This is a genomic window from Primorskyibacter marinus (assembly GCF_003313245.1).
Lineage (GTDB): Bacteria > Pseudomonadota > Alphaproteobacteria > Rhodobacterales > Rhodobacteraceae > Primorskyibacter > Primorskyibacter marinus.
This window is the reverse complement of the sequence record NZ_QJSD01000007.1, coordinates 113,966-157,357: the sequence shown is the minus strand read 5'-3', so window position 1 is coordinate 157,357 and position 43,392 is coordinate 113,966. Positions and strand designations below refer to the sequence as shown.

Here is a 43,392-nt window from a genome sequence, read left to right as displayed (position 1 = left end):
CTGCTGGGCGGCACGGACAGCCCGCTAGACGCGGTGCTTGGTGAGGACGGCCTTGTCGGCGGCCTGCTGGGTGGCGAAGACAGCCCGCTGGACGCGGTGCTTGGCGAGGACGGCCTTGTCGGCGGCCTGCTGGGCGGCACGGACAGCCCGCTGGACGCGGTGCTTGGTGAGGACGGCCTTGTTGGCGGCCTGCTGGGCGGCGAAGACAGCCCGCTGGACGCGGTGCTTGGCGAGGACGGCCTGGTTGGCGGTCTGCTGGGCGGCGAAGACAGCCCGCTGGACGCGGTGCTTGGCGAGGACGGCCTGGTTGGCGGCCTGCTGGGCGGCACGGACAGCCCGCTAGACGCGGTGCTTGGTGAGGACGGCCTTGTCGGCGGCCTGCTGGGTGGCGAAGACAGCCCGCTGGACGCGGTGCTTGGCGAGGACGGCCTTGTCGGCGGCCTGCTGGGCGGCACGGACAGCCCGCTGGACGCGGTGCTTGGTGAGGACGGCCTTGTTGGCGGTCTGCTGGGCGGCGACACTCTGGGCGCACTTTCCGAGGGAACTGACCTGATTAGCGGGTTGACCGATCAACTTGGCGGTCTGGACCTCGGAGAGCTCTGAAGCGCGTCGCGAAGCCGAACCACTGAAATGGCCCTGCGGTAGACCGCCACTCACGGGGCAGGGCCATTTCACAACAAGTAGCGTGATGAACGCCGTTTCGAGGTTGTAAGAACCCTAAGTCATTATCTCGAAACGGTATTCGTGACATCAGAACCTGGGGCGACGGCCCATATATCCTTTAGCTGCGGCACTAAAGACTGCGGACATATCGATGCACAGCTTATTCCAAGCGACGTAATTTCGTTTCGAAACTGACATGAGGGTGAAAATGGAAGATTTTGATCTCGCCAAAGTCGAAAATATCGACGCTTCAGACGGTGCCGATGGGTATGAAAGCGACTGCGGTTCACCAATGGTGGGCATCCTGATGATCGGTATCATTTATTCGGTTCTATCGGCCATTGTCGCCATACTTTTGGGCGCAGGATTTTGGACCATTTTAGCATCTTACTCAGGCGGTGGTGCGGCGGCGATGATTGTCTCCGCAGTTATCGTCGCGTTTAACCGGCGGCGTGCATCCCACGCTTGCGCTCGGTACAGCCGAAGTTACACTTCGTAAGAAGTGTAGCGGCCGGACCTCCCGCTCGGTCAGGTCGGCCTTCAGCAACTGGAAAGCCTCACGAGAGGGATCCGGTCACCGCCGGGCTTGCGCGGCACGAGATCTTGCTGATGTTTGAAGGCCAGGGTGAATTCCAAAAAAGATGCCCCATTCCAGAATGGCCCTGGCTTGCATTAAAGGACGGCCAGGGAATGCCGCTCGACGACGATGGCACCGGTGTTAAGGCGTTCATGCTGGTGCCTTGCGTCGGTGCCTGCATTCATGCCCCCCCCGCCGGCAGCGAACCAGCTCGTAATCGCTACCACAGGGCGGCCTCATGACTCTGACGGCTTGTTTGCATCGGCGCGCTTCAAGCTGGGCCAGGCACTGAACACTGCTTTCATGGTTCGAATGCTCTCTCGTTGACTGCAGGAAAACAAGTAACGGCTTCCGAAAGTTTTTTGGAACAACCAAAGCTTGAACCCGTTTGAGTACAATACCCCCTGACCGACAGGGATCCGGTGGCCAAAGCGGGTGGCACATCCGCTGCGGCCGCAGACAGACGGGAAGGGCACCCATGTCATACATCCGTTTCAGCCTTATGATCCTCACCTCGACGGTGGTGATGTTCATCCTTATGTATCTGAATACCTATGCGTGGGAGCACGTTTTCTTCTCGGAGACGCGGACCTATATGGCGATCATGATGGGCGCGACGATGGCGGTTATCATGTTGGCGTATATGCTGGGGATGTATTCCAGCAAGCGGCTCAACATCGCGATCTTCGTCGGTGCCGCCGTCGTTTTCGCCCTGTCGCTTTGGCTGGTGCGCAGCCAGGTGACCGTTAGCGGTCCGAGCTACATGCGCGCGATGATCCCGCACCACTCGATCGCGGTGATGACCTCGGAGCGGGCGCAGATCCGCGACCCGCGCGTGGCGAAGCTCGCCGACGAGATCATCCTGGCGCAGCGACGCGAGATCGCGGAGATGCGCTACCTGATTGCCGATGTCTCTGCGGGAAACACCGTCGAGCCGATCTACCAAGACCCGCCGGCCGAAGTCGGCTCCGTCGAGGACGCCATTGGCCGCACCCTGATTTCCACCCTCGATCCGTCGCCAATGCCCGAGGCCGAGGCCGAGCAGATCCTCGCGCCCGGCCCCCGCTGTGTCTTCAACCGCAGCCCCGAGACCGACCCGATCCTCTGGACGGCGGCGGATAGCGGTCAGGCCGCCATGAAGCTGAACGGCGTGCTCGTGCCGCTTGAGGCGGGCAATGAGACTGAGAACGGTTTCGGGTTCACGGCGGAGGGCGTTACCATGACCGTCCGTCCGCTCGGGGACGAGGCCGACTGGCGCGCCGATGCCGAGCTTGTCTTCGAACTCGATCAGGGGCTTTCCGTCGGCTACCGCGGCTTCTACGGGTGCGATGCGAGCTGAAGATCAATGACGACGTTGAAAGGAGGTCGTGAAATGGCATTGGACCAAAGCGCGAAGACCGCGCAGCTTTACCGGATGGTAATGCCCGGCCATCTCTGCCCCTACGGGCTGAAGTCGAAGGATCTGCTCGAGCGTCAGGGGTTCACGGTCGAAGATCACCATCTGAAAACCCGCGACGAGACCGATGCGTTCCAGCGGGAGCACGGGGTCGACACAACACCCCAGACTTTCATCGACGGCAGACGGATCGGAGGCTACGACGACCTTCGCGCGCATTTCGGGAAGGCGGTCCCGCAGGAGGACGAGACGAGCTACAAGCCGGTCATCGCGATCTTCTCGGTCGCGTTCTTGATGGCCCTTGCCGTCAGCTGGGCCGCATTTGGCACCGTCTTCACGGTTCGTGCGCTCGAATGGTTCATCGCCATCAGCATGACTCTTCTCGCCGTCCAGAAACTGCAAGATGTCGAGAGCTTCTCGACGATGTTCCTGAACTACGACCTGCTGGCCCGCTGCCAGGTCCGCTACGGGTATGTCTACCCGTTCGGCGAAGCGCTGGCAGGGATCCTGATGATCGCCGGCGCGCTGATCTGGGTCGCGGTGCCTGTTGCGCTTTTCATCGGGACGGTCGGCGCGGTCTCGGTCTTCAAGGCCGTCTATATCGACAAGCGGGAGCTTAAATGCGCCTGCGTCGGCGGATCGAGTAACGTGCCGCTCGGCTTCGTCTCCCTGACCGAGAATTTGATGATGATCGTTATGGCGATCTGGATGCCGATCCGGATGTATTGGCTGGGATAGAAGCGCGCTTGTCATTTCGGGATTGCCGAAGACCGGGACGGGCCGGGATTGGCTTACCGGATGCAGGCGCGGGAGATGCCGTCAGAACTTTGCCCACGCGCTCTGTGCCCGATATGGTGGCGTGCCTGTGATCGACGGGGCCATTGGGGTAGCAGGCCGCGCCTTGATTGCGCCATGCCGACGTGAGGCATAGTCCGCGGGAAAGTGAGGGCATGTGATTTCCTTATGTATCTCGACCGCGCGCGCACTGGGCGATGGTAAAGATCTCGCCCTGGTCGTCGGCCTTTAACGCATCGAGGTATTCGCGATACGCCCCCGCCACGGCGATGCGTTCCTCTTTGCTCTCGGCCATAGCGCAGCGCCTTTGAGCATTCCGCGTCACCCGGCGCTGTCAGGCAGGCGGTTATCGTCAGGAGCCACATTTCGGGCACCCACCTGTCGGCCCTTCGTGGTGCACCGGCCGGGGTGATGATTACGCTATTGTCGTTGCGTATGCCCCATCTGTTGATGTTCTGACAAACCCGCAGCACTGGCCCGACGCCGTAGATATAGACGACCAACGGGAGCCTGAAACTGTTTTTTCTGATAGGTTCCGACGCCCGGATTATTGGCCAAAGCAGAACGCAAACGGAACGTGAATGTGTGGCGGTGTGTGTGGCAGGAGCAATGTCAGGATTTGTAACATTGCTTAACTGCTTGATTTTATTGGAGGCGAGTACCAACTCCAAATATTTGTAACAAATCAAAGCAATTGTCCTTACATACCTTTGTTTTTTAGGCATTTTAAATATACCTCTTGTAGCAATCGGCAACCCTCACTACCATTTGAGATCGCAAAATTAGGCGGGTAAGTAAGGGGGTAAAATTTGCCACGTATCGCAAAGGAGCTAACGCCGGGCCAGTTGAAGCACCTCAAGCCCAAACACGAAAGACGCCCGACAACCCACCCTGTTGGCGGAGTGCAAGGCTTGCTGTTTCAGATAACGCCAAAGGGCGGCAAATCATGGCTCCTGAGAACATGGGTCGGCGGAAAGCGCCGAGAGTTTGGCTTGGGTTCATATCCGGAAATCTCGCTAGGAGAAGCGCGGACCCGTGCCCGCGAAGCCAAGGATATGATCAGACGCGGCGAAGACCCGAGCGTCGCACGCAAGGCGGCTAAAAGGGCGATGTACCAACAAAGCCTACTGTGGAAGACGTTCGCGCAAGCGGTCGATGAATACACGCCGATTAAACAAGCTGAACTCGCAGAAAACAGATACCGAAACCAGTGGTCGGAGAGCATCCACAAGCATGCCTTGCCTATGCTTGGCAGCAAGTTGGTCAACGAAATTTCAATCGATGACATTTTAGCCGTGCTAAAGCCGATATGGTTCAGCAAGACTGCTACCGCTGATAAACTCCGGCGAAAGCTGAAAGCTGTTTTTGATTACTGCATCGGGCAGGGGTATCTAGAAGGCGATAATCCAGCGGAGTGGGGCGGGCGCTTAAAGATGGCGCTGCCCGCACCGTCAAAGATTTCAGGTGCGGAGAACTATCCTGCGGTCCAACTTCAAGACCTTGGCCGATTTTGGCGGGCCTTGGAGCGTAGGGAGGGTAACAGCGCCGCCGCGTTGAGATTTCAGATATTGACCGCAACTCGATCTGGCGCAATTCGTTTCATGACGTGGGGCGAGCTTTCGGACGATTTAACCATATGGGCGGTGCAGCCGGGGCGCACATCTTCCAAAATTCCGAAATCTGGAAATCCAAGAAAGGTTCTGCTGTCGCCCATGGCGATTGAGATACTTAAATCCATGCCAAAGAAAAAGGACTGCCCCTATGTGTTCTGGTCACCTACAGGCAAAGCCTTCTCTGATGCTTCACTTGGCAGTGTGATGAAGAAGATTCACGACGAAGATGTTAGGCAGGGGAATACCGGATTCCTCGACGGACGTACCGGGAAACGCGCTGTGCCGCATGGCTTTCGGAGCACGTTCAAGGATTGGTCTCTAGAGATCGGCAACTTCGATACAAACCTTAGTGAAATGTCCCTTTGGCACAATGTCGGATCGCGCGTGGAGCAGGCTTATGCACGAACAGAACTTATCGGGCAAAGGAGACGAATCATGGATGAGTGGGCAGAGTATGTTTCTAAAGAAGGAGTGGAAGCTGTACCCGCCTAAAACTGGCGATTATTTGGCGATAAGAAATTGAGAAAAAATAAATTATACGTAAGCAAGATTGAAAAGGTGCCTGATTATCCAACCGTTACGGAATGTTCTAGAGTTGTCGCATCGCAAATTTGTTTGAAAGGAAAGCGATGACACAACTTGTAACGGTAAAGGACGTATGCGCGCGTCTCGGCGGAGTATCCCGCATGACAATCTGGCGCTACCAGAACGACGATGAACTGGGCTTTCCCAAGCCCGTTTACATTAAGACCCGACGTTATTGGAAAGAGGATGATCTTTCCTCTTGGATCGACGCTAGGGCCTGAGGATTCACATATGATTGGAAAAGAAAGGGCCGCCCATGGGCTGGGCGGCAAAGGAAAGCTATTGCCTTATGATAATATCAAACCTTGCACCTCTTACAAAATCAAAGGGGGCAAAACATGACTGATCCACAACAGTTAACGCGGACCCTTGGGGGCCGATGGTATGGGAGTTACGGCACCGCGCCGTGCCCCGTTTGTCAGCCAGAACACCGTCGTGATCAGAACGCGCTGACCATTGCGCAGGGCCAATCTGCCCTCGTACTGCATTGCAAGAAATCAGTTTGCGACTTCTCGGATATTCTGAACGCGGCTGACGTTCCACCGGATCATGCCTTGCGCCCGCCCTTGACGACTCAGAGGTCGAGATCGGCTGATAACGCCGAGAGAGCGCGCCAGCTATGGGAAAGGGCACTGCCCATCTGCGGAACGCGCGCCGAAGCCTATCTCGAAGCAAGGGCAATCTCTTGTGCCTTGCCGGATTGCTTGGGATACCTCCCCGAATGCTGGCATCCGAGCGGGGCCAAGCTTCCGGCAATGATTGCACTGATCGAGGGCGGACAGGGCTTTGCCGTGCATCGAACGTACCTGGCCCGGAACGGTTTGGGCAAGGCCAAGCTCGATCCCCCCAAAGCAATGCTTGGACGGGCCTCCGGCGGCGCTGTGCGCCTCTCTGGTGGCGCTGGGTCTCTGGTAGTGGCCGAGGGCATTGAAACAGCCCTCTCGCTCTTGTGCGGCGTTACCGCGCGCCCTGCAACTGTCTGGGCGGCGCTTTCAACTAGTGGAATGCGAGGATTGATTTTGCCCGACATGCCGGGGGAACTGATCATTGCATCCGATGGGGATGCACCGGGACAAGCCGCCGCTTTCGATCTGGCAACGCGGGCGCATGCGCTGGGCTGGAAAGTCTCAAATCTCGCGCCGCCAAACGGGCTTGATTGGAATGACGTTCTTACCGGGAAGGAGGTCGCGGCATGAATATGCAACCTCAGACTACCCAAACCCAGTTTGTTCCTGAAGAACCGCAACCGCTTGTCAGGGAGGCTACACGTCCAGCGCCTTATCCGGTCGAAGCTCTAGGGCCACTAAGGGCCGCCGTGGAAGACGTTGGCGGGCTTGTGCAAGCTCCCCTTGCCATACCCGCGCAGTCGGCCTTGGCATTGGCGTCACTAGCGGTGCAGGGCTTTGCCAATGTCCAAACCTTGGGCGGCTATTGCCCGGTTTCTCTGTATTCATTGACCATCGCAAAGTCAGGTGAACGAAAAACCTCTTGTGACGGCCTCTTGATGGCGGGGCTACGCGAATTCGAAAAACGCCAGACCGTTGCCCAGCGCAGTGATCTACAATCCTGGCAGAACGATCACGCGGCGTGGAAAGCGAAGCGCGATGGAATTTTGAACAAGAGCAAAGGAAAAGGCGATAGGTCCGCGATGAAAAGCGAACTGGACGCACTTGGCCCGGAACCAGAAGCGCCCCCAGCGCCTGACCGCACGGTGTCCGAACCAACTTTCGAAGGGCTGACAAAGCTGTTTCAAATCGGCCAACCGTCACTTGGTATCTTCTCGGATGAAGGCGGACAGTTTCTTGGCGGACATGCCATGAACACCGACAACCGGCAAAAGACGCTTGCCGCACTGAATGATCTTTGGGGCGGCAATCCGATCAAACGCTCACGCGGGGGCGATGGCACATTCACCCTCTATGACCGCCGCTTGGCGATCCACCTTATGGCCCAACCGGGTGTTGCCCGTAGCTTTATGGCCGACCCGAAGGGGGATGATACCGGCTTTCTACCCCGTTTCCTGATCACGGAGCCGGAAACCAAGATCGGAACGCGCCTGCATGCGCTGGGCAGCAATCAACGCGCTGGACTAGATGGCTTCAACAGGCGCTTGCGGGAACTACTCGAAATCCCGTTGCCGATGGATGAACAGACAAGGGCATTGCGACCCCGTCTATTGGAACTATCACCGGAAGCCAGTCGAGAACTTATCGCCTTCTCGGATGAAGTTGAAAGGCGGCAGGCAAAAGGCGGCGATCTGGCAGGCGTCACCGGGTATGCCAGCAAGGCGGCGGAACAGGCATGCAGGATCGCGGCGGTGTTGACGCTATGGCGCGACCTAGAGGCTCTGAACATTCCTGAAATGGAAATGTGCTGGGGCATCGCCCTGGCCCGGTTTTACCTGTCCGAAGCTCAGCGCCTGTCCGAAGAGGCCATAGTCTCTGAAAACATTCGTCAGGCCGAAGCCCTGCGCATATGGTTGGTCGATAGCTGGCCGCATCCCCAAATCGTGCCACACGAAGTGGCGCAGAATGGACCGATACGCGCGCTTCGCAACACACCTGCGGCCAAGGCTGCGCTGGGCGTGTTGGCGAAACACGGCTGGGTCGTGCCGCTCGATCCGGGCGCAATCGTCAGAGGCAGTCCTCGAAAGCTGGCCTATCGGATCGTCAAGCCAACGCCCTGATCCCGTGCTAGCCGTGCTATTCATGCTAGAAGGCGACTAGCACATGTAACACACCTAGCACGCACCAGCGCCGGGGCCACTGGCGCTGAAACTTCCCATTTCAGGGAAAATCGCTTTCCTGAAAGCAGGTTATAAACCGTAACAGTTTCCCTCAATGCAGGGAAACCTGTCACTGAAAGCAGTGAAAGGCTGGTCAAGCCCGACTGGGCTGCTTAGGCTACCCGGTAAACGGGCTACGCATCTACCGGGGCCTTGTCGAAATTTCAGAAAAGGATGCTGTATGTTTCGCAGTTTCGGGTTCGGTAGGAAGAAGACCAAGCGGGAAAATGCTGAGCCGGAAAGATCGGCGCATTCCGTCGCGGACTTGAGCTTGCAGCAAAGTGAGGTCACCGATTTGGTTGCATCTGCTTTGGGTGACGGTCATTTTTTTGGAACGCTCTACGCAATCATGCAGGGTTTTGAGGGCGCGGCCCCAGCCATTGATCTGGAGGAATATGCGACCTTACTAGAGAAAGAGCCAAGCTATTCGGAATCCGGGATCGAACGCGCAAGATCTGAGTTTTTTGAGATGCTCAACGGTGCATCTAGCAGTGAGGCGCGACAGTGGAACACAAACAGCGACAGCACCCATAGAAAGGTTGCGAAATGCGTTGCAGAAAATGGTGCGGCGCGCGTCTTTCAGTCGATTGGATTGGACGCGGCAGAGTATCTAAAGAATGAAACCGAACGACGACGGCGGGTTGATCTTAACCTAGTTTGGCATGCGTTGAGGGAAAAGCGAGACCATCTAGCTCCAATCTTCAGAAGTGCGATGTCTCGCGGTAGAAACAAATATGGTGATCTTGATTACGGTCCCCTTATCAAGGAGATTGAGGAGTTTTGTGCCTACGCGTTCCCTGAGGGAACGCTCAAATTCTTCTACATCCTTCATCCGCGAGGGTTTATTCATACAATTATAAATGACTGGCTGATGCTCAATTCAGTATCGGTTGAGCCGCCTATTGATGGTGTAGCCTTTGAACACTGGTGCGGGGATCGCCTTGCCGAGCAAGGTTGGGCAGTAACTGTTAGCCAAGCTTCCGGAGATCAGGGGGTGGACATAATTGTCAGCCAAGGGGGCAAAACTGTTGCGGTTCAATGCAAGAGGTATGAAAAACCTATCGGCAACAAAGCCGTTCAAGAAGCGTTTTCTGGAAAGCAGCATTATGGGGCAAACGCGGCATGCGTAATTGGGAGCGGTGGCTTCACGCGGTCCGCATTCGAGTTGGCAAGGTCAACCGACGTTAAGCTTCTCGATTACCAGATGATCAATGAGTTTTCGAAGATATATGGCGAGCACGGTAGCGACGATAGCGCCGATATTAGCGCAGATGAACATTTTTACTTATATTTCTCGACGCCCGCAGAAAAGGCCATGGGTCGGCTGTTCCGAACCGTGGCAATCGCACATGCTGATCAGGCACGGCTTGACGAACCCGCAAGAACAAAAACGTTGACGCTAATTGATGAAGACGGCGCTGGGGAACTTGGCTGCTCGAATGTTGAACTAGCTGGGTTTGCGGCCTTCTCTGCACTAGTATTGAATGGACGCCTCAGCGTTTCGGAAAACAATCGCCAGAAACTGGTCGAGAGCGGTTTCCCAAATAGTGCAGCCGTTTTGGATTTACCCATCGGTCATGAAATGCGCATGTATGAACTTCTTGGGGATGAGCTTTTTGGGGAGGTTCAGGCCCTGATACGTGCTTGGAGCGATGCTGCGGGTTTTGAGACCGACGCCATAGATACAATTCTTTCAGTATAGCGAAATATTCCTGTTGCGGTCGAGTTCGACCAGTGTGTATAAACAGCTAACGGACGTTAGCTAATGTTACACAAGAGGTCAGGCCATGGAATTCGTCACTTACTTGCGCGTCTCGACCGACCGTCAGGGCAAGAGCGGCTTGGGACTGGAGGCCCAACGCAAGGCGGTTTCTGATTACGTCACCGGCAAAGGCCAGATCGTCGCGGAATATGTAGAAGTCGAAAGCGGCAAGCGGAACGACCGTCCCGAACTCGCCCGCGCACTGGCCGACGCCAAGAAGCGTGGCGCGGTGTTGCTGATCGCCAAGCTGGACCGGCTGGCCCGAAACGTTGCGTTCATCGCCAATCTTCTCGAAAGCGGGGCGGAGGTCGCGGCGGCGGACATGCCCGAGGCAAACCGCTTCTTGCTTCACGTCATGGCCGCCGTGGCGGAACATGAGGCCCGCGCAATCTCTGACCGCACCAAGGCCGCACTTGAAGCCGCAAAAGCCCGTGGTGTGGCGCTGGGCGCGTCAAATCCCGTCATTAGGGAAGCCCTGCAACAAGCCGAGGCAAAGTCGATCCAGACCCGAAAGGCCAAGGCCGACTTTCACGCGGCTAACGTCTTGCCGCTCATTCACGCAATCCAAGCGCGCGGCGCGTCTCTACGCCAGATCGCGGGGGAGCTGAATGAACGCGGTGTGAAGACAGCGAGGGGCGGGCAGTGGCATGCGATGACTGTGAGAAATGTGCTGACCCGTAATGCTCTGTCCGCTGGGTAGCATTGCCAAGGCGGTGACTTTCACTTGCACTTATGCGTTGTGGCATGCCCCAATGTGCATCGGGGAGGGGCGACCGTGGTGCAAGAATTTACCATTCTGACTGACTGGTGGGCCGATCTAAGTGAAGGCTGGCAAATTGCATTTGCGGGCTTGTTCGGTACTGCTTTGCTAGCTTTGATCGGTTGGATGGCTCAATCGCTGATCCGCTGGGCTTTGCCTGCAAACAGGCCAAAAATTTCAGTTTCAGTCGATCAGTTTCCTGAACGAGCGAGCCGAAAGCCGCCGCATGATCTAAAGGCCTGGGAGCATTTTGACACTGGGGAAAAGCCGTTGAGGGTAAGGATCGAGAATATTGGGAACACCGATGCGGTTCTTCGAGGCGTAATGCTGCACAGACGGGGACGTCCCGCGTTGCCGCTGCAAGGGCACATTCTTCAATCAGATTCTGCTGGTTGGCAGCATCGCGGACATACGATTGGTGCGAATGATTTCTGCGACTTTCAGGCCTCACTGCCCAGCGATGCATTCATAGACAGCGCCCAGCTAAAAGTTACAGTCGCAGGTCGCCGCAAACCGTTCAATTGTCGCGTAAAATGGAAGTGAGGCATGGTCAAGCTTGTAACAAGCACGATCACATAAGAACTTCAAGGAAGGCGGGTAGGTAGGCGGGTAAAAATTCACACAAGAAAAAACCCACTGAAAAACAGTGAGTTAAGGGGATTTATGGAGGCGAGTACCGGAATCGAACCGGTGTACACGGATTTGCAATCCCATTACATAGGCCCCTAACAGGTTCTACCGGGTGCTGGTAAGCGCGAAAAGTGCATGTAAAACAGCGTTATACAGCGCGACATATCCGTTTACTATTTCTACCGGCTTTGATACAGAATGCTTACACGATGGTTACACGGTGGGCAGGCATGGCTGAGAAGATGAAGTTTACAAAGGAATCCGTTGCCAAGGCGGGGGGCGTCCCAGGTAAGCAGATTTTCATCTGGGATACCGAGGTTACAGGCTTCGGGCTGCGGATAAGCCCCGGCGGTCAGAAGACCTACATCCTGCAACGGCGGGTCGGTAAGACGACGCGGCGCAGGAAGATTGCGCAGGTTGACGACCTAACGCCCGTAGCGGCCCGCGATAGGGCCAAGGTGATGGTCGCTGAGATGGTGCAGGGCATTGATGCGGTGGCCGACAAGAAGGCGGCAGAGGCGCGAGACAAGACGCTGCAAGAGGCTATCACCGACTATCGGGACTCGCCCGCGAAGAAGGGCGGCAGGGCAGGCCAGCCGAAGAAGGCGCGGACGCGGCGAGATATCGACAAGGTGATGAAGTGGGCCTTCTCGGACTGGAACGACAAGAAGGTGACAGAGATCGACGGCGACATGGTGAGGGACCGCTACGCGAAGCTGGCGGCATCCTCTGCGGCGCAAGCAAATCTTGCCATGCGCTATCTGCGGGCGGCGCTGAACCACGTCAATGCGGATAGCGACATCGTGGTGCTGGATCGGAACCCCGTTGAACGGCTCAACAGGGCGGCGCTATGGCGTAAGGTGAAGCCGTCTGAAAAGGTGATCCATGCCGATGATCTGCCGACATGGGTTGATGCAGTGCAGACCAAGCTTGTCGGTCTCAAATGGGAACGCGAGTTGCGGGATATGCTTTTGTTTATCCTGCTGACCGGCTGTCGGCGCGGCGAGGTTCATGGAAGCGCAGAGGATGGCTATCCCCCGCTGGCGTGGAATGATGTTGACCTGCACAAGCGTGTCGTGACGTTCCGGGATACAAAAAACGGCACCGAACATAGGCAGCCGTTAGGTCCGAAGTTGGCGGACATGCTCAAGGCGCGGAAGGAATACGCGGGGGCGACATGGGTGTTCTCGAATGGCAAGGATGAAGTGACTGAAAAGCTGGTCGCAGCGCAGCAACGTATCAAAAAAGTCACAGGTCTGGATATACCGCCGCACGCTTTGCGCAGCACGTTCATAACGCTGTCAACCGCCCGCGTCGGGCTGTCGGAGTACGTTGTTAAGTCATTGGTAAACCACAGTAAAGCTGGTGACGTGACTGCCGGATACGCGCGCTATGATGCGGAAGATTTGCGGGAGGCAATGGGCAAAATCGAATCAGCCATATTGCCGTAGAAGTGGGTAGGTTGACTTCTTGTCAAGGGGTAACTATACTTTTTTTGCGGAATCAAATGCGCGACCCGCAAGCATATCGGAAGACCACCCCGTTAAGCGCCCGTGATTGTGGACGTTTTACCGGGTGGCCTAAAACCCTAACACCCGTTGGGAACCGTGTGCAGCGCGAACACATAGGACCAAAAGGTTAATGACGAACATTACTAACGCGGCTGGACAGCCGCAATCCATCGCCCCGGCTGCTGTCGTGGCGTTGCCGACGCTGCTAACTCAAGATGAGGTAGCGGCTTATTTGCGTATCAGCCCCAAGACGCTTGAGCGCGACCGCTGGCTTGGTCAGGGCCTGCCGTTTCTAAAAGTCGGGCGCTCCGTTCGGTATCGAGCATCCGATCTTCTTGAGTTTGTTGAAGGGGATGCAGCGTAATGAGTTTGCAAAATATTACCCCCGACAGGGCAGCGTCGGGGGCGAAAGGTATTGGTATTAGGGATATTGAAGATACTGATAGCATAGAACCTACACCGCTGCAAGGTGTGGTCATTGCTCCTAAAAAGCGTGGTGAACTAGCCGCTCAGCACTGTCCGAAATGCAGTTACGTGCAATCACCTGCTCCGAAATGCGGGGGCTGCGGTCACAACTTCTATAGCGCAATCTCGAAGCTGGAAAAGTTTGAGGCATCAGGATTTGATTCCTATGATGTTGAACTTGAGCGATGGCTTGCGAGCCACGGCTGGGCGCTACGAAAGAACCTACTTTCAAATGAAATAGAGGTTAAGTGCGTCGATGGAATCCGGGTCATGGACGATGCGACACTGGCCGAAATGCGCTTTAATTTTTGCAACTCGAACGGATCGCCGTCAACTAAAGATGCCGTTTCAGATGCCGTCAATCTGATCGCAACGCGAAATTCATATCACCCCGTTCGGAACTACCTTCGGTCGATTAAGTGGGATGGCGTTGAGCGTCTTGATACATGGCTGATTGATTATGCGGGCGCGGATGATACTGAACTCAATCGCGCGATTGGTCGAAAGTTTCTTTGTGCGGCGGTTAGCCGTGTCCGCAATCCCGGGTGTAAATTCGACGCAATGCTTCTTCTGGAAGGAAAGCAGGGTGTAGGTAAATCTACGTTATGCCGGTCCCTATGTGCCGACAAAAATTGGTTCTCGGATCAGGCGAAAGTTGGCTCTGACCCAAAAGAGACCATCGAGCAAACGGCAGGTTCGTGGATTGTCGAAATGCCCGAGTTGGACGGTTTGAGCAAGCGTGAAGCTGGACGCGTCAAGTCTTTCATCACGACGCAGAAGGACAAGGCGCGACCGGCTTATGGACGTTACTCTGTGGAGGTTCCGCGCCAGTTTGTCCTGATTGGGACGACAAACGACGCGACATTTCTGACGGACATGACCGGAAACCGCCGCTGGTGGATTGTATCAGTCAGTCAGTGCGACCCAGACGGACTAGCGGTTATCCGCGACCAGCTTTGGGCTGAGGCGGCATACAAAGAGCCGACCGAAGCCCTGTGGCTCGACGATCCGGGTGCAAGGGACGCCCAAGAAGCTATAGCGGGGCGCTATATGGATTATGGTCCTTGGTTTGATGCACTATCTGAAAAGATACCGCCAGATGGCGATTTGAAGGTGAGGGCGTCGGACCTTTGGCAGATGGTTGGAATTGATACACTAGGCATTAACAGGTTGACCCCCGCAATGAGGGCAAACCTTAGCCGCGCATTGGTCGGGCTTGGTTTCGATAAGGACTCGAAATCCCTGCGTGATAGTGGCCGGGCGGTGCGTTGTTACTTGAGAGGTGATTCATATGCCGCAAGGTGGTGGTCGCCTAACGACTACTGAAACAGGTGCAACAGGTTCTGAAACGGGTTACCTGTTGCGGCTAAACCCCTTATTGTTATGGATTTTCTTAGGGTGCAACAGGTGCAACAGGTAAAAAGGCAAAACTCTACGTCAGTGTTGTCATATTAGCGGTGCTATTGCTGTACAGGATTGTTGGCGTTTTATGCGTTGCACCTGTTGCGGCTCTGAAATCCCTTATTTTGTTGGCGATGAACCTGTTGCAGTATGCGTTGCAACCTGTTGCGCTATGCGTTGCAGCCATGAAAAATCGAAGGGAACAATATGAGAGACCGGAAATGCATTATTTGCGAGGGGCCTATCGGAGCCGAAGACAAAAGGCGTAAAGCGTGTTCGCATCAATTTAGCGAAAAACTTCGGGTGCGAACAAAAGTTAAATCAGACTTGAATCGTTCATTGGGATTCGAGCCGCCCGACGATCTAATAGAAGAAGCCACCGCATTGCCGCTATTAAATCGTGCGATACGTGGCAGATAGATGCCCCCAATTACCCCTCCCGACAAACATTAGGTAGAATACAAACATGAGTACAAAATCATTCTCCACCAGCGTATCGAAATGGACCAAGATGGCGAAGGCAATGCCGGACGAAATCTATCAAGAGTTTTGCCGTCTGGTCTATGTCGAACTAACGGAAGCCATTCCCGAACGCACGGGCAACCTCAAGCGTTCGGTTATCGTGACCAAGGACGGCATGAGGGCTATCGACCAAGCCGAACCGGGCAAGCAATACACCGATATCACCGCCGATAACCTTGCCACCATCGAAAGCGCGCAAATGGGTGATACCCTGTCTATCAGTGTGCAAGCCCCATATGGCCCCAAGATCAACTACGGGCATAGCAAGGACAACGCCAATGTGCCGGGCCGGTTCTTCATGGAAACCACGCGCCACAAATTCAGGGCGCTGCAACAGCAAGCTATCAAGACCGTGAAGGCACGATACGCATGACGTTCTATGATCGTATCAGGGCCAAGCATGACCGCTTGATGGATGACTACGGACAAGGCTCAATCGTGCTGGTGAAGACGACGACAACGCCGGGTGCAGAGCCATACGATCCACCTGTTATCACAACTCAGGAACACCCAATGACCGGCATCGCTGGCGGCGTGGGTGAGGAATACGCCAATAGTGAGGCCATCGTCATGTCTGACCTGATGGTGCAGGTTGCCGTGCCTGACGTGATGCCCAAGGTTGGCGACATCGTGAAGGTTGATGGCGAGGCATTGTCGGTGTTGCAGATCATGCCGTTGCCAAGCTGTGGTGATCCTACTGCGCTGCGGATGGTCTGCCGTGGCTAAGTCATTGATATTAGGTCCCAATGCTGGGCGATATGGGAGAACCGGCGCACGCGGAGCGGGCTCTTCCTTTCTCTCTCCCGAAAATTCCGGGGAAAATTGATGGCCCGGCCAAGTAAACAAGCCTCTGCCGCTATAGGATTTTTCAAGAAACTGCGCATTCCCGAAGGCAAAATGGCGGGAAAGCCGGTCAAACTCGCTACCTATCAGAAGAAATTCATCAAGGGCGCGCTCGCTCCGGGCATCATGATCGGGTGTCTCAGCATCGGACGCGGCAACGGCAAAACGGCACTCTCTGCCGGTCTCGCTCTTGCTGACGTTATGGGCGAACTGTCGGACCAGCCCAAGCGCGAAGTGATCCTTGCCGCCCGTAATCGGGACCAGGCTAAAATTGCCTTTAACTTCATCGTCGGTTTCGTGGAGACGCTGCCCGAGGATGAACAGGAGAATTTCACGATCCGGCGCGGTTCCAAGCTGGAAGTGGAGTATCACGGCAACGGCGGCGGGCTGGCACGCTGTATCGCGGCTGACGGCAAGTCGATCCTTGGCGGTGCCCCGACGCTGGCAATCCTCGATGAGCGCGCTGCTTGGGACCGGGAGAAGGGCGACAACCTAGAAAACGCGATCCTGTCCGGTCTGGGTAAACGTGATGGTCGGGCGCTGGTCATATCCACGTCCGCACCGGATGACGCCAACACGTTTTCGCGGTGGCTCGATGAACCGCCGCCCGGAACCTATGTGCAGGAACATCGGCCCGCGTTCGGCTTGCCTGCCGACGATCTGGAATCGCTGTTAGAGGCGAACCCCGGCGCGAAGGAAGGCATCGGCTCGACGCCGGAATGGCTGGTGGCGCAAGCCCGGCGCGCAATTGCCCGTGGCGGTTCCGCTCTGTCGTCTTTCCGCAACCTGAACCGGAATGAACGTGTCAGCACCGAAGACCGTTCCTTGCTGGTGACGGTGGATGAATGGCTATCGGCGGAAGTGTCGCCGGATGAGTTGGCCCCGCGCGAAGGGCCGTGCGTTCTGGGCGTTGACCTGGGCGGCTCCCGTAGCATGTCCGCAGCGGCGCTATACTGGCCCGAGACGGGCCGTCTTGAGGCCGTTGGAACCTTTCCTTGCGTGCCGTCTCTGGCGGATCGTGGGGCGTCTGACGGCGTGTCCGACCGATACACGCAAATGCAGGAGCGGGGCGAACTCACGGCGATGGGCGACACCACCGTGCCCGTGGGCCGATGGCTGGCCGAGGTGGTGGCGCTTGCTGACGGACAGGGGATTGCCTGCATTGTTGGTGACAGGTTCCGTCATGCTGAATTTGTGGAAGCCATGCGGGCGGCTGGTCTCGACCGGGTGCCGTTCATCTGGCGAGGTTTCGGCTGGAAAGATGGCGCGGAAGATATCGAACGGTTCCGCAGGGCGCTGTTTGAAAGCAAGGTGCGCACGGTGCCGTCGCTGCTGCTGCGATCCGCTTTTGCTGACGCTATCACGCTGGTGGACCCGGCAGGCAATCACAAGCTGGCAAAAGCCCGGTCTCTGGGCCGTATCGACGCCGCAGCGGCATCTGTGCTGGCTGTGGCAGAAGGGGCGCGCATGGTGGCCAAGCCTGCGACCAAAGCGCCAAGGATCGCATGGGCATGAGGTGGAAACGCGCCGGTTCCGCGATCTACAAAACAGCCCGTTGGAAGGCCGTTCGGAAACTGGCGAAAGACCGCGACAATTGGCGCTGTGTTGAATGCGGCAATCGGGGCCGTCTTGAGGTGGATCATATTGTTGCCATTCGAGACGGCGGCGCGGAATTTGATCTGGATAACCTGCAAACGCTTTGCGTGCGGTGCCATTCCAGAAAAACCCGGCTGGAAATGGGCTTTCCCGAAAAATCGCCCGAGCGAAAAGAATGGGATGCTTTGCTAAAGAAGAAGCTGCCCGATTTTTAGCACAAACATTAATCCGATAGAATTGTGTTTGTCATGATGACTTTCAACAATTCCAAGGATTAATCCATGCTGCAAAGCGTAAAACTTCAAAAACGACAAAGTGAAATCCGGCAATCTCTTTCCGAGTTGGCCGGTAAAGATGATCTGACCGACGACGAAACCCGGTCGATGGAAGGTCTCGATAAAGAGTATCGCCAGAACGAGGCGAAATATCGTGCCGCTCTAATCTCCGAGGATGAAGAACGCCGCGAGGCGGGCGAGGAACTGGAAACCCGAGACGCCAAGGAATGGTCGCAGATGATGGACCGTTTCGAGGTTCGGCAAGTTGCGCTGGCGCTCGATGAAGGCCGCGCGCTTGATGGTGCCACCAAAGAGATTGTGGACGAACTCCGCGCCGCTGGTGGATACCAAGGCATCCCGCTTCCCCTTGCCGCTCTCGAACAACGGGCCGGTGAGACCGTATCTGGCGACCTGTTTAGCCCGAAGGCAACCCGCAACATCATCGGGCGTATCTTTCCGAATAGCGTTGCATCCAAGCTGGGCGTGGCATCGGTCAACATCCCGCAGGGCACCGCAGAATGGCCTGTTGCGACCGCTGGCGCTGTAACCGGCTGGCAGGCTGACGAACTGTCGGACGTGGGCGCTGCAACGGCGTATCAGACCACTGAGGCCACCGTGTCGCCGGATAACACGCTGGGCGCGCAAATGGTCATTACCCGGAAGAGCCTCAAGCAAACGGGTCAAGGTCTGGAAAATGCCGTGCGCCAGGACATGAGCGCGGCGATTGCCGTTGCTCTGGATGATGCGATTATCAACGGTTCCGGCGCTTCTGGTCAACCTCTGGGCATGGTGCCCGGCGCTGTAACCTACGGCATCACGTCCACCGACATGAGCGCTGCCGCTCCTGATTGGGCTGCGTTCCGGGCTGAGATCATCGCCTTCATGGAAGCCAACGCGATCACCGACCCGTCGCAGGTCAAGCTGGCATTCCCGCCTGCGATCTGGGGCGACATGGACGATACGCTCGTTTCCGGCACTGCGGTTTCCGAACTCGACCGGATGACCAAGCATGGCGTGTCGCCGGTTCTGGCAAATCAGCTCACCGCCGGTAGCGCGATCCTGACCACTACCGTTAACGGCGTGGCACCGGCCTTTGTGGGCATGTGGGGTGCGGTCGATATGATCCGCGACCCCTACACCCGCGCGGCTTCGGGGCAACTGGTCCTGACCGGTCTTGTCACCGCTGACGTGACCGTGGCGCGTGGTCTGCAAACCCGTATCCTGACGAACTTCGGGTAAGCGAATGGAAGCCCCCATTTTCAACGGTGGGCTTGAGATGCGGGCGGCGGGTGATGGCACTCGCCGCCTTCATGGCAGGTTTCCCTACATGAACCGGGCCACGATCCATTCCGGTGGAAAAGGTCGCAGGCCCCAGAAAGAACAATTCGCGCCGCATTCGTTCACCTTCGCGCTGGATGACCCCGACCGGGATATCAACCTGCTGGTGGGCCATAGCTTCGACAAGCCGCTTGCCAGCAAACGCGCGGGCACGTTGCTTTTCAATGATACCGATGAAGCCTTGCTGTTCGAGGCAATCATTGTCCCGGAAATTCAGGAATCAACGTGGTGGAAAGACTTCACTGCCGCTTTCCTTTCCGGCCTGATGATCGGCATTTCCCCCGGCTTCCGTGTCGCGCCGCCCGAGGCCGTGGAAGAGGCCGAGACGGTGGAAGAGGAAGATCCCGAGGAAGGGAATGCGCTGATCCGCACCATCTTCGCGGCGATCCTGTTTGAAATGAGCATTGTTACCCGTCCCGCCTATCAGGGCACCGAACTGGACATGCGGCAACTCGATAGCGGGCTGATCCTGCCGAACCCGAAACCCGCAGCCTACAGGTGGCGCTGATGACTTCCCAATACATCGAAACCGAAACCGAAATCTCGATCACATACCCGCCTGCACCTTCTGGCGTAACGGGCACCGTGCCCGAAGTGATCTGGTCAAAACTGGAGAATTATTGTGCGTGCCGCTGGTCTACTTCTGAAATTGAATTTGTTGTTTGTCCGCATGGCGTTCTGGCGTGGCGTCCACCGTATTACCCTTGTGTTATTGACACCGTTAATGGCGATCCTGCCGAAGTGAATGACTTTGGCGAGGTGACGCTTTCCGAGCGGTCAATCGTCGTTTGCACAGTTGGCGGGCGGGCCGTCACGGCGGGCATTGAGGAAGCCTATAAGCGGCTTGCTGATTACTACGCTGCCGAGCCGATGAACGGCGTATCCCGCTATTCCATCGACGTGGGCGACATTAGCGAAAGCTGGTCCCGCCGCCGCGACTGGGGGGCATTGGGCAACTCCGGTGCCGCCGAACTTCTCAAGAAATATCGCAAGGAAGGGCTGGCCCATGTTTGATTGGCTCAAGCGCAAATCCGAACCCGAGGAAACCCGTTCCGCCTCTGCTGCCGGATACACGGCACAGGTCATGTCGGCGCGCGAGGCGTATATCTCCGGTCAGTCTGGGCTTGGGGAACTCACCGCCACCGTGCAGGGCGCTGTGTCGCTGTGGGAAGGCGCTCTGAGTGCGGCGGACATCGACGGCACCGATCTGTTGACCCGGCGCGACATGGCGCTTGCCGCCCGCTCCCTGGCGCTGCGTGGTGAAGCTGTTTTCTATATCTCCGATGATGGCCTGTTGCCTGCCGCCGATTGGGAAATGTCCACGCGCAACGGCAAGCCCCGTGCCTATCGTCTCAGCATCCCGGAAACCGGTGGTGCCTATGCCGTGACCGCGCTTGCTGCCGAAGTGCTGCACTTCACCATCGGGGCCGATCCGGTTGCGCCGTGGTATGGTGTTTCCCCGCTGCGCCGATCCACGCTGTCCGCTGATCTGCTGCACACGCTGGAAACGTCGCTGGCCGAGGTCTACGCCAACGCGCCGCTTGGCTCGCATATCGTGCCGTTCCCCGAGGCTCCGGGCACCGATCTGGAAACGCTGGCACGGGGTTTCCGTGGGCGTCGTGGTCGCGTCATGTTGCGGGAAAGCGTCAACGTGTCTGCCGCTGGTGGTCCCGGTCCTGCGCAGGATTGGAAGCCGTCCAGCCTGTCGCCCGACATGACCAATACGGGCGCAACAGAAAACTGGAAGGCGGCAAAGGGCGCGATCCTGAATGCCTATGGCGTCCTGCCCGCGCTGCTGGCGGACAACGCCCAGGGGCCGCTTATCCGCGAGGCTCAGAGGCATCTGGCGCAATGGACCTTGCAACCCATTGCCATGCTGATGGCCGAAGAGATCACCGCGAAGCTGGGCCAGCCGGTCAAGCTGGACGTGATGCGACCGCTACAGGCGTTTGACGCTGGCGGACGTGCCCGTGCAGCCGCGACCATTGTGCAGGCGATGGCGATGGCCAAGGAAGCCGGTGTTGATCCTGATGCGGCCATGAAGCTGGTGGACTGGCAGGATGGCTAAGGAAGAGAAGTATATCCTGCCCGTGCTGGACCCGCCCGAGACGTTCTATTGGGGCGAGCCTATCGACCGTGCCACCGCCCGCGACATGGGGCTAAAACGCTACTTCACCGGCAAGCCCTGCAAGAAAGGCCACGTTGCCGAACGGCATGTGTCCAGTGCGTGCTGTGTCGAATGCACGCTCAGGCGGCATCGGACGCCGGAATATCGCGCGGATATGAGGCCGATCTACCGCGACCGCTACGAGACGGACCCGGAATTTCAAGACCGGCGGCGGATGCACTCACGGGAGTATTGGCGTGCGAAAAATCAGTAAGCTGTCTGATCTGACGTGGTCGCAGAAGGTGCTTGAAGGCGGTTATCAATCCGTGCCGGGCTTGGGCGTCCTGCCGCCCGGTGAAGTGTGGCCCGTGGTGGAGGAACGGTTGGGCTACGGCATAGGCAAGCGGCGGGTGCGGTATATGCTGATAGACCCGCTCGCCCGGCAGGCTCCGAAGGTGTTCTACCCGCCTGCGTGGTGGACCGTTCACAGTGTGCAGGAGGCCGCACAATCCGTCGATGATCGTGGGGAACTGACCGGGGAATGGGTCTATCGGGACGCAAAGCCGCGTAAGGACGGCGGCGTGATGATCCGGTTAGGGTGGGCAACGGTTATCGAGGCCACAATTGACGGCCCCGAGATGGGTATTCCCGAGGCCGTGCGGTATGCGCTGACGTGGGTAGATATGTTGCCTAGGAGTGCTAGAGAAAGGCGTTAGCCTGTCGGTCAGGCAGCCCCCCCTTGAGGGCTTGCGCGCAGCGATTCACCATCGCAATGAATTTCTCTGCATCTTCTACGCTAGGGGACTCTGGGTTTGACTCGTGCCACATGGCTAGCGCCATTGTATATGCAGTCTGTGCAACGTCTTGCTGTAGTCTAATCTGATCGGCCATGTCACTATCCCTTCCTTCTACAGCCTGAACCGTAGCACATGGGCGAATCCACGCAAGCCGGGCGAATTGCTTACATTGTGCTTACATGAGGTCAGATGCTTACGCGATGTGTTCGCTAAGTATCTGATTTTATTGGAGGCGAGTACCGGAATCGAACCGGTGTACACGGATTTGCAATCCGCTGCGTAACCACTCCGCCAACTCGCCGAAGCCGTTGCTTCTTTAGACGGGTTGGCGGATGGCTGCAAGGGGGATCAGGGTTTCGTTTTGCAACTCGCTCGTCATCTGCATTGACAGGCGTGGCCGGTCAGGGCGTGGCCTGCACAGGCTTTGGTATCTGGGGCACAAATTACTGCTTTAGGATATCCCAACAAGCTTATCGCGCTACGCGTTTCAATCAGCGCGGCGCGGTGCTGTCGCGCGCGATCAGCGTCACGTCGAGAAGTTCCACCTCTGCTGCGGGAGCATTGTGCGCGTTGGTCATTTGTCCAAGCAGCAGTGCTGCGGCAGAGCGGCCAAGGCCGATCCGGTCCTGGCGGATCGTGGTAAGCGCCGGAACGTAGTGTTCGGCCTGATCAATGTCATCGAAGCCGACCACCGAGATGTCTTCGGGAACACGCAATCCGGCCGCGTTCAGCCCGGCGATCAAGCCAAATGCGACCTCGTCCGAGGCGCAGAACACTGCACTGGGCCGGTCCTGCATCGCGACGATTCGCTGCGCCGCCTCGCGGCCCGAACGCAAAGAGAAGTCACCGCGAATGATCCAGTCAGGGCGTTGCGGCAAGCCAAGGCGCTGCCTTTCGGCCAGCATGCCTTCGCGGCGCACATGAGTCAGCCGGTTATCGGCAGGCCCAGTTACATGCGCGATCCGCCGGTGGCCCAACTCGTACAGGTGCTGGACCGCGATCTGCGCGCCCTTGTAATTGTCGCTGCGGACCGACGGCATTGGGGCATCCTGCACCCATTCGCAGGCAAAGACGATCCTGTCGCCGACATTCTCGCGGGCAAATTCCGTCATGTCGGTCGTGGTGAGATTCCCGTCCAGCGAAATCATCCCGTCGATGCGGCCGTCCAGAAAGTAATCCGTCAAGCGGCGTTCATGTTCCGGCAGATGATTGGAATCGGTGATGAGCACCGAAACATCGCTGCCCGCGAACCCTTCGCTGATCCCTTCCAGTATCTTTGAGAAAAACGGATTCCCGAGATTGGGAACCAGCACCAGAATCGCATTTGCGCTTTGCTTTCGCAGGTTTCGCGCCGCGCGATTGACGCGGTATCCGGTGCTGCGAACGGCCTCGAAAACCGCCTCTCTTGTGGGTTTGGTCAACAGATCCGGGTTGCTGAGCGCCCGGCTGACGGTTGCCGTCGATACCCCTGCCGCGCGGGCAACATCTTGAATCCGGGGGGGCTTTTCACTCATGGATTGACGGGTCACTTCTGGACAAACACGATTTTTGACATGGACGGCTTGACACGAATCCGCCTCAGTCCGATTATAGGTGTAATCGTTTACATGGCAAGCAGAGTTGGTCTGACGTTGAATGTAATCGATTACGCGGCAAGCTGAGGTCGCTTCAGATAATGCCGGTCCGGATCCATCCGCGCCGGAAGGGAGGAACAAACATGACTGCATTCCGCACTTTCTTCGCGGCCACCACGGCGCTTTGCGCGGGTTCGGCAGCTTTGGCTGCTGACCTTGAGGTGACCCATTGGTGGACGTCGGGCGGCGAGGCGGCCGCCGTGGCCGAATTCGCCCGTGAATTCGAGGCGCAGACCGATCACACATGGGTTGATGGCGCGATCGCCGGCGGGGGCGGTACGGCCCGTCCGGTGATGGTCAGCCGGATCATCGGCGGTGATCCGATGGGCGCGTTCCAGTTCAACCATGGCCGTCAGGCGGAAGAACTGATCGAAGCGGGCCTTCTGCGCGACATGACGGATGTGGCCGAGGCCGAAGGCTGGAAAGACATCGTGAACCCGCCGTCGCTGCTGGATGCCTGCACGGTGGATGGTCGGATATATTGCGCGCCGGTCAATATCCATTCCTGGCAGTGGTTGTGGCTGTCCAATGCCGCGTTTGAAAAGGCCGGTCTGGATGTGCCGACCAATTGGGATGAATTCGTGGCCGCTGGCCCCGCGCTGCGCGAGGCAGGCATCACGCCGATGGCGCTTGGCGGGCAGCCCTGGCAAAGTTCTGGTGCGTTCAACGTGCTGATGGCAACGCTGGGCGGGCCGGGCGCTCTTCAGAAGATCTATGGTGACGGAGATGCCGAAATGGCCGCGGGCGATGCGATGAAGCGCGTCTTCCAGGCGGCGTCGGACATGCGCGAAATGGTCCAAGGGTCCAACGTGCAGGATTGGAACCAGGCGACAAACCTTGTCATCACCGATCAGGCCGGGGGTCAGATCATGGGCGACTGGGCGCAGGGTGAATTTGCCGTGGCCGGCGAGGTAGCGGGCGAAGATTACACCTGCCTGCCGGGCCTTGGTGTCAACGAGGTGATCTCGACCGGGGGCGACGCCATCTATTTTCCGGTGGTGGATGATGAAGAGATCTCGGCCGCGCAGGATGCGCTTGCCGCGACGCTGCTCAACCCGCAGACGCAAGTGGCGTTCAACCTCAAGAAAGGGTCACTGCCGGTGCGTGCGGATGTCGATCTGGAGGCCGCAAATGACTGCATGAAAAAGGGGCTGGAGATCCTCGCCTCGGGGGCGATCATGCCGGATGTGAACATGCTGAATACCGAGGATACGAACAACCAGCTCAACGATCTGTTTGTTCAGTTCTTCCAGGACACCTCGATCAGTGCCGATGATGCGCAGGCGCGCTTTGTCGATATCGTGGCAAACAAGGACTGACCGCCACTCACGTCCGAAGGCCGGGCCGCGCCATGCGGTCCGGCCACTTTCACCTGACACTGCCACCACAGGGGGAGCGATATGGCCGCCACCCGACCGAACCGGCTGTTCCGGAATCTGACCGCCAAAATCGCCGCGATCCCGATGATCCTGACCGCGCTGGTCGTGTTTGTCGGAGGAACGGTCTGGACCGTAACCTATTCCTTCACCTCGTCCAAACTGCTGCCGAAAACCAAATTCGTTGGACTGGACCAGTATGAACGGCTCTGGAACACGCCCCGGTGGATGGTCTCTATCGAAAACCTGCTGATCTACGGCATTTTCATGATGGTGCTCAGCCTCGTGCTAGGCTTCGTGCTGGCGGCGTTGCTGGATCAGAAGATCCGATACGAGAACACGTTCCGCACGATCCTGCTTTATCCCTTTGCGCTGTCCTTCATCGTGACGGGGCTGGTGTGGCAATGGCTGCTCAACCCCGATTTCGGGATCCAGAGCGTGATCCAGCGACTTGGCTGGCAGAGCTTTGATTTCGATCCGCTTTATAATGCCGATATCGTCATCTACGGCGTGCTGATTGCCGGGCTGTGGCAGGGGTCGGGGCTGGTGATGTGCCTGATGCTGGCAGGCTTGCGCGGCATCGACCAGGAGATCTGGAAGGCCAGTCGCGTGGACGGGATCCCGGCGTGGAAGACCTATATCTTCATCATCATTCCGATGATGCGCCCGGTGTTCATCACCACGCTTGTCATCATCGCCAGCGGCATCGTGCGGCTTTACGACCTGATCGTGGCGCAGACCGGGGGCGGCCCCGGCATCGCGTCCGATGTGCCCGCGAAATATGTCTATGACTACATGTTTCAGGGCCAGAATCTGGGGCAGGGCTTTGCCGCCTCGACGATGATGCTGCTCGCGGTTCTGGTGATTGTCGTGCCTTGGGCATATCTGGAATTCGGAGGGAAAAAGCGTGTCTGAACCTGCCACCCTGTCTGCCGCGGTTGTCGGATCTGACGCCGCATCGGGCGCGCTTTCCGGCCCGCGCGGCCCCAAGCCGCGCCGCCGCTTTTCGCGCCGCAACGTGTTTATCTACGGCACGCTGATCGTCGTGGCGCTTTATTACCTTCTGCCGCTTTATGTGATGATCGTGACCTCGCTGAAGGGCATGCCGGAAATCCGGCTGGGCAATATCTTTGCCCCGCCGGTCGAGGTCACGTTTCAGCCCTGGGTCAAGGCCTGGTCCGAGGCCTGCACCGGGCTTAATTGCGATGGGCTGAGCCGGGGGTTCTGGAATTCCGTGCGCATCACCGTGCCCTCGGTGCTGCTGTCGATCGCGATTGCGTCGGTGAACGGCTATGCGCTGGCCAACTGGCGGTTCAAGGGCGCGGATGCCTTCTTTACCATCCTGATCTTCGGTGCCTTCATCCCCTATCAGGTGATGCTGTACCCGATCGTCATCCTGCTGCGCGAGATGGGGATTTACGGCACGCTGGGCGGGCTTGTGATGGTGCATTCGATCTTTGGCATGCCCATTCTGACGCTGCTGTTCCGCAACTATTTCACCTCGCTGCCGGAAGAACTGTTCAAGGCCGCAAGGGTGGACGGTGCCGGGTTCTGGCAGATCTATCTTCAGATCATGCTGCCCATGTCCCTGCCGATCTTCGTGGTGGCGATGATCCTGCAAGTCACTGGAATCTGGAATGATTTCCTGTTCGGCGTGGTCTATACCAAGCCCGATCTCTACCCGATGACGGTGCAGCTGAACAATATCGTCAACTCGGTGCAGGGTGTGAAGGAATACAACGTCAACATGGCGGCGACGCTGCTGACCGGCCTCGTGCCCCTCGTCATCTATTTCGTCTCCGGAAAACTTTTCGTGCGCGGCATTGCGGCCGGCGCGGTGAAAGGCTGAGCAATGCATATGGACCCAAGCATCTCTATCAAGAACCTCAAGCTGAGCTTTGGCGCAGTCGAGGTTTTGCATGATCTGAATCTGGACATCGGCAAGGGCGAATTTCTTGTCCTGCTGGGATCGTCCGGCTGTGGAAAATCCACGCTATTGAACTGCATCGCGGGCCTGCTGGACGTCACGGATGGTCAGATCCATATCGGCGGGCAGAACGTCACATGGGAGGAACCGTCGAAACGCGGCATCGGCATGGTGTTTCAAAGCTATGCGCTTTATCCCCAGATGACGGTCGAGGGCAATCTCGCCTTCGGGCTGAAGAACGCCAAGATCCCCAAGTCGGAGATCAAGGAGCGTATCGAACGCGCCGCCAAGACCTTGCAGATGGAACCGTTGTTAAAGCGCAAACCGGCGGCGCTGTCCGGCGGGCAACGTCAGCGGGTGGCCATTGGGCGGGCGCTGGTGCGCGATGTGGACGTGTTTCTGTTTGACGAACCACTGTCCAACCTTGATGCCAAGCTGCGCGCGGACCTGCGGGTGGAGATCAAGCAATTGCACCAGACGCTGGGCAATACGATGATCTACGTCACCCATGACCAGATCGAGGCGATGACGCTGGCTGACCGCATCGCCATCATGCGCGGCGGGTCCATCCTTCAGCTTGATACGCCCAAGCAGATCTACAACCGTCCGGCCACGAAATACGTTGCCGAGTTCATCGGCTCTCCGACGATGAATTTTCTGGATGGCCGGGTCGAGGGCGGGGCCGCGCCGCGGTTTACCTCTGACGTCGCCAGCTTTGATCTTGCGGGCTACGAATTCACATCGCAGGGGCCGCAAACCGGGGATGCGTGGTTCGGGATCAGGCCAGAGCATATCATCGCCGGTCCCGAGGCAGCGCAAGCGCCGTTGCAGCTTGAGGGGCAGGTCGAACTGGTCGAGCCGCTGGGTTCCGACACGCTGGCGCGCGTGACCTCTGGCGGACAACGGCTTTGGGTGCGGATGGACGGACAGGCCGACATTCGTCCCGGACAGACCCTGCCGCTGGGCCTGACCCCGGCGCTTGCCAATATCTTCGACAAAACCACAGAAGCCCGCCTGTAGCGCGCGCTTTACGACACCAGAAAACAGGACATTCCAACATGGATCTTTCGTTTCAACTCTACTCTGCCCGCGACTTCACCCCGTGGGAGGATGTCATCAAGACAATCGCCGGGCTGGGCTACAGCCATGTCGAAGGCTTCGGCGGCGTCTACGAAGACCCGGCCGCCTTTCGTGCGCTACTGGATGCCAACGGGCTGACAATGCCCTCGGGGCATTTCTTCCCGGTGGGCAATTTCGAGACCGAGATCGACAAGACGCTTGCCACGGCAAAGGCATTGGGCATGCAGCGCGTGTTTTGCCCCGCGCCCGAGGATGATTACCGCAACGGCGTGGGTGCCGAAGCATGGGTGCAGCTTGCAAAGCGGCTGGAGGAGGCGGCCAAGCGCGTGCAGGATGCGGGCCTGCGCTTTGGCTGGCACAACCACCACTGGGAATTCATGCCGCTGGCAGATGGCACGATCCCGATGCAGCTGATCCTCGACAACGCACCGTCCATCGAGTGGGAAATGGACGTGGCCTGGGTGGTGCGCGGGGGGGGCGATCCGCTGGCATGGATTGCGGCCAACGCCGACCGTATCACCACCGCGCATGTCAAGGACATCGCACCCGCAGGGATGTGCGAGGACGAGGACGGCTGGGCCGATGTCGGCCATGGCACGATGGACTGGCCCGCGCTGATCGCCGCGCTGCGCAAGGCGGGCTGCGATCTGTTCGTCGCAGAGCACGACAAGCCCAGCGATGCGCGCCGCTTTGCCGAACGCTCCATCGCCAGCTTCAAGACCTACTGAAAGAGACCGACACCATGAGCAAGACACTCGGAATCGGCGTCATCGGTTGCGGCAATATTTCTGCCGCCTATATGCGCCTCGCCCCGCTATTCACGGGCATCGAAATGCGCGCCTGCGCTGACCTCAACGCCGACGCGGCCAAGACCCGTGCCGAAGAATACGGCCTGCGGGCCGAGACCATCGACGGGCTTCTGGCCGCCGATGACATCGATATTGTCGTCAACCTGACCGTCCCCAACGCGCATTTCGCGGTCTCCAAACAGGTGCTGGAGGCGGGCAAGCACGTCTATTCGGAAAAGCCGTTCGTTCTGTCGCTGCAAGAGGGTCTGGACCTCAAGGCGATTGCCGATGCCAGGGGGCTGCGGGTCGGGTCCGCGCCCGACACGTTCATGGGCGGCGCGCATCAGCTTGCGCGTCATCTTGTGGATGCAGGCGCCGTGGGGCGCATCGCCTCGGGCACTTGTTTCGTGCAAAGTCCGGGGATGGAAATGTGGCACCCGAACCCGGATTTCTTCTTTCAACCCGGCGGCGGCCCGATCCTTGACCTCGGCCCCTATTACATCTCCAATCTCGTGCAATTGCTTGGCCCGGTGGCGCGCGTTACGGCCCTGTCGTCCAGCGCCAGTGAATACCGGACCATCACGTCACAGCCGCGCAATGGCGAGAAGATCAAGGTGGAAACCCCGACCACGATCCACGCGGTGATGCAGTTTGTCAGCGGCGCGCAGGTCACCTATTGCGCCAGTTGGGACGTGTGGGAGCACGGCCATTCCAACATGGAACTTTACGGCACGACAGGCACCCTGCATGTCCCCGATCCCAATTTCTTTGGGGGCGAGGTGCGGATGACCGAAAAATCCGCCTTTGTGAACCCGTCCGTTGAATGGGACCACCCGTTCAGCAAAGCCAATGACGCCGGTCGCGCAAACTATCGCTGCGCCGGTCTGGCGGATATGGCGCAAGCCATTCTCGAAGGCCGCCCGCATCGCTGTTCAAACGATTTTGCCCTGCATGTGGTGGACGTCATGACCGCGATCCTGCACTCAGGGGACACGAAAACACTCGTTGAACTGAGCAGCACTTGCGACCGCCCCGAGGCCCTGACTCCGGACGCCGCTACGGCGCTGCTCGCATAGGAGAATGCTGAAATGGTCTGGACCGCGTCTGACACCCGATACGACACGATGCAATACCGCCGCTGCGGGCGCTCGGGGCTGAAGCTTCCGGCGATCTCGCTGGGGCTGTGGCACAATTTCGGCGATGATACGCCGCATGAGACCAAGCAGGCGATCACCCGCACGGCATTCGATCACGGCATCACGCATTTTGATCTGGCCAACAACTATGGGCCGGAACCCGGCGCGGCTGAATCCGCCTTTGGCGAGATCCTCAAGACCGATTTTGCCCCTTACCGGGACGAGATGATTATTTCGTCAAAGGCCGGCTACGGCATGTGGCCGGGGCCTTACGGCGAATGGGGCAGCCGGAAATACATGATTGCGTCCTGTGACCAGTCGCTGAAGCGCATGGGGCTGGATTACGTCGACATCTTCTATTCGCACCGGTTTGACCCGGACACGCCGCTGGAAGAAACGATGATGGCGCTGGATCACATCGTCCGCTCGGGCCGCGCGCTCTATGCGGGGATCTCAAGCTACAACGCGCAACGCACGCGCGAGGCGGCGGCGATCCTGAAAGAACTTGGCACACCCTGCCTGATCCACCAGCCCAGCTATTCCATGCTTAATCGCTGGATCGAGGAAGACGGGTTGCTGGATGCGCTGGACGATCTGGGCATCGGGTCCATCGTGTTCAGCCCACTGGCCCAAGGCATGCTGACCAAGAAATATCTGGGCGGTATCCCCGAAGGCAGCCGGGCGTCCCAGGGCAAGTCCCTGCGCGAGAATTTCCTGACCGACGAGGCGCTGGAAAATGTCCGCGCGCTGAACGCCATTGCCGAAACCCGCGGACAGACGCTGGCTCAGATGGCGCTGGCTTGGGTGCTGCGGGGGGGGCGTGTGACAACCGCCCTGATCGGTGCGTCAAAGCCCAGCCAGGTCGTCGATTGCGTGGGCGCGGTTGGCAATCTCGACTTCACCGACGACGAATTGGCGCGCATCGACCAGCATGCCAAGGACGCGAATATCAACCTGTGGGCGGCCTCCTCCGAAACCGAGGGGCTCTCGCGCAAATGATCCGCAATCCGATCCTGCCCGGCTTCAATCCAGACCCGTCGATCTGCCGGGCGGGAGAGGACTATTTCATCGCCACTTCCACTTTCGAGTGGTATCCCGTTGTGCAGATCCACCGCTCCACCGATCTGGTGAACTGGGATCTTGCGTGCCGACCGCTATCGCGTGCCTCGCAACTGGATATGCGCGGCAATCCCGACAGTGGTGGCGTCTGGACACCCGAAGGCGGAGTGCAGGGCAAGACCGCCGATTTCGCTCGCTTCAGCTATGCTCCGGGCGACGCGTGATGGAGTCCTATCTGGAGATATTCGATCTGGCTGCGGAAGACAGCCGCACCCTGTTCAAGACCGCTCGCCATATCGAGGCACCGAACTGGACACCCGGCGGCGCGGACCTGATCGTAAACGGCGATGGGAAACTGTTTCGCGTGCCTCTGGATGCGCCCGACCTTCTGATGATCGACACAGGTCCGCACGCGTCGCTGAACAACGATCATGGCGTCTCGCCCGACGGCAAAACACTGGTGATCTGCGACAAGACGGTGACGCCGAACTCCTGCATCTATACTGTGCCCGCGGATGGAGGCCTCCCCCGGCGCATTACCCGGAATACACCATCTTGGTGGCATGGCTGGTCGCCGGACGGGCTGCGCCTGACCTATACCGTGGTGCGTGACGGGCAGTTCGGCATTGCGACCATTCCTGTAACGGGCGGCGAGGAAACCATCCTCATCCACAGCCCGCACCACTATGACGGGCCGGACTATACGCCCGATGGCCAATGGATCTGGTTCAATTCGGATCGCGGTGGCGGCATGGATCTGTGGCGGATGCGCATTGACGGGACAGAGCCGGAGCAAATGACCGATGACAGGGCGGTCAACTGGTTCCCGCATCCCTCGCCGGACGGCCGCCATGTCCTGTACCTTGCCTATCCCGAAGGGACCGAAGGTCATCCGCCGGACCGCGAGGTCACCTTGCGGCTGATCGATCTCGACAGTGGAAAAACCCGCATTCTTACAACGCTTCGGGGCGGGCAAGGCACGCTGAACGTGCCCTGCTGGTCGCCCGACAGCCAGCGTTTCGCCTATATGCGCTACGCGCGCGCCTGACCAAATCCGGAGGATCCGATATGCCGACGACCATGAAAGGCCCCGCCCTGTTTCTTGCCCAGTTTGCAGGGGATGCGGCCCCGTTCAACAGCCTTGAGGTGATCACCAAATGGGCCGCTGGTCTGGGCTACAAAGGGGTCCAGATCCCCACTTTTGACGCGCGGCTTTTTGATCTGGACAAGGCCGCCGACAGCCAGACCTATTGCGACGAGGTCAAGGGCATCTGCGCCGATGCGGGCGTGGAGATCACCGAACTTTCGACCCATTTGCAGGGCCAGCTTGTCGCGGTAAACCCTGCCTATGACGATGTGTTTGACGCTTTCGCGCCCGCTTCGGTGCGTGGCAATCCGCGGGCCCGGCAGGAATGGGCGGTGGATCAGGTGTCCAAGACGGCACGGGTCAGCCGCAGGTTTGGACTTGATACATCGGTCAGCTTCACCGGATCGCTGGCGTTTCCGTATCTGTATCCGTGGCCGCAGCGCCCCGAAGGTCTGATAGACGAGGCCTTTGCAGAGCTTGCCCGCCGCTGGAAGCCGATCCTCGATGTCTACGACGAAAACGGCGTTGATATCGGATACGAGATCCATCCCGGCGAGGATGTGTTCGACGGCGCGACATACGAGATGTTTCTTGATGCGCTGGACGGGCATACCCGTGCGCGGATCAACTACGACCCCTCGCATTTCCTGCTGCAACAGATGGACTACCTTGCGTTCATCGACATCTACCACGAACGCATCTGCGCCTATCACGTCAAGGATGCCGAGTTTAATCCCGATGGCCGTCAGGGCGTCTATTCCGGTTATCAGCCCTGGCTGAACCGTGCCGGACGGTTCCGCAGCCTTGGGGACGGGCAGGTGGATTTCGCGGGCATCTTCTCGAAGCTCGCGCAATACGGCTATAACAGTTGGGCGGTGCTGGAATGGGAATGCTGCCTGAAAAGCCCTGAACAGGGGGCCGCCGAGGGCGCGCCCTTTATCGCACAGCACATAATCGAAACTACGGACAAGGCGTTCGACGATTTCGCAGGCGGCGAAACCGACATGGGTGCCATCCGCAAGATGCTGGGGATTCAATGATGGAACGGTTGCGATTGGGCATGGTCGGCGGCGGGCAGGGGGCCTTTATCGGAGGCGTGCACCGCATCGCCGCGCGGATCGACGGACAGTGGGAACTGGTCGCAGGTGCGCTAAGCTCTGACGCGAAACGCGCCGCGGCTTCTGCGGCGGACCTGGGCATTGCGGCAGATCGCAGCTATGGCGATTTCTCGGATATGGCCAAGGCCGAGGCAGCGCGCGCAGACGGTATTGACGCCGTGGCCATCGTCACCCCCAACCATATGCATGCCGCACCCGCCGTGGCCTTCCTGCGCGCGGGCATCCATGTGATCTGCGACAAACCACTGGCCGCGACGCCCGAACAGGCGGCAGAGATCGCCAGCGTCGTCCGCGAGACCGGCAAGCAGTTCATCCTGACGCATAACTACACCGCTTACCCGCTGATCCGACAGGCGCAAGCCATGGTCGCGGCGGGGGATTTGGGCGAGATCCGTGTCGTGCAGGTGGAATATGCGCAGGACTGGCTGACCGAGCCTGCCAGCAACAAGCAAGGCGACTGGCGTACCGACCCGGCCCGCTCTGGCGCGGGCGGCTGCGTGGGCGATATTGGCACGCATGCGTTCAACCTTGCCAGCTTTGTCACCGGGTTGAAGGCTGCGTCTCTGGCGGCGGATCTGGACGCCTTCGTGCCGGACCGGCAGGTTGATGACAATGTGCATGTCATGCTGCGGTTCGATGGGGGCGCGAAGGGGATGCTCTGGGCCAGTCAGGTGGCGGTGGGCAATGAAAACGCCCTGCGTCTGCGCGTGCATGGCACCAAGGGCGGGTTGGATTGGGCGCAGGAAAACCCCAACCAGATGACGTTCACCCGGTTTGGGCAGCCCAAGCAGATCCTGACCCGTGGCGGCGCTGGCGCGAACGAGGCCGGGCTGCGCACCACCCGCATTCCGCCGGGCCACCCCGAAGGTTACCTTGAAGGGTTTGCCACGCTGTACTCCGAGGCCGCGCATCTGATCCGCCACGCCGATTCCGGCACGCCCTTGCCCGAGGGCGTACATGCCCCCACGATCGCGGACGGGCTGGACGGCATGCGCTTTATCGCGGCCTGCATCGCATCGTCAAAGGCGGATGGGGCCTGGACGGCGCTGGACTGACCCTGCACGGCTGACTGAAACTCTCATCAAGGGCAAATCGCCCGATTGCAAATCCTCGCGGCGTGGACAAGACTGCGCCGCGAAAGAGGCCAGCGTGATCAAGCTTTTACATACTGCCGACATCCATCTCGACTCGCCGTTGAAATCGCTCGCGCTGCGCGATCCGGATCTGCGCGACCGGGTGCAGGCCGCCACGCGCGGTGCGTTCACCCGTATCGTCGATACGGCGTTGGACGAAGACGTGGCGGGATTGCTGATCGCCGGCGACCTGTATGACGGGGCCGCCCGCAGCGCCCGGACGGCGGCGTTTCTGACGGCGCAGTTTGACCGGCTGCGGGATGCTTGCATCCCTGTCTTTCTGATAAAAGGCAATCACGACGCCGAAAACCCCATCACTGGTGAAGTGACGCTGCCCGATAACGTCCATGTCTTCAGCGGGCGCGGTGGGGCCGTGCAACTGGGCGCGCATGACATCTGGATCCACGGTGTCAGCTTCAGCGGCCGTCACGCGCCTGACAGTTTGTTGCCGAAATTCGCGCCTCCGGTTGCGGGTGCGGTCAATATCGCTTTGCTGCACAGTTCGTTGGCAGGTGCGGCGGGGCATGACACATACGCACCCTGTACCGTGGCCGAACTTGGCGCGATGGGGTTCGATTACTGGGCGCTTGGCCATATCCACAAACGGCAGATCCATGCACAAGCGCCGTGGATCGTCATGCCTGGCACGCCTCAGGGCCGCGATATCGGGGAACCCGGCCCCCACAGCGCCACGCTGCTTACTGTCGAGGGCGGCCAGATCAGCGTTTCCGAATGTCACACCAGCCAGGTCGAGTTTCTGCCCGTCGAGGTTGACGTCACCGCATGCGAGGACGAGGGCGCGCTGCGGGACCACCTGCGCAAGGAAATCCAGCAATGCGCGGCGTCGCTGCAATCAGATGCCGCCATCCTGCGTCTGCGCCTGACCGGAGGCTTTGCCCGGCGCTGGCAGGTCGAACGGGACCGCGATACCTGGGCAGAGACCGTCAGCGGCATGGCGCGCGAAACCGGATGCCTCTGGGTCGAAAAGCTGGAAATTGCCCTTACCGATCCTGACGGGCCGCGCATTGACAGCAGCGCCACCGCCGAATTGTCCGCGCTGATGCAGGCCATACGGACCGAACCCGGTTATGCAGCACAGATCGAGGCACAACTGGCCGAGATCCTGTCCGATCTGCCCGCCCATATCCGGGCGGCCCTGATCCCCGATGAGGATGCCGCAACCGCGCTTGCACAACGCTTGGCCGAGACGGGCGCGCGCCATGTCACGGCGCTGATGAAAGGGGCGTCGGAATGATCCGGCTGCGCCGGCTTGATCTGGAGTTGTTCGGACAGTTTTCCGGCAAGTCCTACGATTTTGGCCCGCGCCTTGAGGGGGCACCTGACTTTCACCTGATCCACGGCCCAAACGAGGCCGGCAAGACCACCACGATGGAAGGTTTCCTGCGGCTGCTCTACGGGTTTCCGCTGCGCGAGCCTTATGCCTTTCAGCACGACCGCAAGACGCTGCGCATCTCGGGTGTGCTGGATCTGGGCGATGCCGAAATCGGCCTGACACGTCTGCCGACGCGCAACGCCAATCTGGTGGACGCGCAAGGCAAGGCGCTGCCCGAACAGGTCTTGGCGGCGCATCTGGGCGGGCTTGGGCTGGACGACTATCGCAACCTGCTATGCCTTGACGATGAAACCATCGAGCGGGGCGGCGAGGAGATCGCCAGCGCCAAGGGCGATATAGGGCGGCTGCTGTTTTCGGCGGCGGCAGGGATCAGCGATCTGACCGAGGTGCTGGACTCGGTGCGTGCCCGCGCCGAGGCGCTTTACAAAAAACGCAGCAGCAAGACCCGCATGGCCGAGCTGAAGGCAGAGTTGAAAGAGATCGACCACCGGATCCGCGACAAGGATGTCACCGCTGCCGCATACCGTTCACTGCGGCAGGCCCGCGACCACGCCGCGCAGGAAGAGGCCGAGACGGGCAAGATACGCGCGGCCCATGCAAGCGAGTATGCCGCTACTCTGGCCAAGCGCGATGCCCTGCCGATGCTGGCCGAAATCGACGGTTTGGATAGGATCATCAGCGCCCATCCGGGCTATCCAGACCGGCTCGACATCGACCCCGAAACGCTGGTCAGCTTGCTTTCCGAACAACGGCAGGCCGAAGCGGATCAGGAACGTCTGACACGCGATATCGAGGAATTGGAAGCGCAGCGCGACGGGGTCGTGCGGCATCCCGAACACCTTGCCCTTGGCGCGGCTTTGGACGATCTGGATGATCTGCGCAGTCGCCACGCCACCGCCGGGAAAGACCTGCCAAAGCGCCGCCGCACGCTTGAAGAGGTGCGGACCGACATGGCGCTTGCCGCCCGCGATCTGGGCGCTGCCGAGGGCACCGATCCGGAAACGCTGGTTCTGGCACCGGGGGCACTGGCACAGTTGGAAACGGCGCGTGATGCGAAGCGTACGGCGATGCAGGCGGCCGGGGCCGCACGAGACGAGCTTGCCCGGTTGGCAGAGCGCATCGCCGGGGCCGAGGCGGCGATCACCAGCCAAGATGAAGAGGGCGCGCCGGACATAGCTGCCGTCCTCGACCGCTTTTCAGTCGATACTTTGGCCCCGCGTCACGCAGCCGCGCAGCAGGCGGTGGCCGAGGCAGAACGCGACTGCGCCGAGGCCCGCGACGCGCTGCTGTTAAAGGGGCAGGGCTTTGCAAACCTGCCTGTCTGTCCGCTGACCAGCGACGAAGCCGCCGCGCTGGCCGCGACGCATGCGCAGTTAAGCGGCGACCTGCGTGCAACCGAAGACGCGATTGAAATTCTGGAGGCCGAGAGCGCCGACCGTTCGATAAAGATCGACGGGCTGGGCAGCGCCGCTGCGTTGCTTGGGGATGAGGCGGCCCGCGCCCTTCGGGAGCGCCGCGACGCGCTTTGGCAAAGCCACCGCGAGACAATGACCGACGCCAGCGCAGATCCTTTTGAGGCGGCGATGCGGCAAGTGGATGCGGCGGCTGCGTCGCGGCTGGACCATGCAAGCGAGCTTGGCCAGCTTCGCCACCTTGAGGAAGACGCCCGACGCGCCGAACACCGCATCCAGCAGGCAAAAGCAAAGCGCGATGCGCTTGTCGCAAATGTCGCGGAGGTCGAGGGGCAATTGACCGATGCCGCCCGCGAGGCCGGGGTCGACGCCTCCCTGACACCGCCTGCCTTTGCCGCATGGGTCGCGCGGCTGACCGAAGCACAGGCCGCCGAACAACGGTTGGATCGCATCCGGGCCGAACATGCCAATGTCTTTGGTCAGGCCGCGCACCTGTCAAGGGCGCTGTCTGCGTCTCTCGATCTGGAAAATCCGGATTTCGAAACCCTGTTGGCAACCGCCCGAAATCACGCCGCTGAGGCCCGAAAACTGCACGAGGCCGCGCAAAACGCGCGCGCCCGGTTGCGCGACCTTCAGGCCGAACGAAAGCGACGGCAGGCGCATCTGGTGGAATGCGAGAAGGCCGACGAAACAGCCCGCTCGGTCTGGGCCGAGGCGGTTGCGGAAAACTTCGGCGGCGCTGTGCAAGGCGATGCGCTGGACCGGTCCTTCGCCCCCCTGCGAAACCTGCGGGAATTGGACACGCGACGCACAAGTATCGCCCGCCAGATCGACGCGATGGAGGCCGACCAGCGTGACTTTGCACAGGCTGTGGCCGCACTTGCCGGGGCATCCGACCTGTCCGACCCCTTGGCTGTCTTTGCGGACCTGCGTGTCGCGGCGGATCAAGCGCAAGCGGCGGAAAAGCAGCATGCCGACACGCTCGCGACGCTTCGCCGCCACCACGACGCGCGGGACGTGGCGCGGCGGGCGTTGGATGCGGTCGAAACCAAAATGCAAGACATCGCCAGCTTTTTCCCGAAGGATGCCGATACGACAACACTGGATGCCCTGCGAAAGACCGTCGGGCAGGCGCAACAGGTGATCGACGCAAAGGCCCGCCGCGCGGCACTGTTGACCAAACTTTGCCTGACGCTGAACGTGGCCGACCTGACCGCAGCCCGCAGCATGGTGGACGATGTGACCGACACAAGCCTGGCGGCGCAACTGATGCAGCTTAACGGCGACGGCAAGGCGATAGAGGACCGCTACCGCGACACCATTGCCACGCGCAGCGCCGCCGACCGCGACCTGCGCGCGGTGACCGGGGATGCCGACATCGCCATGCTTGCCGAACGCAAAGCGACCATCGAGCTTGAGATGCAGGAGACCGCACTGGCCTATCTGGAACTGCATCTTGGCCATGATCTGGCAGAAGAGGCGATCCGGCGCTATCGCGACACCCATCGCAGCGGTATGATGAAAGCCACCGAAACCGCGTTTTCAGACTTGACCAACGGTGCCTATACGCGGCTGATGACGCAGCCGGACGGCGGTGCCGAGACACTGATCGCGCTTGATCCGGCGGGGCAGTCGAAACAGGCGCAGGATATGTCCAAGGGCACGCGCTTTCAGCTTTATCTGGCGCTGCGGGCGGCGGCCTATGAACAGCTTGCCCAGCAAGGCACGGTCCTGCCGTTTTTCTGCGATGACATTTTTGAGACCTTTGACGAGGACCGGACGCGTGCGGCCTGTCATGTGATGGCGCGGATCGGACGCACCGGGCAGGCGATCTACCTGACCCACCACCGCCATGTCGTCGATATCGCCCGACAGGTCTGTGGGGATGCGCTGCGCGTGCACGAGATCTGAAATCCCACGACACCCAAGGCGTGTCACCTGACGGAAACGCCGCGGCATTTCTTCGGCCTTTCGGCGAAGATTGTTAGCACTATCAAAAATCCCCTGAAACTCTTGTCTTGCAAATGGCAATGGTTGTCTTGGGCCTGCGCGTCCATACTGACCGCAAACTCACAGGATCGAGGACGCCGATGACCGCAAAATATTTCGCTCCGACCGGGGGGCACCCCTCTCAGCAACAACTGCTGACCGACCGTGCGATGTTCACCGATGCCTATGCGGTCATCCCCAAGGGCACGATGCGGGACATCACCACCAGTTTTCTGCCGTTCTGGGACAAGACCCGGCTTTGGGTGATCGCAAGACCGCTAAGCGGCTTTGCCGAGACGTTCTCGCAATACATCATGGAGGTCTCGCCGGGGGGCGGTTCAGATCGCGCCGAGACCGACCCCGAAGCCGAAGCCGTCTTGTTCGTGGTCGAAGGGTCCGCGACGCTGACAGTGGACGGCGCAACCCATACTCTGGCCGAGGGGGGCTATGCCTACCTGCCGCCTGCGAAAGACTGGACGTTGCACAACACCGGCACTGAAATGCTGCGGTTTCACTGGGTTCGCAAAGCCTACGAGCCGGTCGAAGGGCTGGATGCCCCCGACGTCGTTATCGCCAACGAGCAGGATATCGCCCCGACCGTGATGCCGGACACAGACGGCAAATGGGCGACAACGCGGTTTGTCGATCCGGCCGACCTGCGCCATGATATGCATGTCACCATCGTGACGCTCCAACCCGGTGCTGTGATCCCGTTCCTTGAGACCCATGTGATGGAACACGGTCTTTATGTCCTGGAAGGCAAAGCTGTCTATAAGCTGAATCAAGACTGGGTGGAGGTCGAGGCCGGCGATTATATGTGGCTGCGCGCCTTCTGCCCGCAAGCCTGCTACGCTGGTGGCCCCGGACCGTTCCGCTATCTGCTCTACAAGGATGTGAACCGCCACATGCCACTCCGACTTGGCCGCGGCGCATCATCTTCGAAATAAAGCGGCCCGCGTGTCCGGGACCGCTCAAAGAGCGGATCCCGTGATCGCGGCACATGTCTGGCGGCCAAATGCCGCCGGTCAACAAGGCCGCACGTCGGCATTGCGTTTCCCGCGATAACAACCTGGGCAAGGGCGGGGTATCATCCGGCTTGGGCGACGTGTCGCGGCCAGCCTCGCATAACGGTCCGTTCAAAAGCAAAACTCCCGCGGCCAGAAGGCGACGGGAGCTTCATTCGTTCAGCATCAAGGGATAAAACTTATCCCTCGCGCTCCAATTTCTTGCGCGCGAGCTTGCGGGCACGACGAATCGCTTCAGCTTTTTGACGAGCGTTCTTCTCGGAAGGTTTTTCGAAATGCTGCTTAAGCTTCATTTCACGGAAAACACCCTCTTTCTGAAGCTTTTTCTTAAGAACCCGAAGGGCTTGATCGACATTGTTGTCGCGAACACTGACCTGCATGTGGTTGACACCACCTCTCTGAATATGGACCGCAAAGATGTTAATTGAGGCGGTAAATAGCAACCATGTGGCGGTTTGTACAGTATATCTGTCATCAAGTTTCGCAAAGAATAGCGCGTTTTTGCGGCCTGAGCCCCCCGGAACGCCATGACCTTTATCAATGCGGCAGTTGCGGGATGTCGTAATCGCCGGTTTCGAGTTGTTCCCGCCTTGTTCTCTCACCCTGTCCGGTGGGACATCGCCACCCGTGGGACAGGGCCAAACGGGTGAATGGCGCAGGGGCGTGCTTGATCCCGCCGAGCGCGCTTGCGACCCGACTGCACGGAACTGCATGAACGACGCCGCCGCAGTGAACCGACCGCCGCCGCGATTGCGAAACTTCAAGTGTTGCTGCGGCCAATGAAACGCGTGTCAAACAGCAACAACATGACATGCGCCTCACCGAAGATCGCCGGAGGCTGCGCGTGTGTTTGCCACCTCCATCGAGGACGCGTTGGAACCCGCTCTGTGGTTTCGCGCGACTCCTTGGGACATACGGCAAAGTGGCTCTCTTGCCCCGTTCGGAACCATGCGTTGCATGGTCTTTGTGAAGCACAGTTTCTCCTGCTGGAAACCAGGGCGTCGGCCGCCAGAACGGCCTTAATGTTCAATATGTTAAGGGGATACCGCCAAAAATGCGGTATGGTGGAGCCTAGCGGGATCGAACCGCTGACCTCCTGCATGCCATGCAGGCGCTCTCCCAGCTGAGCTAAGGCCCCATTCGCAGCATCACAACCGACGCTGTGGGCTGCGATGTATGCGATGCGAAGGGCGGGATCAAGAGCAAAATCCAGCCCTTCGCGAATTCATTTCAAATCAGGAATCGTCGTCGTCCTTGGCCACGTCGGCGATGTCGTCCAACGAGACGTTATCATCGTCGTCGTCATCCAGCACGTCGTCACCCAGGTCGAGATCGACATCTTCGTCATCGTCCAGGGCGTCTTTGCTTTCCTTCTCCTTGGCTTTCGCCTTGGTTGTGGATGCATCTTCGGCGTCAGCCGCGATCATGCGGCTTTTGGTGCTGTCCAATTCGACTTCTTCGCCCGTATAGGGGCTGACAATCGGATTGCGGTTCATGTCGTAGAATCGTTTGCCTGTGGTCGGGCAAACACGCTTGACGCCCCATTCTTCTTTGGGCATGGGCATTCCCTCTCATATATCATGTGGTCTTGAAGACGATCCGGGCCACCTGCCATAACACCAACGGCGTGTCAAAGGCTTTGACGCGGTCCCGAGCGAGGAAGACGTATGGGCGAGTTCACCCTGCCTGGCAACCCACCTATCGACGTGGTCCTCAGGCGCTCTGTCAGGGCGCGACGGATCAGCCTGCGCCTGTCGCGGCTGGACGGGCGCGTGACGATGACATTGCCCAGGCATGTGGCAGTGAAAGAGGCGCATGCTTTCGCCCGCGAGAAAGAGGCCTGGCTGCGGGGCCATCTGTCAGCGCAACCCACCACTGTGACCTTGCGCAGCGGTGCATGGCTGCCGGTCGAGGGGCGGATGCTGTGCATTGGCGAAGGGCAGGGGCGGCGCGTGCGCATCGACGGCGAGGCGATTCTGGTGCCCGGCGATGAGGCGCGTTTCGGCGTCCGGCTGTCGGCTTTTCTGAAGGTGCTGGCACGCGACCGGCTGACCGAAGCCTCGGACCGCCATGCCGCCCGGCTGGGGCGTGCCTACGCGCGGATCACCCTGCGCGACACGCGGTCGCGCTGGGGGTCGTGTACGCATGACGCCGGGCTGATGTATTCGTGGCGGCTGATCATGGCACCGCCAGAAGTGCTGGATTACGTCGCGGCGCATGAGGTCGCACATCTGGCCGAGATGAACCACTCTCGGGCCTTCTGGGATCTGGTCACGCAGCTTTATGGCGACTGGAAGCCGGCGCGGAACTGGCTGCGCGATCAGGGGGCTGAATTGCATCGCTACCGATTTGGCGATTGACGTTTTTGCCGGTTGTGATCACAATTTCCGCATGTTGACCGCCCCCCGCCAGACAGAGCCGATTCCCGCCGCCGCCCATGACCGCGTCTATCGCCGCTTGCGCGCCCGCATCATGGTCGGAGAGGTGGCACCCGGCGCTGCCCTGACCTTGCGCGGCATCGGCCGGGAATTTGGCGTGTCGATGACACCGGCGCGCGAAGCCGTCCGCCGGTTGGTTGCGGAGGGCGCGCTGTCGCTGTCCTCGTCCGGGCGGGTGTCCACGCCGGAACTGTCAAACGAACGGATCGAGGAACTGGCGGTCCTGCGCGCCCTGATCGAGGTAGAACTTGCCAGCCGCGCCATGCCGCGCGCGCATATGGCGCTGATTGACCGTTTGCAGGCGATCAACACAAGCGTCGGCGATATGGTCGAGGAACGCAACGCAGTCGGCTATATTCGCACAAATCTGGAATTTCACCGCACGCTCTACCTGCGCGCTCAGGCCCCGGCGATG

The 43,392-nt window shown here is 59.4% G+C and carries 42 protein-coding genes, 2 tRNA genes and 2 pseudogenes (1 of these 46 running past the window's edge); 40 read left to right on the top strand and 6 right to left on the bottom strand.

Going from position 1 to position 43,392, the window contains the following annotated elements; translation table 11 throughout:
• The 5 genes and pseudogenes from DMZ65_RS11365 to DMZ65_RS11345 all read left to right on the top strand — a co-directional run.
• Positions 1–603: pseudogene (locus tag DMZ65_RS11365) on the top strand (hypothetical protein); the annotation flags it as partial.
• 268 nt (positions 604–871) lie between these two features.
• Positions 872–1,162 (top strand): hypothetical protein, encoded by a 291-nt coding sequence (locus DMZ65_RS11360; RefSeq protein ID WP_157960612.1) that lies wholly within the window; start codon positions 872–874, stop codon positions 1,160–1,162.
• Between the two features lie 110 nt (positions 1,163–1,272).
• Positions 1,273–1,482, top strand: coding sequence for a DUF3299 domain-containing protein (locus DMZ65_RS20090; RefSeq protein ID WP_332871576.1), 210 nt, complete (start codon positions 1,273–1,275; stop codon positions 1,480–1,482).
• Positions 1,483–1,718: 236 nt separating this feature from the next.
• Complete coding sequence (locus DMZ65_RS11350) at positions 1,719–2,579, top strand: DUF6692 family protein (RefSeq protein WP_116599005.1); 861 nt, start codon at positions 1,719–1,721, stop codon at positions 2,577–2,579.
• A 33-nt stretch (positions 2,580–2,612) separates the two neighbouring features.
• Positions 2,613–3,374: a MauE/DoxX family redox-associated membrane protein gene (locus DMZ65_RS11345; RefSeq protein ID WP_116599004.1), complete on the top strand. Its 762-nt coding sequence runs from the start codon at positions 2,613–2,615 to the stop codon at positions 3,372–3,374.
• A 223-nt stretch (positions 3,375–3,597) separates the two neighbouring features.
• Here the strand turns inward: DMZ65_RS11345 and DMZ65_RS20035 are convergent, their stop codons facing one another.
• Positions 3,598–3,726 carry a hypothetical protein gene (locus tag DMZ65_RS20035; RefSeq protein ID WP_269801557.1) on the bottom strand — a complete coding sequence of 43 codons (129 nt, stop codon included), beginning with the start codon at positions 3,724–3,726 and terminating at the stop codon, positions 3,598–3,600.
• Positions 3,727–4,240: 514 nt separating this feature from the next.
• Here DMZ65_RS20035 and DMZ65_RS11340 point away from each other — a divergent pair.
• The 19 genes from DMZ65_RS11340 (at position 4,241) to DMZ65_RS11250 (ending at position 22,340) form a co-directional block, all read left to right on the top strand.
• Positions 4,241–5,536, top strand: coding sequence for a tyrosine-type recombinase/integrase (locus DMZ65_RS11340; RefSeq protein ID WP_116599003.1), 1,296 nt, complete (start codon positions 4,241–4,243; stop codon positions 5,534–5,536).
• Between the two features lie 431 nt (positions 5,537–5,967).
• Entirely contained in the window at positions 5,968–6,825 is an 858-nt protein-coding gene (locus tag DMZ65_RS20085; protein WP_116599001.1) for a DUF7146 domain-containing protein, read from the top strand.
• Positions 6,822–8,315, top strand: a complete 1,494-nt coding sequence (locus DMZ65_RS11325; RefSeq protein ID WP_116599000.1) for a YfjI family protein — start codon at positions 6,822–6,824, stop codon at positions 8,313–8,315. The genes DMZ65_RS20085 and DMZ65_RS11325 overlap by 4 nt, the downstream gene beginning before the upstream one ends.
• 280 nt (positions 8,316–8,595) lie before the next feature.
• The gene (locus DMZ65_RS11320; protein WP_157960610.1) at positions 8,596–10,116 is read left to right on the top strand and encodes a restriction endonuclease; all 1,521 of its coding nucleotides are present in this window, start codon (positions 8,596–8,598) and stop codon (positions 10,114–10,116) included.
• Between the two features lie 85 nt (positions 10,117–10,201).
• On the top strand, positions 10,202–10,876 hold the full coding sequence (locus DMZ65_RS11315) for a recombinase family protein (protein ID WP_116598998.1): 675 nt from the start codon (positions 10,202–10,204) through the stop codon (positions 10,874–10,876).
• Between the two features lie 75 nt (positions 10,877–10,951).
• Entirely contained in the window at positions 10,952–11,479 is a 528-nt protein-coding gene (locus DMZ65_RS19470; protein ID WP_157960609.1) for a hypothetical protein, read from the top strand.
• Between the two features lie 317 nt (positions 11,480–11,796).
• Positions 11,797–13,017 carry a tyrosine-type recombinase/integrase gene (locus DMZ65_RS11310; RefSeq protein ID WP_157960608.1) on the top strand — a complete coding sequence of 407 codons (1,221 nt, stop codon included), beginning with the start codon at positions 11,797–11,799 and terminating at the stop codon, positions 13,015–13,017.
• A gap of 190 nt (positions 13,018–13,207) precedes the next feature.
• On the top strand, positions 13,208–13,441 hold the full coding sequence (locus DMZ65_RS11305) for a helix-turn-helix domain-containing protein (RefSeq protein WP_116598996.1): 234 nt from the start codon (positions 13,208–13,210) through the stop codon (positions 13,439–13,441).
• Positions 13,441–14,868 (top strand): virulence-associated E family protein, encoded by a 1,428-nt coding sequence (locus DMZ65_RS11300; protein ID WP_116598995.1) that lies wholly within the window; start codon positions 13,441–13,443, stop codon positions 14,866–14,868. Before DMZ65_RS11305 ends, DMZ65_RS11300 begins: the two co-directional genes overlap by 1 nt.
• Before the next feature lie 586 nt (positions 14,869–15,454).
• Positions 15,455–15,838, top strand: coding sequence for a hypothetical protein (locus tag DMZ65_RS11295; protein ID WP_116598994.1), 384 nt, complete (start codon positions 15,455–15,457; stop codon positions 15,836–15,838).
• Positions 15,835–16,191: a hypothetical protein gene (locus DMZ65_RS11290; protein WP_116598993.1), complete on the top strand. Its 357-nt coding sequence runs from the start codon at positions 15,835–15,837 to the stop codon at positions 16,189–16,191. The genes DMZ65_RS11295 and DMZ65_RS11290 overlap by 4 nt, the downstream gene beginning before the upstream one ends.
• A 99-nt stretch (positions 16,192–16,290) precedes the next feature.
• Positions 16,291–17,823, top strand: a complete 1,533-nt coding sequence (locus tag DMZ65_RS11285) for a terminase large subunit domain-containing protein (protein ID WP_116598992.1) — start codon at positions 16,291–16,293, stop codon at positions 17,821–17,823.
• The gene (locus tag DMZ65_RS11280; RefSeq protein WP_232824970.1) at positions 17,820–18,119 is read left to right on the top strand and encodes an HNH endonuclease; all 300 of its coding nucleotides are present in this window, start codon (positions 17,820–17,822) and stop codon (positions 18,117–18,119) included. The genes DMZ65_RS11285 and DMZ65_RS11280 overlap by 4 nt, the downstream gene beginning before the upstream one ends.
• Positions 18,120–18,185: 66 nt before the next feature.
• The gene (locus DMZ65_RS11275) at positions 18,186–19,418 is read left to right on the top strand and encodes a phage major capsid protein (RefSeq protein WP_116598990.1); all 1,233 of its coding nucleotides are present in this window, start codon (positions 18,186–18,188) and stop codon (positions 19,416–19,418) included.
• Between the two features lie 4 nt (positions 19,419–19,422).
• Positions 19,423–20,025 carry an HK97 family phage prohead protease gene (locus DMZ65_RS11270; protein WP_116598989.1) on the top strand — a complete coding sequence of 201 codons (603 nt, stop codon included), beginning with the start codon at positions 19,423–19,425 and terminating at the stop codon, positions 20,023–20,025.
• Positions 20,016–20,531 (top strand): hypothetical protein, encoded by a 516-nt coding sequence (locus DMZ65_RS11265; RefSeq protein ID WP_116598988.1) that lies wholly within the window; start codon positions 20,016–20,018, stop codon positions 20,529–20,531. Before DMZ65_RS11270 ends, DMZ65_RS11265 begins: the two co-directional genes overlap by 10 nt.
• Positions 20,524–21,585, top strand: a complete 1,062-nt coding sequence (locus tag DMZ65_RS11260) for a phage portal protein (protein WP_116598987.1) — start codon at positions 20,524–20,526, stop codon at positions 21,583–21,585. Before DMZ65_RS11265 ends, DMZ65_RS11260 begins: the two co-directional genes overlap by 8 nt.
• The gene (locus DMZ65_RS11255; protein WP_116598986.1) at positions 21,578–21,898 is read left to right on the top strand and encodes a hypothetical protein; all 321 of its coding nucleotides are present in this window, start codon (positions 21,578–21,580) and stop codon (positions 21,896–21,898) included. Before DMZ65_RS11260 ends, DMZ65_RS11255 begins: the two co-directional genes overlap by 8 nt.
• Positions 21,882–22,340 carry a hypothetical protein gene (locus DMZ65_RS11250; RefSeq protein ID WP_116598985.1) on the top strand — a complete coding sequence of 153 codons (459 nt, stop codon included), beginning with the start codon at positions 21,882–21,884 and terminating at the stop codon, positions 22,338–22,340. Before DMZ65_RS11255 ends, DMZ65_RS11250 begins: the two co-directional genes overlap by 17 nt.
• 308 nt (positions 22,341–22,648) lie before the next feature.
• Here DMZ65_RS11250 and DMZ65_RS11245 read toward each other — a convergent pair.
• Both DMZ65_RS11245 and DMZ65_RS11240 read right to left on the bottom strand, forming a co-directional pair.
• Positions 22,649–22,722: transfer RNA gene (locus tag DMZ65_RS11245), tRNA-Cys, on the bottom strand.
• Between the two features lie 190 nt (positions 22,723–22,912).
• Complete coding sequence (locus DMZ65_RS11240) at positions 22,913–23,935, bottom strand: LacI family DNA-binding transcriptional regulator (RefSeq protein ID WP_116598984.1); 1,023 nt, start codon at positions 23,933–23,935, stop codon at positions 22,913–22,915.
• 203 nt (positions 23,936–24,138) lie between these two features.
• Between DMZ65_RS11240 and DMZ65_RS11235 the strand changes: the two genes are divergently transcribed.
• From DMZ65_RS11235 to DMZ65_RS11170, 14 genes and pseudogenes are all read left to right on the top strand, one after another.
• Positions 24,139–25,374: an ABC transporter substrate-binding protein gene (locus DMZ65_RS11235; RefSeq protein ID WP_116599021.1), complete on the top strand. Its 1,236-nt coding sequence runs from the start codon at positions 24,139–24,141 to the stop codon at positions 25,372–25,374.
• Between the two features lie 81 nt (positions 25,375–25,455).
• Positions 25,456–26,346: a carbohydrate ABC transporter permease gene (locus tag DMZ65_RS11230; RefSeq protein WP_116598983.1), complete on the top strand. Its 891-nt coding sequence runs from the start codon at positions 25,456–25,458 to the stop codon at positions 26,344–26,346.
• Between the two features lie 10 nt (positions 26,347–26,356).
• Entirely contained in the window at positions 26,357–27,280 is a 924-nt protein-coding gene (locus DMZ65_RS11225) for a carbohydrate ABC transporter permease (protein WP_084352925.1), read from the top strand.
• A 9-nt stretch (positions 27,281–27,289) separates the two neighbouring features.
• A complete protein-coding gene (locus tag DMZ65_RS11220) occupies positions 27,290–28,378 on the top strand; it encodes an ABC transporter ATP-binding protein (protein ID WP_116598982.1) in 1,089 nt (362 codons plus the stop codon).
• 38 nt (positions 28,379–28,416) lie between these two features.
• Positions 28,417–29,166, top strand: coding sequence for a sugar phosphate isomerase/epimerase family protein (locus DMZ65_RS11215; RefSeq protein WP_116598981.1), 750 nt, complete (start codon positions 28,417–28,419; stop codon positions 29,164–29,166).
• 14 nt (positions 29,167–29,180) lie between these two features.
• Entirely contained in the window at positions 29,181–30,302 is a 1,122-nt protein-coding gene (locus DMZ65_RS11210) for a Gfo/Idh/MocA family protein (RefSeq protein WP_116598980.1), read from the top strand.
• Positions 30,303–30,314: 12 nt separating this feature from the next.
• Complete coding sequence (gene mgrA, locus DMZ65_RS11205; protein WP_116598979.1) at positions 30,315–31,361, top strand: L-glyceraldehyde 3-phosphate reductase; 1,047 nt, start codon at positions 30,315–30,317, stop codon at positions 31,359–31,361.
• A pseudogene (locus DMZ65_RS11200) lies at positions 31,358–31,579 on the top strand (family 43 glycosylhydrolase); the annotation flags it as partial. The gene mgrA and the pseudogene DMZ65_RS11200, both read left to right, overlap by 4 nt.
• A 65-nt stretch (positions 31,580–31,644) precedes the next feature.
• Positions 31,645–32,469 carry a TolB family protein gene (locus DMZ65_RS11195; protein WP_116598978.1) on the top strand — a complete coding sequence of 275 codons (825 nt, stop codon included), beginning with the start codon at positions 31,645–31,647 and terminating at the stop codon, positions 32,467–32,469.
• Between the two features lie 20 nt (positions 32,470–32,489).
• Positions 32,490–33,548 (top strand): sugar phosphate isomerase/epimerase family protein, encoded by a 1,059-nt coding sequence (locus tag DMZ65_RS11190; protein ID WP_116598977.1) that lies wholly within the window; start codon positions 32,490–32,492, stop codon positions 33,546–33,548.
• Positions 33,548–34,681 carry a Gfo/Idh/MocA family protein gene (locus tag DMZ65_RS11185; RefSeq protein WP_116599020.1) on the top strand — a complete coding sequence of 378 codons (1,134 nt, stop codon included), beginning with the start codon at positions 33,548–33,550 and terminating at the stop codon, positions 34,679–34,681. The genes DMZ65_RS11190 and DMZ65_RS11185 overlap by 1 nt, the downstream gene beginning before the upstream one ends.
• Before the next feature lie 94 nt (positions 34,682–34,775).
• Positions 34,776–36,014, top strand: coding sequence for a metallophosphoesterase family protein (locus DMZ65_RS11180; protein WP_232824969.1), 1,239 nt, complete (start codon positions 34,776–34,778; stop codon positions 36,012–36,014).
• Positions 36,011–39,436 (top strand): ATP-binding protein, encoded by a 3,426-nt coding sequence (locus DMZ65_RS11175; RefSeq protein WP_116598975.1) that lies wholly within the window; start codon positions 36,011–36,013, stop codon positions 39,434–39,436. Before DMZ65_RS11180 ends, DMZ65_RS11175 begins: the two co-directional genes overlap by 4 nt.
• 179 nt (positions 39,437–39,615) lie before the next feature.
• Positions 39,616–40,461 carry a bifunctional allantoicase/(S)-ureidoglycine aminohydrolase gene (locus DMZ65_RS11170; protein WP_116599019.1) on the top strand — a complete coding sequence of 282 codons (846 nt, stop codon included), beginning with the start codon at positions 39,616–39,618 and terminating at the stop codon, positions 40,459–40,461.
• A gap of 257 nt (positions 40,462–40,718) precedes the next feature.
• Here DMZ65_RS11170 and rpsU read toward each other — a convergent pair whose 3' ends face one another.
• From rpsU to DMZ65_RS11155, 3 genes are all read right to left on the bottom strand, one after another.
• On the bottom strand, positions 40,719–40,919 hold the full coding sequence (gene rpsU / locus DMZ65_RS11165; RefSeq protein ID WP_040700433.1) for a 30S ribosomal protein S21: 201 nt from the start codon (positions 40,917–40,919) through the stop codon (positions 40,719–40,721).
• A 682-nt stretch (positions 40,920–41,601) separates the two neighbouring features.
• Positions 41,602–41,677 (bottom strand) — tRNA-Ala (locus tag DMZ65_RS11160).
• 97 nt (positions 41,678–41,774) lie between these two features.
• Positions 41,775–42,098 carry a TIGR02300 family protein gene (locus tag DMZ65_RS11155; RefSeq protein ID WP_116598974.1) on the bottom strand — a complete coding sequence of 108 codons (324 nt, stop codon included), beginning with the start codon at positions 42,096–42,098 and terminating at the stop codon, positions 41,775–41,777.
• Between the two features lie 108 nt (positions 42,099–42,206).
• On the opposite strand from DMZ65_RS11155, the gene DMZ65_RS11150 reads away from it, so the two are divergent.
• Both DMZ65_RS11150 and DMZ65_RS11145 read left to right on the top strand, forming a co-directional pair.
• Positions 42,207–42,899, top strand: coding sequence for a M48 family metallopeptidase (locus DMZ65_RS11150; protein WP_116598973.1), 693 nt, complete (start codon positions 42,207–42,209; stop codon positions 42,897–42,899).
• Between the two features lie 31 nt (positions 42,900–42,930).
• Positions 42,931–43,392 carry the 5' portion of a GntR family transcriptional regulator gene (locus tag DMZ65_RS11145; protein WP_116599018.1) on the top strand. Its footprint extends 192 nt past the window's final position, so the window shows 462 of its 654 coding nt (coding positions 1–462); its start codon is at positions 42,931–42,933; the stop codon falls past the right edge of the window.

Coding starts and splice junctions, on each gene's coding strand:
- DMZ65_RS11185 (WP_116599020.1), top strand. CDS start 33,548: ATGGAACGGTTGCGATTGGGCATGGTCGGCGGCGGGCAGGGGGCCTTT.
- DMZ65_RS11280 (WP_232824970.1), top strand. CDS start 17,820: ATGAGGTGGAAACGCGCCGGTTCCGCGATCTACAAAACAGCCCGTTGG.
- DMZ65_RS11295 (WP_116598994.1), top strand. CDS start 15,455: ATGGCGAAGGCAATGCCGGACGAAATCTATCAAGAGTTTTGCCGTCTG.
- DMZ65_RS11155 (WP_116598974.1), bottom strand. CDS start 42,098: ATGCCCAAAGAAGAATGGGGCGTCAAGCGTGTTTGCCCGACCACAGGC.
- DMZ65_RS11260 (WP_116598987.1), top strand. CDS start 20,524: ATGTTTGATTGGCTCAAGCGCAAATCCGAACCCGAGGAAACCCGTTCC.
- DMZ65_RS11275 (WP_116598990.1), top strand. CDS start 18,186: ATGCTGCAAAGCGTAAAACTTCAAAAACGACAAAGTGAAATCCGGCAA.
- DMZ65_RS11255 (WP_116598986.1), top strand. CDS start 21,578: ATGGCTAAGGAAGAGAAGTATATCCTGCCCGTGCTGGACCCGCCCGAG.
- DMZ65_RS11285 (WP_116598992.1), top strand. CDS start 16,291: ATGGCCCGGCCAAGTAAACAAGCCTCTGCCGCTATAGGATTTTTCAAG.
- DMZ65_RS11210 (WP_116598980.1), top strand. CDS start 29,181: ATGAGCAAGACACTCGGAATCGGCGTCATCGGTTGCGGCAATATTTCT.
- DMZ65_RS11175 (WP_116598975.1), top strand. CDS start 36,011: ATGATCCGGCTGCGCCGGCTTGATCTGGAGTTGTTCGGACAGTTTTCC.
- DMZ65_RS11350 (WP_116599005.1), top strand. CDS start 1,719: ATGTCATACATCCGTTTCAGCCTTATGATCCTCACCTCGACGGTGGTG.
- DMZ65_RS11320 (WP_157960610.1), top strand. CDS start 8,596: ATGTTTCGCAGTTTCGGGTTCGGTAGGAAGAAGACCAAGCGGGAAAAT.
- DMZ65_RS11360 (WP_157960612.1), top strand. CDS start 872: ATGGAAGATTTTGATCTCGCCAAAGTCGAAAATATCGACGCTTCAGAC.
- DMZ65_RS11290 (WP_116598993.1), top strand. CDS start 15,835: ATGACGTTCTATGATCGTATCAGGGCCAAGCATGACCGCTTGATGGAT.
- DMZ65_RS11195 (WP_116598978.1), top strand. CDS start 31,645: ATGGAGTCCTATCTGGAGATATTCGATCTGGCTGCGGAAGACAGCCGC.
- DMZ65_RS20090 (WP_332871576.1), top strand. CDS start 1,273: ATGTTTGAAGGCCAGGGTGAATTCCAAAAAAGATGCCCCATTCCAGAA.
- DMZ65_RS11230 (WP_116598983.1), top strand. CDS start 25,456: ATGGCCGCCACCCGACCGAACCGGCTGTTCCGGAATCTGACCGCCAAA.
- DMZ65_RS11270 (WP_116598989.1), top strand. CDS start 19,423: ATGGAAGCCCCCATTTTCAACGGTGGGCTTGAGATGCGGGCGGCGGGT.
- DMZ65_RS20035 (WP_269801557.1), bottom strand. CDS start 3,726: ATGGCCGAGAGCAAAGAGGAACGCATCGCCGTGGCGGGGGCGTATCGC.
- DMZ65_RS11300 (WP_116598995.1), top strand. CDS start 13,441: ATGAGTTTGCAAAATATTACCCCCGACAGGGCAGCGTCGGGGGCGAAA.
- DMZ65_RS11310 (WP_157960608.1), top strand. CDS start 11,797: ATGGCTGAGAAGATGAAGTTTACAAAGGAATCCGTTGCCAAGGCGGGG.
- DMZ65_RS11235 (WP_116599021.1), top strand. CDS start 24,139: ATGACTGCATTCCGCACTTTCTTCGCGGCCACCACGGCGCTTTGCGCG.
- DMZ65_RS20085 (WP_116599001.1), top strand. CDS start 5,968: ATGACTGATCCACAACAGTTAACGCGGACCCTTGGGGGCCGATGGTAT.
- rpsU (WP_040700433.1), bottom strand. CDS start 40,919: ATGCAGGTCAGTGTTCGCGACAACAATGTCGATCAAGCCCTTCGGGTT.
- DMZ65_RS11170 (WP_116599019.1), top strand. CDS start 39,616: ATGACCGCAAAATATTTCGCTCCGACCGGGGGGCACCCCTCTCAGCAA.
- DMZ65_RS11150 (WP_116598973.1), top strand. CDS start 42,207: ATGGGCGAGTTCACCCTGCCTGGCAACCCACCTATCGACGTGGTCCTC.
- DMZ65_RS11215 (WP_116598981.1), top strand. CDS start 28,417: ATGGATCTTTCGTTTCAACTCTACTCTGCCCGCGACTTCACCCCGTGG.
- DMZ65_RS11220 (WP_116598982.1), top strand. CDS start 27,290: ATGGACCCAAGCATCTCTATCAAGAACCTCAAGCTGAGCTTTGGCGCA.
- mgrA (WP_116598979.1), top strand. CDS start 30,315: ATGGTCTGGACCGCGTCTGACACCCGATACGACACGATGCAATACCGC.
- DMZ65_RS11240 (WP_116598984.1), bottom strand. CDS start 23,935: ATGAGTGAAAAGCCCCCCCGGATTCAAGATGTTGCCCGCGCGGCAGGG.
- DMZ65_RS11315 (WP_116598998.1), top strand. CDS start 10,202: ATGGAATTCGTCACTTACTTGCGCGTCTCGACCGACCGTCAGGGCAAG.
- DMZ65_RS11345 (WP_116599004.1), top strand. CDS start 2,613: ATGGCATTGGACCAAAGCGCGAAGACCGCGCAGCTTTACCGGATGGTA.
- DMZ65_RS11305 (WP_116598996.1), top strand. CDS start 13,208: ATGACGAACATTACTAACGCGGCTGGACAGCCGCAATCCATCGCCCCG.
- DMZ65_RS11190 (WP_116598977.1), top strand. CDS start 32,490: ATGCCGACGACCATGAAAGGCCCCGCCCTGTTTCTTGCCCAGTTTGCA.
- DMZ65_RS11325 (WP_116599000.1), top strand. CDS start 6,822: ATGAATATGCAACCTCAGACTACCCAAACCCAGTTTGTTCCTGAAGAA.